A 57,339-nucleotide genomic window follows, 5' to 3' on the forward strand; every position below is an offset into this window, starting at 1 on the left:
GAAGCCGAATATACGTTCGCGGTGATCTTCCCGTCCGATGGGGTTGCGCTAGAGGAGGAGTCCATATACGGGCTACGGTTCTTTCCCGCGTTCCTGTGCCAGGTGTTGGTGGGCTTCAACGCTGGCAGCGCGGGCAGTAGACGGTGGCGCGCTGGCCCCAGTCGGCGGCACGCAGGGTGCCGCCGCAGACCTTGCAGGGCTGGCCGGCGCGGCCGTAGACGAACAGTTCCTGCTCGAAATATCCCGGTTCGCCATCGGGATTGAGGAAATCACGCAGCGTGGTGCCACCGCGTTCAATCGCCTGCGCCAGGATCTCCTGCACCGCGCCGGCCAGACGCTCCCAGCGGGCGGCGGAAATGCGCCCGGCCGGGCGCGCAGGATGGATGCCGGCACGGAACAGCGCCTCGGTCGCATAGATATTGCCCACGCCCACCACGATGCGCTGGTCCATCAGGAAGTGCTTGACCGGCGCGCTGCGTCCGGCGGCGCGGCGGCGCAGATAGGCGCCATCGAAATCGGCCGACAACGGCTCCGGCCCGAGTCCGGCGAGCAGTTCATGCAGCTGGCCCTGCGGCTGCCACAGCACCGCACCGAAGCGACGCGGATCGGTCAGGCGCAGCATCGCGCCGTTGTCCAGAAGCAGATCGACATGATCGTGGGTGCGCGCCGGCGTGCCCTGCGGCAGCACCCGCAGGCTGCCGGACATGCCCAGGTGCAGCAGCACGCTGCCGCTTTGCGCATCCAACAGCAGGTACTTGGCGCGGCGCCGCACCGCGTCGATCCGTTGCCCGGGAAGTTCCGCCGAAATCTGTTCCGGAATCGGCCAGCGCAGCGCCGGGCGACGCAAGGTCACCGCCTTGATACGGCGTTCCAGCAGGTGCGGCGCAACGCCGCGCCGGGTGGTTTCGACCTCGGGAAGTTCGGGCATGGGGATTTGTGGCCATGGAAAACCGGAGCTGGCCATTGTCGCCCAGTCCGCCACCGGCATGGGCCCTCGCGCCATGGATGACAGCACCGCGACCAGCCCGCATCATGCGGTACAGGGAGAATCCGATGCCACATGCCAACACTGGCCGCTACGCCGCAGCTTCAACACGAACCACCACCGCACTGCTGCTCCTGCTGCCTGCGCTGTTCGTCGCCGGTGCTGCGGGCGCGCAGGTGCAGACGCGCCAGGACTACCTGCGCCGGTTCGACACCAATGGCGATGGCCGGATCTCGCTGCAGGAATACCAGGACTACATGGGCCGCGGCTTCCACGCGATGGACCGCAACGGCGACGGCGTGCTGTCCGCCGACGAGCTGCCCAACGGCGTCCGCGCCCGCACCGCCACCACGCTGGAAGGCCACCGCCGCGCGCTGGCCCGGATGTTCGATCTGCTCGACACCGACAACAATGGCTTCTTGGACGCCAACGAACTGACCGCACCGCCACGCTGAGATCCTCGCCGCACGGAGGTGGCGGTCGCGCGGCCTCTGCGCGAGGATGGGGCATGACCGGCCCCGGCCGGCCCATATCAGGAGCCTCGAACCATGGGCACATCCCCTCTTCCCCTGCGCGATCCGGACCTGCTGCGCCAACGCTGCCTGATCGGCGGTGAGTGGCTCGCGGCCGATTCCGGCAGCAGCTGCGATGTCACCAACCCGGCCACCGGCGCCGTGCTCGGCACCGTGCCGGACATGGGCGAGGCCGAAACCAGCCGCGCCATCGACGCCGCGCACGCCGCCTTCCCTGCATGGGCGAAAAAGACCGCGAAAGAGCGCGCCCAGATCCTGCGCCGGCTTTACGAACTGATGCTCACCCACCAGGACGATCTGGCCCTGCTGATGACCGCCGAGCAGGGCAAGCCGCTGGCCGAATCCAAGGCCGAAATCGCCTATTCGGCCAGTTACATCGAGTGGTTTTCCGAAGAAGCTCGCCGCATCTACGGCGACACCATCCCCGGCCATGCCGCCGACAAACGCATCATGGTGCTGCGCCAGCCGCTCGGCGTGGTCGCCACGATCACGCCTTGGAATTTCCCCTCCGCGATGCTCGGGCGCAAGCTCGGCCCGGCGCTGGCCGCCGGCTGCGCCGTGGTCTGCAAGCCGGCGCTGCAGACGCCGTATTCGGCATTGGCGCTGGGGCTGCTGGCCGAACGCGCCGGTCTGCCGCCGGGCGTGCTGAATATCGTCACCGGCGCCGACGCCGCCGCCATCGGTACCGAAATGACCTCCCACCCGAAGGTGCGCAAACTCTCGTTCACCGGCTCCACCGGCGTCGGCAGCACACTGATGGCGCAGTGCGCGAAGGGCATCAAGCGCGTCTCGCTGGAACTGGGCGGCAACGCGCCTTTCATCGTGTTCGACGATGCCGATCTGGATGCCGCGGTCGAAGGCGCGATGGCGAGCAAATTCCGCAACACCGGCCAGACCTGTGTCTGCGCCAACCGCCTGTTCGTGCAGGCCGGCGTGTACGACGCCTTCGCGGAAAAACTCTGCGCAGCGGTCGCCAGGCTGCGCGTCGGTGACGGCCTCGCCGGTGCCACCGACCAAGGCCCGTTGATCGATACCAAGGCACTGGAAAAGGTCGAAGAGCACGTCGCCGACGCCACCGCCAAGGGCGCACGCATCGCACTGGGCGGCAAGCGCCACGCGCTGGGCGGCACCTTCTATGAGCCCACCGTGCTGCTCGACGTGAACCCGGACATGCGGATCACACACGAGGAAACCTTCGGCCCGGTCGCGCCACTGTTCCGCTTCGAGACCGAAGAGCAGGCCATCGCACTGGCCAACGACACCGAGGCCGGACTGGCCGGCTACTTCTATACCCGCGATCTGGCGCGCGCCTTCCGCGTCGCCGAAGCACTGGAATGCGGCATCGTCGGCGTCAATACCGGCCTGGTGTCGACCGAAGTCGCGCCGTTTGGCGGCATCAAGCAATCCGGCATCGGCCGCGAAGGCTCCAAGTACGGACTGGATGACTACACAGAACTGAAGTACGTGTGCCTGGGTGGCATGGGATGACGAACCGGCGCGCCGCCGCCGGCTGGCTCGCGGCACTGGCGATGCTTGCCGCCAGTCAGGCAAGCGCCGATGAGCTGCCGGATCGCGACATCCTGCTGTCGGACAGCTAACGGCGCCCGGTCGATTTTTCCGCCTATGCGCCGCCGGCAAATGCGAAGCCGGCGAAGCAGCGCTTCGAGGGCTGGCTGCGGCTGTCCGGCAAGCCGTCCACGCGCACCGTGCTGGCGCTGGAGGTTTCGTGTCACCACGCGCACTGCGGCAGACGCGCGGCCTGCCGCAGGTTCTGGACATCACCTTCGTGCAGCATGGCCAAGCGCTGATCCCGGCGTAGCACGGACCGATCCCGAGCACGTATCCGTGGGGAAGTTCATGTTCGAGCCGTGTCGGGTCTGGGACAAGCCGGGCGATGATGGCCACAGCCGCGCCGCGACTCCGTTCGCACTAGTGCAGCGCAATGCCAATTGCACGCACAATGGCATGTTGATGCTGAGCTTCAGTGCCGATGGCGGGGTTTCGCGCGCCAGCGGTTGTCTCGCCGAGCGCTGGAAGGATGTCCAGCTGCGCCACCTGCTGGGCATGAGCAGCGGCCAGCACGACTCGCCGGCCTATATGGCGGACGAGGAATCACCACGCATCGGCGCATTCCCGGACGCGAACAGCACGACGTGTTCGACGACCTGCTCTGGGCCGATCTGTTCGCACCGCTGCAACTGAGCCCTGCTGCACGCGTCACACGCCGCAGCCACGATGCGCAGCGGCAACCACTGTTCGGCTGGGGTTTGACGCTGCTGGCGATGACATCGCGAAACTGGCGCGCTTTCTCGGTGAACAGCGTGGCCGCATCAACGGCCGCGAGGTGCCGGATGCCGGCATATTCGAAGCGGCGATGCAACGCGATCCGGCGCAACCCGGCCTGCAGGTGGCTTCATTGCGAAACTACCGCTACCAACACGGATTCTGGGCACGCAACCTGCAAACCGGACTGGGCTGCCCGGAGCCGCTCTGGGTGCTGTTCCTGTCCGGCTTCGGTGGCATCACGCTGGCGTTGTTTCCCAATGGTGTGGCCTGGGTACAACATCGCCGACGATGGCCTGCTGGCCTCGATCGACTTCGCCGCACCGGCGATGGAAGCGGCGAAGATCCGCGGGCTCTGCGACTAGAACTGGAAATACACGAACGGCACCTGCGCATCGACCTGCGCGAAGATTTCCAGGAACAACAGGGCCAGCGCGCCGACCAGTGCCACCAGCGGCAGACTGGCGCGCTGCACCAGCCAGTCCTGCAGCCAGCGCCGGTGGTCGAGCAGACAGAACGCCAGCGTTCCAACGGGAATCAGCACGATCGCCGGATGCGCCTGCGCGAAACCCCAGCCCTGTGGTGCCAGCAAGGCCTGGAAGGTGGCGAGCGAAGCGGCGAAATCCGGTGCCCGGAACGGAATCCAGCCAAGCGTGACGATGACGAAGGTCAGCCCGATCCAGAACGGCAGCAGCCAGCGCGCATCCACAATGCCGGCGATGCCGGACTTTTCCACCGCCTGCCGCCACAAGCGATGCCCGATCAGCAGGAAGCCGTGGTACAGCCCCCAGATCGCGAAGTTCCAGCTCGCACCGTGCCACAGCCCGCCCAGGCCCATGACGATCAGCAGATTCACATAGGTGCGCGGCACGCTGACGCGGTTACCGCCCAGGCTGATGTAGAGGTAATCGCGCAGCCAGAACGACAGCGAGATATGCCAGCGCCGCCAGAATTCGGTGATGCTGGCCGACAGATACGGCCGCTCGAAATTGGGCGGAAACTTGTAGCCCAGCAGCCGTGCACAACCGCGCGCGATGTCGGTGTAGCCGGAAAAATCGAAGTAGATCTGCATCGAAAACGCCAGCACACCAGCCCAGGCCGGCACCTCGGCGCCGTTGTATTGCGCGCCCGTGTACCAGGCATCGGCGATCGGCGCGAACCAGTTGGCAAACGCCACCTTCTTGATCAGCCCCTTGAGGATTTCCCGCATGCCCCAGCGCGAATCCTCCGACGTCAGCGGCAGGCGCTGCGCCAACTGCGGAAAGAAATCCATCGGCCGGATGATCGGCCCGGCCACCAGGTGCGGGAAGAAGGTGATGAACAGGGAAAAATCCACCGGATCGCGCACCGCACGCATCTGTCGGCGGTAGATGTCCACCGCGTAGGCAATGCCCTCGAAGGTGAAGAAGCTGATGCCCACCGGCAGCACGATGTTCAGCAGCATGCCGTCCGGGTTCAGACCGAACAGCGTGGCGAAGGAATCGACGAAGAAGTTGGCGTACTTGAAGAACCCCAATACCGCCAGATTGAACGCCACCGCAAGCGCCACCATGCGTTTGCGCGCGTTGCCCTCACGCGCATCGATGGCGATGCCGAAAAAGTAGTTCACCACGATGGAGCCGCCCAGCAACAGGCAGAAGCGCCAGTCCCAGACGCCGTAGAACACAAAGCTGGCCAGCACCAGCGCGACCTTGGCCGGACGGTCGCGCAACAGCGCCAGGCCCAGCAGAACGGCCGCGAAGAAGATCCAGTACTGGAAGGTATCGAACATCATCGCGGCGACACCTGCTTCGCATCCGCGCCTGATCCGTCGGCATCGGGCAACGGATGCCCGATGACCTGCGCCACCGCCTGTGCCACCCGGCGACTGATGACCTCACGCCCATGCAGGTTGACGTGCAGGGTGTCGAAGAAATAGTCCGGCGCCTCCAGATCGGCGAGGAAATCCGGCGGCAGCACCGTGACTTCTGGTTCGTTCGCCAATGCCGCAAGCGACGGCGGCAGATCGCCGAAATCCGGCAGCAGCGCCGGATAGGGACTGCGTGGATGCGGGTAGAAGATCAACGGCACATCATGCGCGCGCGCCAGCGCCAGAACCTGGCCCAGCCAGTGTGCGAGGAAAGCGTCATTGACAGGTTTTTCGGCCACGCGCACATCGCGCAGATGCTGTTCGATCTTTTGCCGCTGGCCTGCATCGGCATCGCTGAAATCGACCACCTGGCCTGCGGCATCAAAATGCAGCGCCGGCATGCGCTCTTCGCGCCCGGCGTAGTTACTGGCATGTTCGAGCCACCATTGCCGGTAGTCCAGATGCTGCCGGCGCGCCTCCGGCGCCGACAGCAGTGCGCGCGTGTCGGCCTGCATCACCAGCGCCGGCGTCCAAACCGTGCGATGCGCGCGGCGGCGCATTTCCTCACTGGTGAAGCTGGCCGGAAACGTCCACATGTCACGCGGGTCCACCAGCGGCGCCATGAACAGCGTATCCAGCGACCAGTTCGCCAGTTCACCGCCACCGATATGCCGATACGGCAGACCGACGACCACCGCATCGAACCGCGTGTCTCGCCGTTGCAGCTCACGCAGCAGGTAGTACCAGGTGCGCGGCGTGCTGCCAGGCACCGCGAGATTGACGAAATCCAGACCGGGCACCTGCGCCTGCGCCACCGGTTTGGAGAACCCTTCGCCAACACGCGAGTCACCGAACACCAGCACCACCGGCGCCGTGCCGCCGGTTTCGTTCTGCGCGCGCGCCAGGCGCAGCGTCACCGCCCCGGCATTGGAGCGCGGTTCGGCCAGCCAGCGGTAGTAGAAACCGCTGCGATAGACCAGCGACTCCAACACGAACCAGACCAGCAGCAGCGCCAGCGTCAACACCAGCAGGCGGCGTATGTGGGCCCAGGCCCGTGCGGGGGAATCGAACATGGAGCCCAGACTAACGTCCTGTGCGATGGTGGTCGCACGATTATCCGCTTTTTCTCTGGCGTTTCCGCGACACCCGTGCCCGATTTGGCATCCGCCTGCGGCGCCCTGCGCTAAGCTTGCTGACCTGCCCCGCAAAGCTGCCCGCATGTCCATCACCGACTTCATCGAGATCTATCCCAATGCCGTGTCGCCTGAGGTCTGCGCACAGATCGTGGCGCGCTTCGAGGCCGATCAGGACAAGGGGCCGGGCAGAGTCGGCTCGGGTGTGTTTCCCGAACTCAAGGACAGCCGTGACCTGATGCTGCAGGGCAAGGCGCACTGGCAGGACGTGGAACACCTGCTGATGGGTGCGGCGCTGAAGGCCACCGTGGAATATCTGCGGCGCTATCCGCACCTGTTGATCGCGCCATTGATGCTGAAGATGGGCAACCCGCCACGCCAGCTGACCGAACAGGACATCCTGGACATGCCGCAGGAGCGCATCACCGCGCTGGTCCAGACCATGCTGCGTCCCGGCGCGGTCAATCTGCAGCGCTACACCGCCGACCAGGGCGGCTATCCGTACTGGCACTGCGAGCTGTATCCGCGCGATCCGGATTGCGAAACCCTGCACCGCCACCTGCTGTGGACGGTCTATCTGAACGATGGTTTCTCCGAAGGCGAAACCGAGTTCCTTTACCAGCAGCGCAAGGTCAAGCCGCGCACCGGCGACCTGCTGCTGGCACCGGCCGCCTTCACCCACACCCATCGCGGCAACATGCCGCGCGGTGGCGACAAGTACATCGCCACCAGCTGGATCCTGATGCAGCGCGCCGAAGTGCTGTTCCCGCAGCAGTAATTCCGCCCGACCAGTGCGGCCGCAGCCTCAGCGCGCCGCCGCCGGATCCTCGTCGATATAGGCCTGCGCCATCGCCAGTGCGGCGGGGAAATCGCTGGCCATGCCGAGCAGCGCTGGATGATGCACCATGCCCATGTCGATCACGGTGCGCCGCGGTTGCGGCTGCAGGCCTGAGAAAATCGCGCGGATGCCGCGCCGCTGGCAGCGGTCCAGCAAGGCATCCAGCCCGGCCTCGCCCGAGGCATCCATGATCGGCACCAGGCGCATGCGCAGGATGAACACGCGGGTGCCGCGCGGTACCTGATCCAGCACATTGTCCAACCGGCTGACCGCGGCAAAGAACAGCGGCCCGGCCACGCGGCAGGCCTCGACGCCGGGCGGCAGCGCCGCCCGCTGGGCCGAACCAACCTCGTCATTGCCTTCGTCATCGACCAGCCCGCCCGCCTCCGAATCCGGCTCCACCTCGACCACGCGGCTCATCCGGTTCATGAAGATGAAGGCGGCCATCACCACACCGACTTCGATCGCCACGGTCAGGTCGAACATCACCGTCAGCACGAACGTGGTCAGCAGCACCAGGCGGTCGCCCCAGGGTGACTTCATCAGGCGCCGGAAGCGGTCCACCTCGCTCATGTTCCAGGCCACCATCAGCAGCACGGCAGCGAGCGCCGGCAGCGGCACATGGCTCATCAACGGCGCCAGCAACAGCATGAACAGCAGCAGGAAGGCGCTGTGCGCGATGCCGGCGATCGGCGAGCGTGCGCCGGCCCGGATATTGGTCGCAGTACGCGCGATCGCGCCGGTGGCCGGCAGGCCGGCGATCAGCGCCGAGCCGACATTGGCCACGCCCTGGGCCACCAGTTCGGCATTGGAACGGTGCTTGCCGCCGGTCATTCCATCGGCCACGACCGCCGACAGCAGCGACTCGACGCCAGCCAGGAAAGCGATGGTGAAACTGGCTGGCAGCAGATCCATGGTGCGATCCAGCGGAATATGCGGGAACGCGATCTGCGGCAGCGCGCGCGGCAATTCGCCAAAGGTGCTGCCGATGGTTTCCACCGGCAAAACCAGCCCCAGCAGCGAACCACCGACCACCGCCATCAGCAGCACCGGCCACTGCGGCCGCCAGCGCTTGATCGCAACGATCCCGCCCAGGCAGATCAGCGTCAGCGTCAGTGCCGCCAGATTGAACGTATCCAGATGCGCCCAGTAGCTCTGCCAACGCGCCAGGAATTCGCCCGGAAGATGCTCGATCTTCAGCCCCAGCGCATCCTTGACCTGGCTGACGAAGATCGTCACCGCGATGCCGGCGGTGAAACCGGTGATCACCGGCTGCGGCATGAACTTCATCAGATTGCCCAGCCGCAGCAACCCGGCGGCGATCAGCATCAGGCCAGCCATCAGCGTGCACAGCACCAGGCCGCCGTAGCCGTACTGTTCGATGACGTTGAACACCACCGGGATGAAAGCTGCCGTCGGCCCGCCGATCTGCACCTTGGAGCCGCCCAGCAGCGAGATCAGGAACCCAGCGACGATCGCGGTGTGCAGACCCTTGTCCGGCGTGGTGCCCGAGGCGATCGCCAGCGCCATCGCCAGCGGCAAGGCCACCACCGCAACGGTGAATCCGGCCATCGCGTCGGCGCGCAGATCGCCCAGCGAATAGCCGTGGCGCAATACCGATACGAGCTTGGGCTCGAAGGAACGTCCCGGGAGGATGCGGCCGCTCATGCCCGGATGCCGGCCTGCGCCGACCAGGTGCTCATGGCGAGCCGGGAACGATATCCGGCAGGCCGGTGGTCAACCACCAGCGCCTGGATTCCTTGTCCCAACGCCAGAGCTGGCGGTCCTGGATGACCCGCTCGGACTGGGTGTGACGGTTGATCAGGCGGATTTCCACCAGCTGCACCAGCTCTTCTTCGGACAGCATCTGGCTGCCTTTGACCCGGTAGCCGGTGATCTGCACCTGCTCGAAGCGCTGCCGATCCAGCTGGCTGAGGGGGTGCCGCCGCGCGTATTCCGGGTCCACCATCGACCAGGCATCGTCGATATGACCCCAGCGGATCGCACCGGCGTAGTTGAACAGCGTGGTCTGGCGGATGTCCTGTTGCGAACCGACCCCGCATGCCGCCAGCAGCCCCAGCAAGAGCGCGGCAAGGAAAAGGCGTATTGGGAGGCGATGGCCGGACATGACGTGCCATTGTCACCGATATCGGGGGGCGATGGCCAATGCCGGCTTCATCCTGCACCGGCACTGGAACGGGAAAAGGCCGGCATCGCCGACCTTTTCCGGATGCTTGTGCCAGCAGCAGGCCGGCGCAAGCGTTCAGTACTGCGGGCTGATCGCTCAGCGCGGCAGGTTCACGGTCCAGCCGCGGGTCCAGTCGTCGTGCGCACCGGCGAAGGCACCACGGTAGGTGACCGGACGGAAGTACGGATCGCTCAGTGCCTTGCCACCGCTCAGCACCGGCGAACCGGCCTGCGGCAGGTAACCGTCGAGCTGGGCGTCGCCGGTCTGGTTGCCTTCCTGGCCGTTGAACCAGGCCGCCACTTCATCGGCGCTGGCCGAATTGCCGCCGAACAGACCCTTGCCGCTGTTGCCGACGAAGGAATGGGTGAAGACCAGATCATCACCACGCACCGCCCAGGTTTCCGGGCCATCCAGCGCCAGGCTGACGCCGGTGAAACCGGTCACGACCAGGTTGCTGTAGATGCCGCCACTGCCGCGACGGATACGCAGTCCGTGCAGATTGTCATACTGGCTGGAGCCGACCAGCGTGATATTGGAAATTTCCGGACGGGTGCGCGGCGGGATATCCGGCGACGGGTTGCTGTTGTCCGATTCGATGCCGTTGGAATCGCCGCCGATATCGTAGTTGTCGCCCTGCCAAGCCAGCAGGAACTGCAGCTTGCCGTGGTAACCGTCATCCATGTCGAAGCAGTCGTCGCCCATGTTCGAGCAGACCAGGTGACGGCCGTTGACGTTGCCGCCAAACCACTCGAAACCATCGTCCTTGCCGCCATCCACCTGCACGTACTCGATCGTGGTGCCGGCACCGACGCCCAGCAGGGTCAGCGAGTTCAGCTCTTCGTTGTCGCGGATCGGGATGCCGGCCCACTCGATGCGGACATAACGCAGCACACCGGAGTTGTCGTCGAGCTTGTCACCACCGAAGGTCATCTCCGGATAGGCCTCGAACTTGCACGGTTCGGCTTCGGACACATAGTCGTTGCAGGTCGAATGGCCGGCGATGTGCAGGCCGCCCCAAGAGCCGACTTCCGGCGTCGGACCGGTGAACACGATCGGGCGGGTCGCGGTGCCTTCGGCATAAATGCGGCCACCCGCCTTGACGCCAACGAAGTTGGCCTGGGTGGTGTCCTCGTGACCCTGCACGGTGACGCCCGGATCGATCGTCAGCGTGGCGCCTTCTTCCACGATCACCGCGCCCTTGACCAGATACTTCTTGCCGGCCGGCAGGTACAGCTCGCTTTCAATGCTGTTGGGCAGCAGGCAGTCGGCACCCTCGGCGGTGGTGCCGGTCGGGCAGGCGGCCAAAACCGGTGCTTCGTTGCACAGCGGGTTGCCCGCGAAGCCGATGTTGGTCTGGCCCGGGCTCACGTCGTGCGCGGCATCGGCCAAGCCGGAAGCCTCATCGAAATCGAAGGTCAGGCCAAGCGAATCACAGCTGGAGACGTCGATCGCAACGGTGCCGATCGACACCGCTTCGCTGCCCTTCTCGAACAGGTTGACGGTGACGCCCTCAACCACGTTTTCACCCTTGGCCAGATCGCCCAGGAAGGTGTACCAGACCGGCTTGCCAGCGCTGTCGTAATCAAACATCACGCCGTACAGCAGCGCACCGCCATCGGCCTGCGGCAGCACGTCGATCGAGACGCCGCTGCCTGTGGTGGCGGGGTTGTACCAGTTGCCATCGAGGCCGTCGTTGATGCTGACCTGGGCGGTCGCAGCGAGGGATGCACCGGCCAGGGCCAGCGCCAGGGTGGTCTTGCGGAACGGGAAGGACATCGTCGCCATCCGGGGGTTGGGGAAGGAACCGGCATGGTGGTAAGTGGCGATGACAGCGGCGCGACAGTCGCGTTTCGGTTTCAAGACAGCCGCGCCTGCCACGCGGCACGGGCCGGCATTGCACCGGCCCGGCGATTCAACAGCGGATCAACCGCCTCAGTAACTCCATTCCAGATTGACCGCGATCTCGCGTCCCTTGCGGTAGCGGCGCGACACCTCGCTGCCCTGGGTGTACTCGGCCCCGGGATTGAGCAGGTTGCGCAAACGCAGGCGCAGCTTCCAGTTGTCGGCGAAGGTGCGCGAGTAGCTGAAATCGAGCTGGTGGAACGGCTGTTCGTATTCGTCCGGTAAGCCCTGCAGGCCGACCTTGGTGACGCGTTTGCCGGCGACGTTGTAGAGCAGCGTGGCCTCATGCACCGCGTTCGGGTCGAACCAGGTCAGTGCCAGGTTGGTCAGGTACGGCGACTGGCCCTGCAGCGGGCGCTGGCTGGAGGTCTGGATACCGACCGCCGCGCCCAGATCCACTTCTGAATCGATCCGGGTGTGGTTCAGGCTCACGCCGAGGTCGTACCAGGGAATCGTGTTGCGGATGCCTTCGGGTACCCATTGCGCATCGCCGAAATAGCCCAGATTGCTGCCGATCTCGAATTCCACGCCATTCACGAAGGCGCTGTCGGCATTGCGCAGTTCCAGCAGATCACCCGAAGCCGGGGTCCGCACCAGTTCGATCGGGTCGTCGAATTCCTTGCGGAACAGCGCCACCGAGACGCTGTCGCTGCCGATGAAGTAGTACTCCCAGCGCAGGTCGTAACTGGTGATCTCGGTCTGTTTCAAGTCCGGGTTGCCGAGCACGGTGATGTCCAGCAGCGGATCGGTGTAGGGCGCGCGCGACAGCTCGCGGAACTCGGGCCGGGCGATGGTCCGGTTCCAGGACAGGCGCAATTGCGCATTGTCCGAATAGCCCCAGGTCAGCGTTGCCGAGGGCAGGGTTTCACTGCCTTCCAGATGCGCCACGGTCGGCACCGCGCCGGGCAGGAACGGATCCTGCGTCACCACGCGCTGGTCGTTGTCTTCACGCCGCACGCCCAGATCGGCACGCCACGCGCCCAGGGTCAGGTCGGCGCGCAGATACCAGGCGTCCAGCGCCTGCTCGGCCTGGTAGAAGTCGGTCGGCTGGCTGGCCGACAGCAATTCCAGCGCGCCGGAATCGATCTGGCCGGGATTGAGAATGTCGTCGATCGGCGTATCCACCGACGGCAGGCGATCCAGATGACGCACACTGACGCGCCAGATTTCCGAATCGCGGTCACGCCGCAGACGGCTGCCGCCGGCCGACAGCGTCAGCCCGGACGAGTCGCCGAACACGAAGGGGTAGGTCAGTCCCAGACGCATTTCCTCGACATCGTCATCCATCATTTCCCAGCGCATCTGGGCCGGGAAACTCGGGGTGTAGACGTATTCGCCGGCGACACTGAGGGTGTACATCGAGCTGCGCGCGAACGGCATGTCGCGGCTCGCGCTGGAGTCGGTGTACTGCCATTGCAGACCCAGATCGCCGGCGGCTGCGAACAGGTGTTCACCGCCGAACTGGCGCGTGGTCAGCACGTTTTCGGTCCATTCGCTGGTGGTGCTGCGCTCCTCGGTACCCAGCGTGCGCAAGCCGGTATCGACGCGGTCCTGCTGCAGGGTCTGGGCCAGGCGCATGACGCTGGCGTCGATGTGGTGGTCAGCGCCGATATCCATGCCAGTGGAGAAGAACAGGCTGGAGTCGGCGCTGCGCTCGGCACGCTCGCGCAGGTATTCCTGGTTGCGGTTGAGGTTGCCGTCACCGCGGATCGAATACTCGGCGCGCTCTTCCTCGCGCAGATCCCAGCTCTGCGACCAGCGCGCGGCGCCGACCACGCCCACGCGCAATTCGTCGCCGCCCCAGCTGTTGCCGGCACTCAACGAGGCACTGCCGTCCGGCCCCATGCGCTTGCGCGAGACACCGAATTCCTTGCCCATGACCGCATGCCCGAGATCGGCCAATTCGGCCGAACCGCGCGGTGGCAACGGGCGCTGCAACACCCCTGCGGGCGGCGCACGCAGGCCATCGTCGCGGCCCAGCCAGTCACGCCCGCCGCTGGCCGAGCGCCAGCCATCCTCGCCGGTGGTGCCGTGCGCATAGCCCAGCCCCAGATCAGCCTTGAACATCGGCCCGGCCGGCACCCCGCGGGTGCGCAGGTTGACCGTGCCGCCACCGAACTCGCCCGGCAGCGCCGGGTTGTAGCTCTTGTTGACATCGACCCCGGCCAGCAGGCCGCTGGGGAACAGATCCATCGGCACCACGCGCCGGGTCGGGTCCGGGCTCGGGATCTGCGCGCCGTTGAGCAACGCGGCCGAATAGCGTTCACCCAGACCGCGCACATAAATGAAACGGTCATCGACCAGACTCAGCCCGGTGACACGGCGCAGTGCGGCGGCGGCATCGGAATCACCGGCGCGGGAAATCTGTTCGGCGGAAAGCACGTCCAGCAGTTGCGCCGATTCGCGCCGCACCTGCAATGCATCGAACTGGCCGCCCTCCTCCTGGATATAGGTTTCCTGCACCGACACCTCGGACAAGGTGGTTGCCGGCGTGTCTTCAGGCGTGGTCGGCGGTGGTGGAGGTGGAGGCGGCACCGGCTCCTGGGCCAGGGCCAGCGGTGCGCATGACAGGGACAGGGCCACCAGAATGGCGGCCGCCAGCGGAGTAGCGTTCATAGGGAAGCTGCGGCGTTGGAAAGGAATGATCCAGCGGGCCGGACCCGGCGCCCTTGCGTGGTGCGACCCGGCCTGTGGAAACGCGACACGATATGAAGCTGCCGTGACAGTCCAATGACATTGACGCCGTGCAACAGGACAGAGCGTGACGGCTGCGGCACACTGTTCAGGAACATCCTGCGGACACACGACGATGGATGCGCCCACCGGAACCACCGCCGCGCCGGCCGTGCTGCCGGACTCCAGTGCTGCCTGGCGCGCGCTGGACAGGTTGCTGGCGCACGCCGATATCCGCATCGGCGGCGAACGCCCGTGGGATCTCCAAGTCCACGATCCGGCGATGGCTGCCCGGGTGCTGGCACAGGGCAGCCTGGGTCTGGGCGAGAGCTACATGGACGGCGCCTGGGATGTGCCGCAGCTGGATATGTTCTTCGAGCGCGTCCTGACCGCGCGGCTCGACGAACAGGTCACCGCCGGGCTGGCCTGGCAAGTATTCAAGGCCCGCCTGTTCAACCGCCAGAGCCGGCGCCGCGCATTCAAGGTCGGGCAGGCGCACTACGATCTGGGCAATGACTTCTTCGCCGCGATGCTGGGCCCGACGATGGCTTACAGCTGCGGCTACTGGCGCAACCCCGACGGCCAGCCGGCAGCGGATCTGGACACCGCGCAGCGCAACAAGCTGGAGCTGATCTGCCGCAAGCTGGGGCTGGAACCGGGCATGCGCCTGCTCGACATCGGTTGCGGCTGGGGCAGCCTGATGCGGGTTGCGGCCGAGCGCGGCGTGCATTGCACCGGGCTGACGGTATCCGCCGAACAGGGCGCGCATGTGCGCCAAGCGCTGGCACAGCTGCCGGTCAAGATAGAGGTCGAAGTGGCCGATTACCGCAGCTTCAACGCGGACGCACGCCAGCGTTTCGACCGCATCGCCTCGGTCGGCATGTTCGAACATGTCGGCAGGCGCAATTACCCGGCCTATTTCGACATGGTGCGCCGCTGCCTGGCCGACGATGGCCTTTTCCTGCTGCACAGCATCGGCCGCAACCACACCCGTGGCGGGGTGGACCCGTGGATCGACCGCTACATCTTCCCCAATGGCGAATTGCCGGCAATCAGCGATGTCGCGCGCCACGCCGAAACCCGTTTCGTGATCGAAGACGTGCACAATTTCGGTGCCGACTACGACCCCACGCTGATGGCCTGGCATGCCAACTTCCAGGCCGCCTGGCCGCGCTTCGCCGGGCAGTACGGCGAACGCTTCGCACGCATGTGGCGCTACTACCTGCTGGCCTGCGCCGGCGCCTTCCGCGCCCGCACGCTGCAACTGTGGCAATTCGTGCTGTCACCGCACGGCGTGGCCGGTGGCTATCGACGGCCGGAATGAGCCAACATCGGTGCTTCCAGAATCTCCCGTCCCCTCAATGAAATACCGTCGCCCTGCACTTCTGCTGGCTCCAGCCCTGCTGCTGCTCGCATGGGCCGGCTGGTCGCTGATCCAACGTGATCGCACGCTGCCGGTCACGGATGATCCGCTGCCCACGTATGTGGAGCGGCAGCCGGCGCCGGCCCTGATCCCCGCCTCCATGGAACCAGCTGCCCTGGCTCCGGTGCCTTTCCATGCGGAGATGCCATTGCCTGCATGGGATCTGCCCTTCCATGAAACCGTCAGCGAACTGGAAGAACGTGCAGCGAACGGCGACGGTGCGGCAGGATGCCGGCTTGCCTCGGGTCATCTGAATTGCCGCAGCCTGCCACTGCAACGCTTGGAATTTGACGACTGGTTGAAAGCGCAGAACACCAGACTGGAGATCATCCAGCACCTCCCGCCCGATCAGGCCGACACGCGACTGGTCGAGTTCGAGGCCGAGCTGGAACGTCGCGAAGGTGCGCTGTCCTTGGCCGAGCACCATTGCGGAAACCTGGCTCCGCCCAGCCCCGCCACCATGGCCGATATCTGGCATCGCGCCGCCCGGGCCGGGAACCGCGCAGCGATGAAGCAGTACGCCAGCGGCAACGCGTTCCGCTGGGACAGCCTGCTGGAAGCACTGCCGGAGCTGGCAACGTTCCGGCAGGAAGCCCCCGCAATGGCGTGGCAGCTGATGCACGAGGGTGATGTGGAAATGCTCGCCGTGCTGGCCATCGCCCACTCGCCCTTGCCACGGCAAAGGCGCTGGCTTCTGGATCAGGCGGTGACACCGGACGCAGTCACGGCCTTGGCGCTGCACCGCCAATTGCAACAGACCCTGACGGACGAAGAACACAGCGACCCCTTGCTGGAAGACACCATCAAACAATTGCAGGCACAGCTGTCTCCCGAGCAGCTGCAGCAGGCCGAGCGCCTGCGGGCGGATCACTTCTCCGGCTGGGTTCCCCGGCATCCGGCGCAACAAGGCCTGCGCGCACTGCGCAACGGCGTGCGTGACATTTCCGCAAACCAGTGCGAGGAACCCGAAACGGGCGCGCGATGATCCTGTTGTGCGGCGCAGCCGTGCGGCATCAAGCCGTGCAGATCAATATCGGCCCGGAATGAAAAACGGCCCGCATGCAGGCCGTTTCAAGGGTTCTGGGCAATGCGCAGGCTCAGCGCCCGCGTGCCAGCGGCAGGTCTGCCGATTGCCAGGCGCCGATGCCGCCTTCGAGCCAGTAGACCTTCTGGTAACCGGCCTTGACCAAGCGTTTTGCGGCTTGCGCCGAGACCATGCCGGTGCGGCAGACCACCGCCACCGGCAGTTCCCGGGCCTTGGCCAGGTGCGTGTTCTCGGGGCTGAACTGGCTCATCACCACGTTCTTCGAGCCGACGATGTGGCCCTTCTCGAAGTCGTTGATCGGGCTGACGTCCACCACCAGCGCGCTCTCGCGGTTGATCAGATGGGTCAACAGCGCCGGCGTCAGCGCCTTGTAGCCACGGGTGAAGCGCGACACCTCGTTGGCGATCAGCGCGAAGGTCAGTGCGACAAAACCCAGTGACAGGATCGGGTGGGCGCTGATGAATTCGGGCAGGCGTTCAAGCAACACGGGAAGTCCTCATCACTCGCCCAGCTCGCGCATGAACTCGGGCATCACGAGCGCGGCGCGGTGGACATCGACGTTGTAGTAGCGGGTCGGGAAGCTCTTGGACTGCGCTCCGCGCTCGCGGTAGCCGGCCAGTTCACCGCCCTTGCGTGCCAGCGTACAGCTCCACCAGCCGGTCGGATAGCACGGCTGCGGGAACGGCAGCGTGCGGCAGTGGGCGAAGCCGGCGGCAGTCATGTGGTGGCGCATCGACTTGATCAGCGACAGGTGCACCAGCGGCGATTCTGACTGCTGCACCAGGATGCCGCCCTGACGCAGCGCCTTGACACAGGACTGGTAGAAAGCCTCGTTGAACAGGCCCTCGGCCGGGCCGACCGGATCGGTGGAATCCACGATGATCACGTCGATGCTCTCGGGCGCAGCGTTCTTCATGTAGGCGATGCCGTCATCGAACAGCAGCTCGGCGCGCGGATCGGCGTTGGAATCACACAGCTCGGGGAAATACTTTTCCGCCATGCGCGTGACCTGCTCGTCGATGTCCACCTGCACCGCGTGCTCGACTTCCTTGTGCTTGAGCACTTCGCGCAGCGTGCCGCAATCGCCGCCGCCGATGATCACCACGCGCTTGGGATTGCTGTGGGTGAACAGCACCGGGTGCGCCATCATCTCGTGGTACAGGAAGTTGTCGCGCGAGGTCAGCATGATCGCGCCGTCGATCACCATCAGGTTGCCCCAATCGGTGGTTTCCCAGATCTCGATCTTCTGGAACGGCGACTGGACTTCATCCAGCTTTCTCTTCACCCGGAAGCCGATGGCCGAGCCGGACTGCTCGAAGTTCTCGTAAAACCAGGTGGAAGCGTCGGCGCTCATTGAGTTTCCGCAAAGAAAGGTGAAAGGGGCTGCAAAGCCGGCGGATTGTAGCCGAATGCGGCGGCGCAGGCTTCCGCTACCCGGGCAGGCCTGTTGCCAACTGTTCCGGTTTGACCCGGCGGTGATGGATTTGCCGCTGCAACGGCGGCCCCGGCGACGCCATCCGCCGCCTCCGTACCGGCGCTCCTTGCTACCATCTGCCGCCCATTTAACGGTTCAGCCCGCCCATGAGTGCCTGGTCCATCGACGACGCCCGTCGCACCTATTCCATTGCCCACTGGGGCGAAGGCTATTTCGACATCGACGCCCGGGGCCGCGTGACGGTTCGGCCACACGGTGCCGACGGCCCCCAGATCGCGTTGCCCGAAGCGGTCGACGCGGCCTTGGCCGACGGCTTGAAGCTGCCGCTGCTGCTGCGCTTTTCCGATGTGCTCGGGCATCGCCTCGGGCGCTTGCAGGCCGCGTTCGCACAAGCCATGCAGGACCTGGACTACAGCGGCGGCTACACCGCGATCTATCCGATCAAGGTCAACCAGCACCGCAGCGTGGCCGGCGAACTGGCGCGCCACGCCGGTGAAGGTTTCGGCCTGGAAGCCGGTTCCAAGCCGGAACTAATGGCCGTGCTGGCGCTCTCGCGCCCGGGCGGCACGATCATCTGCAACGGCTACAAGGACCGCGAATACATCCGCCTGGCGCTGATCGGCCGCAAGCTCGGCCTCAACACCTTCATCGTCATCGAGAAGGCCTCCGAGCTGCCGCTGGTGATCGAGGAAGCGCGCGCGCTGGGCGTCAAGCCCGGCCTCGGCGTGCGCATGCGGCTGGCCTCGCTGGGCGCCGGCAAATGGCAGAACTCCGGCGGCGACAAGGCCAAGTTCGGGCTTTCGCCGCGCCAGCTGCTGGACCTGATCGCGCAATTGCGCGACGCCGATCTGCTGGATTGCCTGCAACTGCTGCACTTCCACATGGGCAGCCAGATTTCCAATGTGCGCGACATCGCCAACGGCATGCGCGAAGCAGTGCGCTATTTCGTCGAAGTCTCGCGCGCCGGCTGCGCGATCCGCTACATGGACGTGGGCGGCGGCCTCGGCGTGGACTACGAAGGCACGCGCTCGCGCGGCTTCTGTTCGATCAACTACGGCCTGGCCCAGTACGCCGCCACCATTGTGCAGCCGCTGGCCGAAGCCTGCGCCGTGCACGGCTTGCCGCCGCCGCGCGTGCTGACCGAATCCGGCCGCGCCCTGACCGCACACCACGCGGTGCTGGTGGCCAACGTCTCGGAAGTGGAGGCCGCGCCGCAAGGCTCGGTGCCGCCACCGGAAGACGACGAACCGGCCGTGATCCGCCACCTGCGCGAAGTGCACGCCGCACTCGGCGAGCGCCCGGCCAAGGAACTGTTCCACGAGGCCCAGCACTACCAGTCCGAAGGCCTGGACCTGTACGCCCTGGGCCAACTCGACCTGCGCCAGCGCGCGCGCCTGGATGATCTTTTCTACGCCATCGCGCACGGCGTGCGGGCCCGACTCTCCTACGACGAGAAAAACCATCGCGCGGTGCTGGACGAACTGGCCGAACGGCTGGTCGACAAGTATTTCGTGAACTTCTCGGTGTTCGAATCGGTGCCCGATGTCTGGGCCATCGAGCAGGTGTTCCCGATCATGCCGATCGCGCGGCTCGACCAAGCCCCGACCCGACGCGGCGTGATCGCCGACCTGACCTGTGATTCGGACGGCCGCATCGACACCTATGTCGATGATGGCGATCTGGACACGTCGATGGCGCTGCACCAGCCGCTTCCTGGCGAAAGCTATCGCCTCGGCTTCTTCATGGTTGGCGCCTACCAGGACACGCTGGGCGACATCCACAACCTGTTCGGCGACACCGACGCGGTGGACCTGCGGCTCGAGAACGGCCACTTCCGCTTCGAGCGCAGCCGCCGTGGCGATACCTCGGACGTGATGCTGGACTATGTTGGCTACCAATTGAGCGATTTGCGCGCGCGTTACGCCCACATGATCGCGGCCGCCGCGCTGCCCGCCGATGAATCCGAGCAGCTTGCCGCCGCCCTGGAAGCCGGCCTGACCGGCTACACCTACCTGGCTGATGAATCGCTGGGCAAAGCCTGAGCGAGCATTCCCACTTCCCGCCGGAATAACCTGATTGTTGAGGCCGTGATGACGACACCTGCACCTTCCCACACGCACTCGCACCTGCGCTGCGGCTTCATTGGCCTGGGTGCGATGGGTGCGCCGATGGCCGGCCACCTGGCCGCAAAAGACCTGCTGACGGTGGTCGGCAACCGCACGCTCGCCAAGGCCGAGGCGTTGGCGGCGGCCCTGAAGGTGAAGGCGGCACCCGCACCGGCCGATTTCGCCGATTGCGATGTGGTGATGCTGTGCGTGTCGGGCGATACCGATGTGCTGGACAATGTGCGGGCGCTGGCGCCGGTGCTGAAACCGGGCGGCATCGTCGTCGATCACTCCACGGTGGCGCGCGATACCGCGATCAGCGCCGCAGCAATACTGGCCGAACGCGGCATCGGCTTCATCGATGCGCCGGTCTCCGGCGGCGTGGAAGGTGCGCGCAACGGCAGGCTTTCGATCATGTGCGGCGGTGAGGCCGCGCTGCTGGAAACCGTGCGACCGGCACTGGAATGCTACGCCGCACGCATCTCGCTGATGGGTGTCACCGGCGCCGGACAGGCCACCAAGGCGGTCAATCAGGTGATGGTGGCCGGCATCAACGAAGCGGTCTGCGAAGCGCTGGCACTGGGCGCGAAACTCGGACTGGATGCCGACACGTTGCTGCCGACGCTGGGCTCGGGCGCGGCCGCGAACTGGTTTCTGGACAAACGCGGCGCAACGATGCTGCGTGGCGAGTTCGTCCCCGGCTTCAAGTGCGCGCACATGCTCAAGGACCTGCACATCGCCAGCGCCACGGCGACGTCCGCCGGGGTCGCGCACCCCGCCACAATGCAGGCACTGGCCGACTACAACACCCTGGTCGAAGAAGGTTTCGGCGATGCCGACACTTCGGCGCTGATCGCGTTGAAGCTGTCCGGCGACTGATCCGCACCCGGTCCGCATGCGGCGTTGCAGCACTGCCGCCGATGGTTTTTGTGCCTGTCCCTTTGCGGTATAAAGGCGGCGCAGGGGCCACCGTCTGATCGCGTACACGCAGCATCCGGAGCGCCCGCTGCACGGGCCGCCCGATACATGCAGCGCGCTGGACGCACCGGGGAAATCACTGATGAACGCGCATTCCATCGGCTCCTGCCTGCTCGCTGCCTGCCTGTTTGCCGCCCTGCTCTGGCCCGCCGATACACCCGCCTCGGCGCTGGACGACGTGCAGTTCCAGGACGTGGTCACCGGCGTGCCCGGCGTGCTCGCCATCCGCCATGCAGGCGATGGCAGCGGCCGCCTGTTCCTGGCCACGCAAGGCGGCCAGATCCGGGTGGTGGACTCCGACGGCAACCTCTTGGCCACGCCCTTTCTCAATATCGGATCAGGCGGTACCGCGCCGCCGTTGAACTTCAGCAATAGCGGCGAACGTGGCCTGCTGGGGCTGGCCTTTCATCCGCAGTACCTCGACAACGGCCAGTTCTATATCAATTACACCGACAGCAGTGGCGACACCGTGGTGGCCCGTTATCAGGTTTCGGGCACAGACCCGAACCAGGCCAACGCATCCAGCGGCCAGGTCATTCTGCGGGTATACCAGCCGTTCGCGAACCACAACGGCGGCGATATCCACTTCGGCCCGGACGGTTATCTGTATGTCGGCATGGGCGATGGCGGCAACAGCAATGACCCGTGCAATGCCGGGCAGTCGTTGACACCGGCCGGGATCAGTGGCTGCTCGGCGGACGACATATTCACCGGACCGGCGCCCACCGGAGTGCCGCGCGGCAATGCCAGCTCCCCTGCCTTGTTGGGCAAGATGCTGCGTATCGACGTGGACAGCACCGACACACCGGACGGGGCCGACCTGTGCGGCGCCGATCCTGCGCTGCGCCGTTATGGCATCCCGCCCGACAACCCGTTCGCCGGTGATGCCGGGAGCAGCGCCAGTGCCTGCGACGAGATCTACCACTACGGCCTGCGCAATCCGTGGCGCTTCAGCTTTGATCGCCAGACGCATGACCTGATCATCGGCGATGTGGGCCAAAGCACCTGGGAAGAAATGAATCTGGTGTCCGGCGCCGCCAGCGGCCTGAATTTCGGTTGGAAAGTTTGCGAGGGATTCAACCTGCGCGGCAGTTCCTCGAACGTCTGCACGCTGCCCGGCCGCACCGACCCCATCGTCGTCTATCCGCGCAGCGTCGGCATTTCGATCACCGGCGGCTACCGTTATCGCGGCCCGTACACCGGCCTGCACGGGGTGTTGTTCTTCGGTGACTACGGCATGGGCGGCAAGGTGTTCGCCGCAACCGAAAGCGATGGAACCTGGTCGATCGCGAAGACCTGGACCAGCATGGGCACCATCACCAGCTTCGGCGAGGACGAAGCCGGGCACCTGTACGTCAATCACATGGGCAGCGGCATCGTGCGCCGTATCGTCGGCCCGATGGCGCAGGAATCGATCTTCGCCGACGGTTTCGAAAGTCCGTGATGTCCGGGTCCGGCGTGCAGCGAGCACCACTGTGCGCTGGACCTGATCCTGACCGTCAGTGCGCGCGGCCGAAGCGCCGTTCGTTCGGGATGCGCGCCAGCTTGCTGGCCGGTTCGCGCGAAAGTTCGGCATTGATCCAGCGCGCGGTGTCGCACAGCGCGTCCAGATCCACGCCGGTGCGCAGGCCCAGCCCTTCGAGTTGCCAGACCAGATCCTCGCTCGCCAGATTGCCGCTGGCACCCTGCGCGTAAGGGCAACCACCCAATCCGGCGACGGCAGCGTCAACCACGCGCACGCCGGCTTCCAGACAGGCGAAGACATTGGCCAGCGCCTGGCCATAGGTATCGTGGAAGTGCACCGCAAGGCGCTCCATCGGCACTTCGCTGGCGCAGGCTTGCAGCATCTCGCGGGCCTGTTTCGCGGTGCCGACGCCGATGGTGTCGCCGAGCGATATCTCGGCGCAGCCCATCTCGTGCAGCGCGGCAGTCACGCGCACCACGTCGGCCAGCGGCACCGCACCTTGGTACGGACAGCCGAGCACGGTGGAGACATAGCCACGCACCCACAGGCCGGCCTCGCGCGCGCGCGCCACGACCGGGGTCAGGCGTTGCAGCGAGCCGTCCACGTCGATGTTGGTGTTCTTCAGATTGAACGCGTCCGAGGCGGCGGTGAACACGGCGATCCCGCGCACACCTGATGCCAGCGCGCGCTCAAGCCCTTTTTCGTTGGGCACCAGCACCGGATGCATCACGCCTTCACGCGGGGTGATGCCGGCCAGTACCTCGGCCGCATCGGCCATCTGCGGAATCCATTTCGGGCTGACGAAGCTGGTGGCTTCCACCACCAGAAAACCGCAGGCCGAAAGCCGGTCGATCAGCGCGATCTTGGTCGCGGTGGGCACCTGTGCGGATTCGTTCTGCAGGCCATCGCGCGGGCCGACTTCAACGATGCGGATCTGATCGTTGCTGCTCATGCCTCGTCCTCCGTCGCCGTGAAATCCACCAGCGCGGCGCCGTCGGCCACCTGGTCGCCGACCGCGACGCGGTAGCCCTTCAGTTCGCCATCGCGGTGCGCGGTGACGGTGTGTTCCATCTTCATCGCCTCCATCACCAGCAGCGGCGTGCCAGCCTGCACTTTCCCGGGTTCGGCCAGCAGCGCGACGATGCGGCCGGGCATCGGTGCGGAAAGATCACCGCCGTGCGCGCCGTGGCTTTCGGCCTGCGCGATGGGATCGTCGAAACGCAGCACACGCGGTGCGCCGCCATCGAACAGATGCAGCGCACCCTCGTGCGCCAGCGCGGCGGCGCTGACGGCGGCACCATCGAGCCGTGCGTGCAGCAGATGCCCGTCGCGCGTGCCGCTGGTGGAGAAATATTCACCATCCACATCGATGCGCCAGTTATCGGCCACCCACTGCGCCTGCGCGATGCGGACGGTGTCACCTTCGTGCCAGCGCAGTTGCCGCGTGGCAGAGCCGGACAGGCGCCAGCCATTGGTCGCGGCCCACGGCGAATATGGATCGGCAGCGTCGCGCGCGGCACTTTCATCCAGCAACGCGGCCAGCGTCGCCAGCGCGATCTGGCGGGGCGAAGCCGGCGTGGATGGCGGGAACAATGCATCGTGTTCGCGCTCGATCAGGCCGGTATCCAGATCGGCGCGCGCGAAAGCCGAATCGACCCCAATCAGGCGCTGTAGAAAGCCGGCATTGCTGGCGACACCGGCCACGCGTGTGGTCGCCAGCGCCTGGCGCATCCTTGCCAGCGCCGTGTCGCGGTCCGGGCCATGCACGATCAGTTTGGCGATCATCGGGTCGTAGAACGGCGACACCATATCGCCCGTCTCGATACCGCTGTCCACGCGGACGCCCTCGCCCTGCGGCGGATCGAACAGCGCCAGCGTTCCGGTCGAAGGCAGGAATCCGCGATCAGCGTCCTCGGCATACAGGCGCGCTTCGATCGCGTGGCCGCGCAGCGGAATCTCCTGCTGCGCCAACGGTAGCGGCTCACCGGCGGCGACGCGCAATTGCCATTCGACCAGATCCAGCCCGGTGATCATTTCGGTGACCGGATGCTCGACCTGGAGCCGGGTGTTCATTTCCATGAAATAGAACGCACCATCCGGCGCGGCGATGAATTCCACGGTGCCGGCACCGACATACCCCACCGCGCGCGCGGCCTCGACCGCCGCTGCACCCATCGCGGTGCGGCGTTCAAGCGTCATACCCGGTGCCGGCGCTTCTTCCAGCACCTTCTGATGGCGGCGCTGCACCGAGCAGTCGCGCTCGTGCAGATGCACGAGCTTGCCGTGGGCATCGCCGAACACCTGGACCTCGATATGGCGCGGGCGCAGCACGTACTTTTCCACCAGCACATGCTCGTTGTTGAAGCTGGATGCGGCCTCGCGCCGGCAGGACACCAGCGCGGCGGGGAAATCTTCGCTGCGATCCACCCGCCGCATGCCCTTGCCGCCACCACCGGCGCTGGCCTTGATCAGCACCGGATAGCCGATCGCATCGGCCTGCGCGTGCAGGAAATCCGCATCCTGGTTGTCGCCGTGGTAACCCGGCGTCAGCGGCACGCCGGCCTGCTCCATCAGCGCCTTGGCCGCGCTCTTGCTGCCCATCGCCTCGATCGCGGCCACCGGCGGGCCAATGAAGACGATGCCGGCGTCGGCGCAGGCACGCGCGAAATCGGCGTTTTCCGAAAGGAAACCGTAGCCCGGATGGATCGCCTGCGCGCCGCTGCGCTTGGCCGCATCGATGATCTTCCCGCTATCCAGATAGCTCTCGCGCGCCGGCGCCGGGCCGATAGGCAGCGCGACATCGGCCAGCCGCACATGCCGCGCGTTCGCATCGGCATCCGAATACACCGCCACGCTGCGGATGCCCAGCCGGCGGCAGGTCGCAATCACGCGGCACGCGATCTCGCCGCGGTTGGCGATCAGAAGGGTGTCGAAGGGGCGAATGTTCATCAGGCGGTTCCGGTCACACGCGACTGGCACATGGCTGAATACGGCAAGTACGCCGCACTTTCATCGGGTATAGAAAAGTCGTACCGTGCACGCACGGGTTTTACTTTTCGGTGAAGGTTTGACATGAGCATCCTGACAGCGTCCGCCAAGGGCCAGGTCACGATTCCCGTCGCGATCCGGCGCAAACTCGGCATCGAGCCGGGCACGCCCGTGCGTTTTGTCGAGCGCGACGGGGTGGTGGTGCTGGAGAAGGTGGAAACGGATATCTCGTCGCTGTTCGGCATCCTGAAAGCGACACATCCGATGAGCCTTGAGGATATGGACAAGGCCATCGGCGAGGCCGTTGCCGAGCGCTTCGAGCGCGCCACCCGCCGCTGATGCTTGCAGTTGATACCAATGTGCTGATCCGGGCGCTGGTGGACGATCCCGGAGCGCCGGACCAGTGCCGGACTGCACGACGGCTGCTGGCAAGGGAAGGCCGGGTCCATGTCACGCAGCTTGTCCAGGCGGAACTGGTCTGGGTGTTGCTGCATTCCATGCGTCACCCGCGCGAGGCCGTGATCGGCGCGCTTGCGCAACTGGAAGCACACCCCGCCGTCCAGCTCCAGTCGCCGGATGCCTTCAGCGCAGCGCTTGCCGCGATGAAAAAGGGATTCGATTTTGCCGATGCCCTGATCGCCGCTGAAGCGGCACGCATGGATCTGCGTCTGGTGACCTTCGACCGCAAGTTCGCACGCCATCCCGGCGTCCTGCTGCTGTCGGCGCAGCTTGCCGACTGACGCCGGGAACGGCGAACAGTGCGTCACAGATCTGCGGCTCGCGGGCAGAAAGAACATCAACCCGCCACCCAAGCCGCACCCCGCTTTTCCAGAAACGCCGTCAAGCCTTCACGCGCCTCATCCGTGGCGCGGATGCGGGCGATGGCATCGGCGGTGGAAGCGACCAGCGCATCGTCGAGCGGGCGATCCGCGACTTCGGCGATGAAGCGTTTGGCGGCGTTCTGCGCCTGCGGTCCGCCGGCGCGCAGCGCGGTGGCGATCTCGTCGATCTTCGCATCCAGTGCCGCGGCGCCGACGACTTCATGCACCAGCCCGATCTGCAGCGCACGCGTGGCGTCGATGCGTTCAGCGGTCTGAAAATAACGCTGCGCCTGGCGCGCACCAATGGCACGCAGCACGTACGGACCGATGGTGGCCGGTATCAGGCCGAACTTCACTTCGGAGGTGGCGAACACCGCCGTCTCGGAGGCCACCGCGATGTCGCAAGCGCAGACCAGCCCCATGCCGCCCCCGAGGGCGGCGCCGTGGACACGCGCGATCGTGGGTTTGGGGAACTCGGCGAGCGTGCGCAGCATCGTGGCCAGGCCCATCGCGTCGGCCAGGTTCTGCTCGTAACCGTAACCGGCGGCACGGCGCATCCAGTCCAGATCGCCGCCGGCGGAAAAACTCTTGCCGCGGCCAGCCAGCACCACGACGCGCACCGCCTCGTGCGCGCCCAGTGCGCGCAGGCCATCAGTGATCGCGGCGATCAGGTGTTCGTCAAAGGCGTTGTGCTTGTCGGGCCGATTCAGCCACAGCGTGGCAACCACGCCGTTGCGTTCGATTTCGATCAGTCCACTCATCGCATCACATCCTGAAAATGCCGAAGTCGGTCGGTTCCGGTGGCGCATTGAGCGAAGCCGACAACGCCAATGCCAACACCTCGCGGGTGCGGGCCGGATCGATGATGCCGTCATCCCACAGCCGGGCGCTGGCGTAATACGGATGGCCCTGGTACTCGAACTGTTCGCGGATCGGTGCCTTGAACGCATCCTCGTCCTGTTCCGACCACTGCCCGCCTTTGGCTTCGATGCCATCGCGCCGCACCCGCGCCAGCACGCTGGCGGCCTGTTCGCCGCCCATCACGCTGATGCGCGCATTCGGCCACATCCACATGAAGCGCGGCGAGTACGCGCGCCCGCACATGCCGTAATTGCCGGCACCGAAGCTGCCGCCGATCACCACGGTGAACTTCGGCACTTTGGCACAGGCCACCGCCATCACCATCTTCGCGCCATCACGCGCGATGCCGCCGTTCTCGTATTTGCGCCCGACCATGAAGCCGGTGATGTTCTGCAGGAACACCAGCGGAATGCCGCGCTGTGCGCACAATTCGACGAAATGCGCGCCCTTCAATGCGGATTCGGAAAACAGGATGCCGTTGTTGGCGACGATGCCGACCGGATAGCCGTTGATGTGCGCGAAACCGGTCACCAGCGTGGTGCCGTAGCGCGCCTTGAACTCGTCAAAACGCGAGCCATCGACCAGCCGCGCGATCACCTCGCGCACATCGAAGGGCTTGCGCGTATCGGCCGGAATCACGCCATACAGTTCTTCGGCCGGATACAGCGGCGCTTCTGGTTCGCGCACGGCCAGCCGCCCGCGCTTTTCCCAGTTGAGATTGGCGACGATGCGCCGCACCTGCGCCAGCGCGTGGCGGTCGTCCTGGGCGAAGTGATCGGCGACACCGGAAATGCGGGTGTGCACATCGGCACCACCCAGGTCTTCTGCGCTGACATCCTCGCCGGTCGCGGCCTTCACCAGCGGCGGGCCGCCGAGGAAGATCGTGCCCTGCTCCTTGACGATGACGGTTTCATCGCTCATCGCCGGCACATAGGCACCGCCGGCGGTGCACGACCCCATCACGCAGGCGATCTGCGGAATACCCTGGGCCGAGAGCGTGGCCTGGTTGTAGAAGATGCGACCGAAGTGGTCGCGGTCCGGGAACACCTCGTCCTGCAGCGGCAAAAACGCGCCGCCCGAATCGACCAGATAGACGCAGGGCAGACGGTTTTCACGCGCGATTTCCTGCGCGCGCAGATGCTTCTTCACCGTGATCGGGTAATAGGTGCCGCCCTTGACCGTGGCATCGTTGGCGACGATCACGCATTCCACGCCTTCGATCCGGCCAATGCCAGCCACCATGCCGGCGCAGGGCACCGCGTCCTCGTACATGCCGGTGGCCGCCAGCGGCGCGATTTCAAGAAACGGCGAACCGGGATCGAGCAGCGCATCGATGCGCTCGCGCACCAGCAGCTTGCCGCGCGCGATGTGTTTTTCCCGTGCTGCCGCACTGCCGCCCTGCGCGATGCGTGCGGTCAGCGCGTGCAACTGGTCGACCTGTGCCTGCATCGCGGCGGCATTGCTGCGGAACTCGTCGGAGCCGGTGGAAAGTTGCGATTTCAGAATGCTCATCGTGCGGCTCCACGGGATGGGGTGAGCAGCGTGAACCCCAACGCTGTCCGGTGTGCATGAACCCCGATGTCGGGGTTCGCAAGCTCACCCCGACCTATGTGGTGATGCCTCATCGTGCGCCCTCCTGGAACAGCTCGCGCCCGATCAGCATGCGGCGGATTTCGCTGGTGCCGGCGCCGATTTCGTAGAGCTTGGCATCGCGCCACAGGCGGCCGGTCGGGTAGTCGTTGATATAGCCGTTGCCGCCGAGGATCTGGATCGCCTGCCCTGCCATCCACGTCGCCTTTTCGGCAGCGTAGAGGATTGCGCCGGCGGCATCCTTGCGCGTGGTCTGGCCACGGTCGCAGGCCTTGGCGACCGAGTAGACATAGGCGCGGCAGGCATTGAAGCCCACGTACATGTCGGCCAATTTGCCCTGGATCAGCTGGAACTCGCCGATGCTGCGGCCAAACTGCTTGCGTTCGCGCGCATACGGCAGCGCCACATCCAGGCATGCGGCCATGATCCCGAGCGGGCCGCCGGACAACACCAGGCGCTCGAAATCCAGCCCGGACATCAGCACGCGCACGCCTTTGTCGACCTCACCCAGCACGTTCTCGGCGGGGATTTCGCAATCCTGGAACACCAGTTCGCAGGTGTTGGAGCCGCGCATGCCGAGCTTGTCGAGCTTCTGCGCGGTGGAAAAGCCCTTGAATCCCTTTTCCACGATAAAGGCGGTGATGCCCTTGGAACCGGCCGCAACATCGGTCTTGGCGTAGACGATCAGCACATCGGCGTCCGGACCGTTGGTGATCCACATCTTGTTGCCGTTGAGCACGAAGACATCGCCCCGGCGCTCGGCCCGCAGCCGCATCGACACCACATCCGAACCGGCGCCCGGCTCGCTCATCGCCAGCGCGCCGATGTGTTCGCCGCTGACCAGCTTCGGCAGATAGCGCTGCTTCTGTTCGTGCGTGCCGTTCTTGCGCAGTTGGTTCACGCACAGATTGGAGTGCGCGCCGTAGGACAGCCCGATCGAGGCCGAGGCGCGCGAGATTTCCTCCATCGCCACCACATGCGCCAGATAGCCCATCGCAGTGCCGCCGTACTCCTCCTCCACCGTCAGGCCGAGCAGCCCCATCTCGCCCAGCTCACGCCACAGCGCGTTGGGGAACTGGTTGCTGCGGTCGGTTTCCTCGGCCAGCGGCGCGATGCGCGCCTGGGCGAAATCGTGCACCGCCTCGCGCAAGGCGTCGATGGTTTCGCCCAGATCAAAATCGAATGGCTGCAGGGACATCATCGGGACTCCACGCCGCCGCACGGCCGCGTTGTTCAGGTTGGGAACCGCCGCCGCAGGGGTGGCCTTGATGGAATGAATCCTAATTCAGTTCTTTGTCAAAACGAAGTGCCCATGGCCCTGCGCACGCTGCGCCACGCCACAGCGCTCGCGTCATGATCTTTCCAACCCTCCGCCAGCAGCCGCAGGAACATGGCATGAGCCAGACCCGGCACCTGTTCGACACCGCCAAGCGACTGGCGCCGGCAAAGCTGTCGGAAGTCATCGACTTTGCCGAATACCTTGAGCAACGCCAGCCGACGGACCCGGCCACCCACGCTCTGGAGTCATATTCCGGCCACCTGGAGGAGGTTCCCCCGTTCACCGGGATCGACCCGCTTGCAGCGCAACGCGAGCAACGTGGCGAATGTGGTCGTGGCGATGTCCCGGCTGCTCGCTGGCAACTTCGTGACCAGACTGCCGGCTGCGATGCCAGTCATCCACCAGCCATTGCAAGCCGCATCCGATGACTCGTGCAATGACTCGTGCCACCCGTCCGAGTGGAAGCGCACCTGGCGGTTTGGCAGATGCGGGAAGTAACCGCATGTGGCCGGTCGTGGCCGTAGCTGTGCAACCGGGATTTGATGTGGTAGCTTCGCATGCGGGCCTGCGCTGAAATAGCCTGATAAAGATATTCTGGAATCAATCATCATGAAGCTGAAACCAGGCATTTCAGGAATTTCATTCATCGCCGTGATAGCGACGCTTTTCTTGCAAATCGGTGACACGAATGCACAGCCACAGTCCATCACCGAAGAATGCACGACGCGCGTGGAAAGGGTGCTTCATCTTCCCGGAGATTCCGGATTCAATGAAATCTCAGCCCGCGTTGAAAGCCTGACCACACTTGAACCAAGAGATGTTTATAACAGACACGCCAAGCCCACGGCAGCTGGTGATTATGAATATATCCACTTCGAGTACATTTTCGATAGCTGTGCGACAGATGGCAAGGCAAGCCCGGTTATCCGAAAAGCTGGAAATCCCGAGTGCTCGCATATCGGCTGCCAAGCGGTGTTCCCCGGCAACAACATGCCAATCGGGTCTGTGATGACCATCAAGTCATGCGGCAATCGTGTGGAAACCATCCGGAACTTCAAAAGAGTGGGAAGCTACCCCAACAGTACGGGTACAGATGGCATTTGGGAGCTGACCGGATACAACACAAGAGCTGTCTCCGTCTGCCCGAGCTATCAGGAACCCTGATAAACAATATCCGGCCACCGAAAAGAGGACCGCAGCACAACCCGAACTTCCTGGCCAGGTGACAGACACGGATGCAGTCGCGTCCGTATCGCTTTCATCGCGCCGCGCATTGAATATCCGGGCTAGAATCATCCCAGAGCCTGCCGCTTCCCGGATTTCCCCCGATGGCCTACCGCCGCACCCGTCTGATGGAAGAGCGCCTCGCGAGCAATCGCGAGAAGATGCTGCGTGCGGCGCGGCGGCTGGTGGCCGAGGGTGGTTTCCGCAATGCGCAGATCGCGGCGGTGGCGGCCGAGGCCGGGGTCTCGACCGGCACGATCTACCGCTATTTTCCGTCCAAGGCCGAGCTGTACGTGGAAGTGCTGACCGCGGCGGTGAACAACGAGATCGCGATCCTGCATGAGGTCATCGGCGCGCGCGACAACGCACGGGCGCAACTGGATGCGGCGGTAGCCTCGTTCGTGCGGCGCGCGTTGACCGGGCCGAACCTGGCCTGGGCCTTCATCGCCGAGCCAGCCGAAGCCGAAGTGGATGCCGAGCGCATCCGCGCCCGCAAGCGCCTGGGCGATGTGTTCAAGTCGGTGCTCAAGCACGGCGTGGCCAGCGGGGAGTTTCCGAAACAGAATCTGGACGCCAGCGCGGCCTGCATCGTCGGCGCCTTCACCGAAGCGCTGGTCGGCCCGATCGGCCCTTCGCGCAAGAGCCTGCGCGACAAGGAACGGCTGGTCGGCGCGATCTGCACCTTCTGCCTGCGCGCGGTCGGTGCGCGGGAATGAGGCGCATACCGGCCCGTTCGTCCTTCGGCGGCGCGAACTGAACCCGTGGAACTGGGTATCGACATCTTCGCACTGCTGGCGCTGGCCGCCTTTGTCGCCGGCGCGATCGACGCGATGGCCGGCGGCGGCGGGCTGATCACGTTACCGGCACTGATGGCGGCCGGCATTCCGCCGGTGCAGGCAATCGCGACCAACAAGCTGCAATCCAGCTTCGGCACCGCCGGTGCGGTGCTGGCGTTTGCGCGCAATGGACGAATCGATTTCCGCCGTTTCCTGTGGCCGGCAGTGGGCGCGTTCGGCGGCTCAGTGGCCGGCGCGGTCGCGGTGCAGATCATCGACCCCTCTTTCCTCGCCGGGCTGGTGCCGGTGCTGCTGGTGGCGATGGCGGCCTATTTCCTGCTCGGGCCACGCGCCAGCGAAACCGGCACCCGCGCCCGCCTTGGCCAGAGCGCGCTGGTGACGATCATGTTCGCCATCGGCTTCTACGACGGCTTCTTCGGCCCCGGCACCGGCTCGTTCATGGCCACCGCGCTGGTGGCGCTGTTCGGCATGGGCCTGGTCTCGGCCACCGCGCACACCAAATACCTGAATTTGATGAGCAACCTCGCGGCCCTGTTCACGTTGATACTCGGCGGGCAGGTGCTGTGGCTGGTGGGTCTGGTGATGGCCGGCGCCAGCATTGCCGGCGGCCAACTCGGCGCGCATCTGGCGCTGCGCGTGGGCAGCCGCATGATCCGGCCACTGCTGGTGCTGATGTCGCTGGCCCTGACGGTGAAGTTGCTGATGGATCCGGAGAATCCGTTGACTGCGCTGGGTATCCGGCTGCTGGACGCCTTCGGCTAAACGACTCGGTGCAAGTCCGACCCAGCGAGTGCGAACAGGCACACCTTCTGCAAAGGTGGTGGACAACGCCTATGTCGGGATACAGGAGCACCTGTTCCGGGCATCGTGAGGCCCGGAACAGGTGAGACAGCTGCCGGGCTGCAACCCTCACACCACGTCGCGATCCTCGCGCCGGGCGCGGCGGAAGTCGCGCAGGGTGGCGACCACGATCACTGCCAGCACGGCCAGGGAAATCACCGGCCAGATCAGGATGTAGGCCGCCAGGGTCATTGCTTGCATGGGGTTTTCTCCTTTGTCACGGACCGGCCGGCATCGGTGCCGCCGGGGGATGCGGTGTTCATGCGGACGGGGCTTCGGCGCTGCCTGCTGCGCTGCTGTCGTAACTTCGCACGCGCTTGCGGATCAGGGCGAAGTTGAAGCGGCTGCCGCCCAGCAGGCTGAGCCCGACGCAGACCAGGGTGCTGACGCCGTAAGCCGTCAGCGAGGCCATCAGCACGGTGTATTCGCGCAGCGCGCCGACGCTGTAGAAGCCCAGCACCAGGCTGGCGAGGATTCCGACCACGAAGCCGGCGGTGCGCCCAAAGAAGCCGAAGGCCATCAAGCCCAGCACCACGCCGCCGCCCACCGAGGCCAGCAGTTCGAACAGCAACCCGGTCACGCCGGTCATCGGCAGCAGCTCAAAGCGCACCACACAGAACAGCGCCACCGCGCTGACCACCGACCAGGTGAAGGCCTTGTCGGTGACCCGGTCCCAGAAGACGCTGGCGATCACCGGGAACACGATGGCACCCCATAGCGCACCAACGAAGACCAGCATCACCAGGATGTCCAGCGCCAGACTCGCCAGCACAATGCCGATGGCGGTCACCGCGATCATCGTGATGCGGCCGATCAGCAGCATCTTGCGCGGGTCCGGATTGTTCTTCGCGATGTTCTTGCCGTAGACGTCGGCCATCACGATCGCCGACAGCGCGCACAGATCGGCATCGGCGGTGGAGGACAGCGAGCCGATCACCAGGATGAAGAACAGCATGATGAAACCAGCCGGCAGGTAGGTCGACACCATCTGCGGGATCAGGTTGTTCATGTTCCCGTCGATCGGCTCGATGCCGGCCAGCAGCGCCATCAGGCCGATCATGCCCAGGCCGATGACGATGCCGCCGTAGCCGATCGTGGCGGTGATGAAGGTCGGCTTGATGTGATCCTCGCGCACCGCGAACAGGCGCTGGGAAATGGTCTGGTTGCCGATCGCATAGGCCAGTACCGCAGCAAAGAACGGCGCACCCTGATTGAGGAAGGCTTCGGAGGAAAACAGGTTGGCCTGCTCGGACGTCAGCCGGCCCATGTTCGCCGCCAGTTCCTGCGGGCCACCCATCGCGAACAGCACCGCCGGGATGATCAGGATCGCGATGGCCATCATCGCCACCAGCTGGGCGAAGTCGGTCAGCACCGAAGCACGGAAGCCGGACCACAGCGTGTAGCTGAGCACGCCGACACCGGCGATGATCACGCCAGCCTGGAACGGCAGCGGCGACAGCACCGAAACCAGCGCACCGGCGGCGGTGAAATTGACCATCAGGCTGATCAGGCTGCCGACCACATTGGAGCCGGCCAGAATCATCTGGCTGGAAGCACCGTGACGGGCGTGGATGATTTCTCCCAAAGTGCGCGCATTCGGCGCCAGTTTGCGGAAACGCCGGCCGAAGGGGTAGATGAAAAGAATCATCAACGCGCCCCACATGCCGTAATGCAGCGGGCCGGATATTCCGTAGGTATAACCGGATGTCGCGGCGGCATAGAACGATGCGGCCCAGATCCAGGTCGCGGTCATGCTGGCCGCGCCCATGCCGAAATCAACCTGGCGGTTGGACACCATGAAGGCATCGGTGCCTTCCTTTTTCTTTTTGATCTGCAGCGTCATCAGATAGGTGCCACCGTAGAACGCGACGAGCAGAATCAGGACCGTAATGATGGAAAACTGGTGAAGAGTTTCTCCCTTCAATTGGGAACCTCCGGGGAACAGGTGGATGGACGGCTGCGCCCGGGCTGGCGCGGTGCGCGCAGGCAAGCCCTGCCCGTCCGGCCTGATGGCCGGTGAATCAAGGTCACTGGAAAGTGCAGAAATGCGAAGAATTCATCCGGTGACGGCGCCGATCCGCTCCCATCGGATCGCAGCAATACGTGACAGAATCAGCCGTAAGACCGCACATGATAGCACAGATGTTGCCCGGCAAAAACTCCGCACCTGTATGTGCTGTGGAAACATATAATCCGCTGGCATATCTGACCAAAGTCCAGTGATTCTGGTGTTTGGCTTGAATATCCACTAAATCCGGACAAACACCAGCCAGCCGCCAGCAAACCGCACCACTCAACAGATTATGGAAAGTGCTCCGCGCCGGAAATATCCGGCTTCCTAAAAACAAATATCTGGACCGCTGCGGATTATTCCGTGCCGTGTTGAGCACCGGCCTGCTCCGCCGGTACCGGCGCCTGATCCCACAACGACGGCTCACGCCGGAACGTGGCGACCAGCACATCGCGTGCGGCGGGCCGTGTGGGATCGATCGGCTCCACCGCAGTGACGCCGTGGAACACGCGCACGTCCTCGACGATGGCCGCATCGAACGGTTGCGCCAGGGTGAAACTGCCCAAATGGGTGCCATCCAGCGCGTGGATCGCGGTGGTGCCTTCGCGGATGTTGTCACGACCGATCATCAGCACCAGCACGAAATCCACGCCGTCACGATGCATGCCTTCGGGCGTGGGCTGGCCGGCAAGACCGGGGCCGGCCTCGATCCGGAACTGATGCACTTCGACATGCCAACCGGCGGCATCGGGCGCCAGATCGCTGCACAGGCGGCGGAACCAGCGCAGCACCGTGGTCAGGCTCGGGCCGTGCACGATGTCGGCTTCGATCGGCTCGAACCAGCGCGCGATGCCACCATTGAGATGGTTGTAGTCGCGGCTCTGCCAGTGCGGCTGATCCGGGCGCAGCGTGAAGGGACCGCTGCGATCACTGGAGAACACCGCATAACGGCGGCGACGATAGCGCCCGCCATCGGCCATGTACTGGTCCAGCTGCAGCCGGTTCCAGCTCTGCACGAAGGCGTCCCAGTCATCCAGACCGCCGGCGGCGAGCCACTCATGCATGCGCCCGCCCTGCACGAAGGCAAAACCCTGCCGTTCCAGTTCGGCTTCCAGTTCCTGCGCCACCTGTGGCTGATCGTGCATGCGGGTTCCGGCGTGGACCACCGCCGCGACATGCGACGGGATGCGAAGGTTAAAGCATCGGCGCCAAACCGGATGCACCAGCCGCGCGACAGCGTGCACCGGGATGCACGCTGCGGATCGGGATCACGCCGCTCAGGCGAATGCGATCAGGCCAGCGCGACGAGTCCAATCGCGATGACCGCCAACACGATGCCGACCCGGTTCCAGCGCCCGGTTTTTTCCCCGAACGCGGCCACGCCCACCAGCGTGCCGAGCACGACCACGCCGATGTTCATCGTGGCGAACACCACCGCCGGGCTGTCCGGCAGCGCGCGGTGCGCCTGCACATAGCAGACGATGTTGCCGAAGTTCAGCGCACCCAGCAGCAGACCGGCCAGAAGGCTGCGCGTGTTCATCCGGCTGCGTCCACGCGCGTGGCGCCAGCCCAGCACCGCCATCATGCCGAGAAATGCCAGCACGAAGGCCAGCTGCAACGAAGCCGCGAACGGCGTGCCAGCCTGCGCGATCAGCTTCAGCATCACATCCACCAGCGCGAAGCCGAGCCACACCGTCAGCAGTGCCCATACCGCACCGCGTTGCGCGCCGCCGGCCGGTCGCACCAGCATCGCCGCGACCGCGATCAGGCCCAGCGCCAGGCCGGCCAGTTTCAAAGCACCGGCGCGTTCGCCAAAAACCGTGAACGCCGCGATCAGCGACAGCAGCAGCGACAACCGCTGCGCAACATCGGTGCGCACGATGCCGGCGCGCCGCACCGCCGCACCCAGCACCAGAAACAGGCTGGGCAACACCGCCGTCAGTGTCAGCAATGCCGCCCACGGTGCCTGCGTCGAACGCAGCGATTGCAATGGCGGCGCCAGCATGAACCAGCACAGCACCGCCGCCACCAGATAATTCCACGCCACCGCCTGCGTGGTATCCACGCCCCAGCGCGGGAACAGCTTCAGCACCACCGACACCAGCACGCTGAACAGCACGGCGGAAAGAACGAACAACATGGGAATCCTTGCAAGCGCTGTACGGGCGCCACGGCAGCGCGCGATACCGGCAGGCATGCTAGCCGAGCCGCCGAATTCAACCTAGCCGGCCGGCATTGGGAAAATGTGGATCCCGGCATCCGGATACGGGCATGTGGTGAATCGGCCCAGGCCGGATGCCCGCACCGACAACATCCAGCGTCGTGGTTCGCCACGGCTCACCACAACCTAGCCGTTTCGCAGCACAGTCGCGCACTTTTGTGGGAGCAGGCTTGCCCGCGATCCTGGCGCCTGAGCACCAACGGGAACGCCCCATCGCGCTTCGCCCCACCGGCGGCATGGGACAATGACGTGATGAACGCACCCCCCGCTTCCACCCCGCGCCATCCGCTGCGCCGCCTGTTCGGCTATGCCCGTCCCTACCGCCGCGATGCCGCCCAGGCCTCGCTGTATTCGGTCTTGAACAAGGTTTTCGACGTGCTGCCCGAGGCGCTGATCGGCGTGGCGGTGGACATCGTGGTGAACCAGCGCGATTCGTTCCTCGCGCGCATGGGCATCGCCGATCCGCTGCAACAGTTGCTGTTGCTGACCGGTATCACGATTGTGGTGTGGCTGCTGGAATCGCTGTTCGAATACCTGCTGGCAGTGAAGTGGCGGCGGCTGGCGCAGGACATCCAGCACGAGCTGCGCCAAGCCGCCTACGGCCATGTGCAGGCGCTGCCGCCGGATTTCGTCAGCAGTTCGCGCAGTGGCCGGCTGCTGGCGGTGCTGAACGAGGATGTACATCAGGTCGAGCGCTTCCTCAACACCGGCGCCAACGATCTGATCCAGGTCGCGGTGTCCTCGCTGATGGTGGGCGGCGTGTTCTTTGTGCTGACCGCCGATCTGGCGGCGCTGGCTTTCCTGCCGATTCCGCTGATTCTGATTGGCGCGTTCTGGTTCCAGAAGAAGCTCGCCCCGCGCTACGGCGCCGCACGCGAGGCCGCTGCCACGGTCTCGGACCGGCTCAACAACAACCTTGCCGGCATCGCGACGATCCAGGCCTACACCGCTGAGGAGTTCGAGGCGCAGCACGTGCGCGAAGCCTCGGACGCCTACCGCGTGCGCAATGCCGATGCGATCCGTTTCGCCGCCGCGATCACGCCGGTGATCCGCATGGCGGTGCTTGCCGGCTTCGTCGCCACGCTACTGTACGGCGGCTGGAAAACCCTCAACGGCGAGCTCGGCGTGGGCACCTATTCGGCACTGGTCTACCTGACCCAGCGCCTGCTGTGGCCGCTGACCCGGCTGGCAGACATGACCGATCTCTACCAGCGAGCGATGGCCTCGGTGAACCGCGTCATGGACGTGATCGACACGCCCTTGCCACCGCCGCCGCAGGGCCGGCTGCCGCAGCCGGTGCGCGGCCGGGTGTCGTTCGAACAGGTCACGCTGGCCTACGACGGGCGCCGCGTGCTGCACGGCATCGATATCGAAGTGCCGGCCGGACATACCGTGGCACTGGTCGGCGGCACCGGCGGCGGCAAGAGCAGCCTGCTGAAACTGCTGCTGGCCTTCGTGCAACCGGAGTCGGGCCGGGTGTGCGTGGACGGGCACGATATCGCCGGCCTGAACCCGGCCGCGCTGCGCCGCCATATCGGTCATGTCGCGCAGGACGCCTTCCTGACCGACGGCAGCATCGCCGACAACATCGCCTATGGCGATCTGTCACCGGACATGACCGCGATCGAACGCGCCGCGCGCGCGGCGCAGGCGCACGACTTCATCCAGGCTTTGCCGGAAGGCTATGCCAGCGCGGTCGGCGAACGCGGCAGCCGGCTGTCCGGCGGCCAACGCCAGCGCATCGCGATTGCGCGCGCGCTGTACCGCGATCCGGCGATCCTGGTACTGGACGAGGCAACTTCCGCCGTCGACAACGAAACCGAAGCCGCAATCCAGCAGGCGCTGCGCGCCGCCAGCGGCGACCGCACCACACTGGTGGTCGCGCATCGGCTATCCACCGTGCGCCATGCCGATGCGATCCATGTGCTGGAAGCCGGCCGCATCATCGAATCGGGCACGCATGACAGCCTGCTCGCGCGCAATGGCATGTATGCCGCGCTGTGGCGTTTGCAGACCGGCGAAGGGTGACTCCCGCAACAGCTAAAGCCGGGATCAGCTCACAGGGTGGTGGTGAGCATACGCGAACCCCAATACCGGGAACCCCGGAATAGCCCACGCGAGTGAGCAAAGATGGTTTCGCGGCACCCGGCCAATCACCGGCTAGATGCGATGAACCAAAAAAAACCGGCGAAACCCGAAAGTTTCGCCGGACAGAATGCGCCGCCACTAAAGAGGGAGGGAGGGTGGCGACGCCATCACACGTGCGGGATCGGAGCGGGCCGATCCCGGCACGAGGGAGAGAGATCAGCTGGCCTTGGCGGCCTTGGCAGCAGCCTTGGTCAGGCTGTCATTGGCCGCCTGGAACTGGCCGCGATACAGCTGCGCAATGGCTTCGCCGGTCTTCAGCGCCTGGCCCAGGACTTCCTGGCCGGTCGAGTAGATCTGCTCGCTCGAGGACTTGGCCAGCGCCACGCCCTTCGGCCAGATGTCCTTGGCATCGGCCAGATCGGCCACTTCGGACGCTTCGCTGAGGAAGGCCACCGAGGACGTCACGGCGGACTCGGCACTCTTGAGCTGCAGGTTGACGATGCGCTCGAAACCTTCGAACGCCAGGGTGTTGGCCTTCAGCGCCGACTGGGCGAACTGACGAGCCACGGATGCAAACGGATTGGCAATTGCTTCGGACATGACAAAACCCTTTCGGTTGATGGTGGGTGATGTGAAGCCTACGGCATCTTTTTGTGCAATGCAACATAAGCTGGGGCGATCTCACCATTTCCAGATGGAATCTAGAATCATGTCATTGTTTATAAACGACTTTTCAGGATGAACGGAAAACTTGCGCAGCGCGTCAAAGATGCCGCAATTCCTCCGCCCCGTACCCGATCCGCGCGCCCTGTGGCTCAACCCGGGCCGCGATAGATGCAACCCGAAGTGCAGGTTTCGTGCACCACCACCTGCGACAGCGCCGGCAGTTCCGGCTTGAGCCGCTGCCAGATCCAGCGCGCCAGCATTTCGCTGGTGGGGTTCTCGAGCCCCGGCACCTCGTTGAGATAGTGGTGGTCGAGCTGGTCGTAGAGCGGCTGGAAGGCGCGCTTGATGTCGGAAAAATCCATCACCCAGCCACTGTGCTCACCCGGCTCGCCGGCGACGTGGATCTCGACCATAAAGGAATGGCCATGCAGCCGCGCACATTTGTGGCCTTCGGGCACATTCGGCAGGCGGTGTGCGGCCTCGATGTGGAAACGCTTGAAGATGTCCATGGGTGTCCTTCAGTGCGCCGGCGCCAGGCAGCGGTTGAAAAAGTCTTCGGTCAGACGCAGGCGGTGCAGCAGATCAGCGCGTTGCAGGCCGTGCTTGGCGCCCGGATAAGTCATCAACTCGAAGCCGATGCCGCGCTGCTGCAAGGCACTCATCAACTGCGTGGAGTGGGTGAACAGCACATTGTCGTCGGCCATGCCGTGGATCAGCAGCAGGCGCGAACGCAGTCCGTCCAGATGACTGAACACGCGCGCGGAGAGGTAGCCTTCCGGATTGGCCGCCGGGTGGTCCATGTAGCGCTCGGTGTAATGGGTGTCGTACAGCGCCCAGTCGGTGACCGGCGCACCGGCCGCACCGCAGGCATACACATCGGATGCCTGCGCCAGCAGCATCAGCGTCATGTAGCCCCCGTTGGACCAGCCGAACACGCCGATGCGGGCGGCATCCACCCACGGCTGCTGCGCCAGCCACTGCGCGCCCAGCACCTGATCCTCGACTTCCACCGTGCCCTGCCGTCCGTACAACGCGCCGCTAAAGGCCGCGCCCCGGCGTGGCGTGCCGCGGTTGTCGAGCGAAAACACCACGTAGCCGCGCTGCGCCATGTACTGCGAGAACAGCGCATCGCCACGGCTGGGCCAGCCGCGCAACACAGTCTGCGCCGCCGGGCCGCCGTAAACGTAAACCAGCACCGGGTACTTTTTCGACGGATCGAAATCCGCCGGTTTGATCAGGCTGTAGTGCAGCGTGCTGCCGTCGACTGCCGCCAGTTCGCCGTATTCGACCGGTCGGTGCGCGGCGAGGAACGGCGCATACGGATGCCCGCCCTGGGCCGGATCATTGGCCAGCAGCGTGGTCAGCGCTCGCCCATCGGCGCGATGCAGTGTGGCCTGCGGCGGCTGTTCCGGGCTGGAGAACACATCGACATAGACCGAGGTATTGGCACTGAACACAACGCTGTGCACGCCGGCACCCTGGGTCAGGCGGCGCAACGGGCCGCCGTCCAGCGGTACCGCGTAGGCCTGCGATTCCAGTGGCGATTCGCGCGTGCCGCTGAAATAGGCCAGCCCGGCGGCCTCGTCCACGCCCAGCAGCGCATCAACCACCCATTCGCCCGACGTCAACGCGTGGGCCTTGCCGTCGGCACTGATGCGGTAAAGGTGTTCGAAGCCGCTGCGCTCGGACTGCCAGATGAAGCCACCGTCCTTGAGGAAGTGCAGGCTATCGTGCAGCGGCACCCAGGTACGGGCGGTTTCGCTGACGAGGGTGCGCTGGGTGTTGCTGGAAAGATCCACTTCGATCAGATCCAGCCGGCGCTGATCGCGGCTCTGGCGCTGGAACGTCAGGTGTTGCGGGTCGCGCCAGTCGACGCGGGCCAGATAGATGTCCGGCTCCGGGCCGAGATCGATGCGCTGCGGTGTTGGCGGCCCCATGCGCGCTTGCAGTGCCACTTCGCGCTGGTCGCTGCCGGTTTCGACCTGCCCCCCGCGTGCTGCCGGCGGGACCACGAAGTCGGCGGTGCGCACGACGAACAGTTCGACTGCCACATTCGGATCGCCGGCAGCCGGATATCGCTGCTCGATGACCTCGGTGCGGTCGGCGTACACCTCGTAGCGCTTCTGCACCGGTACCGGTGATTCGTCGATCCGCGCAAACGCGATGGCGCTGTCGTCCGGCGCCCACCAGTAACCGGTGTGGCGGCCCATTTCCTCATCGGCAACGAACTCGGGCACGCCGTTGCCAATGACCTCCGAACCATCGGCAGTGAGCTGCACCTCGCGCCCGGAAGCCAGATCCACCAGCCACAGATTGCGCCCGCGCACGAAGCTGACGAAGCCGCCCTTGGGCGACACCTTCGGATCGGTGGCGAAGCCCTCGCCCGTGGTCAGCTTGCGCAAGGCACTGCCGGCTTCGGCGGCAAGATCGTACAAATACAGTTCGCCGCCCAGCGGAAACAGCAAGTGGCGCGAATCCGGCGCCCACTGATACGCCACGATGCCGGAGTACGCCGCAATGCGCTGGCGTTCGCGCCGCGCCTTTTCCTCGTCCGACAGCACTTCGGTGCCCGGCAACACCGCCTCGGCCGCGACCAGACGGCGGGTTTCCCCGGAAGCCACGTCGTATTCCCACAGATCCAGGCGATAACCGTCCTCGTCACTGCCGCGCAGGAAGGTGACCCGGCTGCCATCGGGCGCGATGCGCGGCTGGATCAGGGCCGGCCCGGCCAACGGGGTGTCGCCGGCGATGGCTTCCAGGCTGAGTTTCTGCGCGGGCGGTGGGCTGGCGTGGGCGGGGAGCATGGTCATCGGCAACAAACAGGTGAAGGCGAAGGACAGGGCAACTACGGGCAGGCGCATCGCGGGCTCCGGCTCACTTGGCGGAAGGTTTGGCGGTGCCGAACAGCACTGCGCGCTGCGCCGCGTCCATCGGTTTGCGTTCGATCCGCTGGTTCCAGGCATAGGCGCGCTGCGTGGCCGAGCGTGCGGCGATGCCGGCATGCCAGCGGCGCACAGCCGGATAGGGTTCGAGCCCGACCGGGGCCGTGGTGTAGGGATTGATCCACGGATAGGCGGCCATGTCGGCGATGCTGTACTCGTTGCCGGCAAGGAAGGGACGATCGGCCAGGCGCCGCTCCATCACGCCGAGCAGGCGATGCACTTCGCGCGTGTAGCGGTTGATCGCGTAGGGGATCTTTTCCGGCGCGTAGACATTGAAATGGCCGTACTGGCCGGTCATCGGTCCCTGCCCGCCGACCTGCCAGGCCAGCCACTGATCCACTTCCACCCGTCCGCGCAGGCCACGGCCACCGAAACGGCCGGTCTTGTCGGCCAGATAACGCAGGATCGCGGCGGACTCGAACACCGAAACAGGCGGGCCGCCATCGGCCGGGGCGTGGTCGACGATGGCCGGCATCCGGTTGTTCGGCGAAATCGCCAGGAAGGCCGGTTCGAACTGCGCACCGGCGCCGATATCGACCGGTTTCACGTTGTAGGCCAGGCCGGTTTCCTCCAGCAACAGCGTGATCTTGTGGCCGTTGGGCGTGGGCCAGTAGTACAGGTCGATCATGGCGGAATCCTCGTTGCGGTGAAGCCTGCCACTTTACCCGAGGCCGCCCGCGTCGGTCCCGGCACGCTTCCGCTGGCAGCCGTTGCTGAGGCAGTGCCGGACCCTGCCGGGGCCCCGAAGCGCGCCATTGCTTCCGCGCGACATGCCAGCGTGGCTATAATCGGGTGCTTGCTGTACCAGTCCTGACCTTCAGCCGCAGCCAAAGGTGTCGCGTGCAAACCGATCTTGATTTCCTGAAGCGCTTTTCCCTGGTGATTGCCTTTCTGGCATTCGTGGTGCTGTCCCTGTCCGTGCTTGGCTATTTCATCGGCACCACGCTCAAGCGTGACGAAGACCCGGGTGCGCAGGCCCGGACCGAAGAGCGGATCAAACCGGTCGGCGCGGTCTATGCCGGTGCCTCCGGTGCCGCCGCAGCGGCCGCCGCCGCCGAAGCCGCGCGCGCCGCTGCTTCCTCGCAGGTGGCCTACGACGGCACCTTGGATGGCCAGGTCATCTTCGACAAGCTGTGCAGCGCCTGCCACAGCACCGGCGCCGGCGGCTCGCCGACGATGGAGCATGCGCAGTGGGATGCCCGCATCGCGCAGGGCTTCGACACCCTCGTGCGGCACGCGATCGACGGTTTCCAGGGCAATAGCGGCCTGATGCCGGCGCGCGGCGGCAATCCGTCGCTCAGCGACGAACAGGTCGAAGCCTCGGTACGCTGGATGATCGACAATCTGAAGTAAGCTGGGCACCGCCCTTTGCAGACGCCGCCTCCGGGCGGCGTCTTCGTTTCCGGAGTTCCTGGACCATGCGCTGGCCGACCTTCTGCCTGATCCTGACCGCGTCGCTGCTGATCGGCTGCACCCAGCCCGACGAGCCCTACGGCTTCGATGAAGCCCCGCCCAGCGCCTCGCTGCCGATCGGCCGGGTCCAGGGCGACGGGGCGACCAGTCCGTACCTTGACCAGTACGTCGAGATCCGGGGCGTGGTGACCGGCAACTTCGTGTCCGGCCTGGACGGTTTCTTCATGCAGGATGCGGTGGGCGAGGAGGACGGCGACGACGCCACCTCCGACGGCATCTTCGTGGAATGGAAATCCGGCAGCGAACCCCGCGTACGCCGCGGCGACCGCATCCGCGCCGCCGGCACCGTGGTGGAAGTGGAACGCGGCGGCAGCCAGCAGACCACGCTGCGCGCTACCGCGATCGAAGTGCTCGGCCGCGGCGCGGTCGCGGCCACGGTGCTCGACGGCCCGCCAGCGCAGGAAAGCGACTGGGAACGCTACGAGGGCATGTGGCTGCGGATCAACCTGCCGCTGACCGTCACCGGCAACGACGGCCTGTTGCGCTTCGGCGAGCTGGTCACCGCATTCGGCCCGCGCCAGTTCACCCCGACCGAACTGCAACCGCCCGGCCCCGCCGCGCAGGCGCTGGACGCCGACAACCGCCGCCGGCGCCTGGTGCTGGACGACAACCGCGACGGCGAATATCCGGACACGCTGTGGTTCCTGCCGGAACCGCTCTCGGCCGATGCCCCGCTGCGCGCCGGCAGCATCGTGCATGGCGTGGAAGGCATCCTGCAGCACCGCCAAGGCTGGCGCCTGCAACTGACCGCCGAACTGGAGCGCATCGAACAGGCTCCGCGCCCGGCCGCACCGGAACTGCCGGACGGCATCCGCGTGGCGGCGTTCAATGTCTTCAACTGGTTCAATGGCGACGGCCAGGGGCGCGGCTTCCCGACCCCTCGCGGTGCGGCCAATGTGGACGAGATGAACCGCCAGCGCGACAAGCTGGTCAGCGCCATCCTCGGCCTGAAACCGGACGTGGTGGCGCTGATGGAAGTGGAAAACGACGGCTTCGGCCGCAGCAGTGCGCTGGCGCAGCTGGTCACCGCGCTCAATGCGCAATGGCCGGAAGCCGAGTACGCGTTGGTGGATGCCGGCAAGGGTCCGGGCGAGGACGTGATGCGGGTGGCGATGATCTACCGCCAGCCGCGCCTGCAACTGCACGGCGCGGCCGCCACGCTGGCCGAAGGCGCGTTCGCCGATCGCAACCGGGTGCCGCTGGCGCAGAGCTTCGCGGTGCCCGGCGATGACGCGGTGTTCACCGTGGTCGCCAACCATTTCAAATCCAAGGGCTGCAACGAGGCCGAACAGGCCGACAGCGACCAGCGCGACGGCCAGGTCTGCTGGAATGCCACCCGCAGCGCCGCCGCACAGGAACTGCACGACTGGCTGGCGACCGACCCCACCGCCAGCGGCGGCACGGCCCACGTGATCCTGGGCGATCTCAACAGCTACGCCCAGGAAGACCCGCTGCGCCTGCTGCACAACGCCGGCTGGCGCGACGCCTTCGCCCAGGCCGGCATCAAGCGCCCCTACAGCTACAACTTCCGTGGCGCCAGCGGCCGTCTCGACCATGCCCTGCTGAGCCCGGCACTGGCACCGGCACTGCGCGCAGCGGCCATCTGGCACATCAATGCCGACGAATCCGAAGCCTTCGACTACCAGCGCCGCAACCGCCAGAAACAGTGGTACGCGCCCGATCCCTACCGTTCCTCTGACCACGATCCGCTGATCCTGGTGCTGGACTTCGGGCAGGACCCCTGAGCCTCCGCTGCCGGATTGCGGCACCGGATAACATCGGCGCAACCGCACACCCGGTATCATGGCCGGCCCTGTCAGCACGAGTGCGACGCATGAGCGCTCCCACACCCGACTTCCCCACCAGCGACACCACCCTGCTGCTTCCCGGCCCGGCCGGGGTGCTGGAAACCGTGGTCGAACTGCCCGAAGCCGCCGATGCGCGTGCCGGCGTTGCGGTGATCTGCCACCCGCATCCGCTGCAGAGCGGCACGATGCACAACAAGGTGGTGACGATGCTGGCGCGCAGCCTGCGCGAACTGGGGCTGGCGACGGTGCGCTTCAATTTCCGTGGCGTGGGCGAATCCACCGGCGAATACGACGAAGGCCGCGGCGAAACCCTCGACCTGCTGGCCGTGGCCGAATGGGTCCGCAGCCAGCGCCCGGATGATGCTTTCTGGCTGGGCGGATTTTCCTTCGGCAGCTATGTCGCACTGCTGGGCGCACGCCACCTGCCGGTCAAGCAGATGATCACCGTCGCACCGCCGGTCGGGCGCTGGGATTTCTCCGCCGCAATCGCCCCACCCTGCCCGTGGCTGGTGATCCAGGGCGAAGACGACGACATCGTCGATCCGCAGGCGGTCTACGACTGGATCGAAGCCATGCCGGAAAACCCCACCCTGGTGCGGATGCCGGAAACCGGCCACTTCTTCCACCGCCGCATGATGGACCTGCGCGGCGCGATCAAGAACGGCGTGCGCGGCAACCTGCCGCCGCCCGTGGCGGCATGAGCCACGCATGACCCCACCGCTGGACCAGACCCCGATGCGCCCGTCGCAGGCGTACCGCATCGGCGTGGAACAGGGCCGCTGGCAATCCGATCCGGTGCAACTGGCGGTGCTGGAGGAACTGGACCGCATCCACGACGAACTGCTGGAACGCGAGCACGACGGCGCCCTTGCGAAACTGGCGCGCAAACTGCGCCGCGACGCGCCGGTGCGCGGCCTCTACCTGTGGGGCGGCGTCGGGCGCGGCAAGACCTTCCTCGTCGACCTGTTCTTCTCGCATCTGGAATTACCGGCCAAGCGCCGCATCCATTACCACCGCTTCATGGGCGAAGTGCACGCCCGCATCCGAGCCATGGGCGAGCACGCCGATCCGCTGGTGCAGATCGCATCCGACTACGCGCGCGAGTTCCGCCTGCTGTGCCTGGACGAATTCTTCGTCACCGACATCGGCGATGCGATGCTGCTGGCGCGCCTGCTGGAACAGCTGTTCGCGCGCGGCGTGACCCTGGTCACCACCTCCAACACCGCGCCGGAAAACCTCTACCGCGACGGCCTGCAACGCGCCAGCTTCCTGCCCGCGATCATCCTGCTGCAGGCCCACTGCCGCGTGTACGAGGTCAAGAGCGAGCAGGATTACCGGCTGCGCGCGCTGACCCGCGCCAGCGTCTGGCAGACACCGGCCGATGCCGCCGCCGAACAGGAACTGGCGAAGACCTTCGCGCGCCTGACCCGCGATGCACCGCACGACGCCGACGACACCACACTGGAAATCAACGCCCGCCCGATCGCGGTGCGCGAACTGGCCGATGGCGTGGTCTGGTTCGATTTTTCCGTGCTGTGCGAAGGCCCGCGCTCGGTCGCGGACTACATCGAGATCGCACGCCGCTTCCACACCATCATCGTTTCCGGTGTGCCCGGCTTCGACCGCAACAGCGAGGATGCGGCCTACCGTTTCGTACTGCTGGTGGACGAACTTTACGACCGTGGCGTCAAGCTGGTGGCGTCGGCCGCCACGCACCCGCTCGACCTGTACCACGGCCAGCGCGTGGCACACGAATTCGAACGCACCGTCAGCCGCCTGACGGAAATGCAGTCACAGGAATACCTGGCGCGCGAACACGCGCCCTGAGGCGGAACCGGAAACTCCCGCGACACCGGCAAACCCGCGCGAAGTTTGGCTCCGCGCGGGCATTTGCCCGGCATCAGCGCGCCCGCAGACGCCAGACCGCCACCCCGCCCAGCACCAGCAGCATCAACGCCAGGGCCAGCGGCCGGTTGGCGGGGATATACGAAACATCGCCCGTTCCGGTGACGGCGAAGATCACCTGCTGCGTCGCGCGCGGTGTGCCATCGAGACTGCCATTGATCGTCACCTCGTAATCGCCGGCCGGCAGCCGGCCCAGCTCCGCCCGGAAATAAGCCGGAAAATGGGCACTGAAACAGATGGTGCCGGGCGGCGCCTCGGATTCGTCGATGCTGATGAAGGCGTACTCGATATGGATCACACGGCCATTGCGCCGCACCGATACCGGCTCGGGCATCGACAGATTGCAGCCATTGGTGGCCGCACCATCGGTGATCCGCAGCTGCACCTCGTCCGCCGTGGTCGGGTTCGGTGGCGTCACTTCGGGTGCCGGCAGCGTTCCACCCGGCGCATTCGCAGCCACGGTGAAGGCCAGATGCTGGTCGGGATTCACGTTGCCCAGCGTGGTGCCGCTGACCACCACCTCGTAGTCGCCGGCCGGCAGCGTGCCGAGCGAGGCCGTCAAGCGCACCGGCATCGGCACCAGCACGCACGGCACCATCGGCGAGTCGGCACTGCGTGTACGGACGGCATATTCGAGCGTGAACGTGTTGCCGCTGCGGCTCAGCAAGGTTTCGACCGGGAAATGCAGATCGCAGTCCAGCTTGCCACCACTGGATGCATACGCCACCAGGGTCAGCTCCTGGTCCGGTGTGGGCGGATGCGGCGTCACCTCCGGTGGCGGCAGATCGCCGGACGACCAGGGCGGATACGGCGTCACCTCCGGTCGCGGCAGATCGCCGGACGACCAGGCCGGCAGCGACACCGCCAGGGCCAGCGCAAACAGTCGCGATACATGACGGGATTTCATGTCCAACTCCTTGCAGATCAAGAGGATGTGACGGGCAGTGTACGCCCAAACCGGCCCGACCGCTGCAAGCCCCGTCCAGCCCGGTAATATGGCCTTCCCAATCCACGCGGAAGCACACCATGGGCATCTTCAACTTCATCCGGGGCGAGTTGATCGAGATCATCGAGTGGACCGATGACTCGCGCGATACCTTGTCCTACCGCTGGCCGGACGACGACAAGAACATCAAGAACGGTGCTCAGCTGATCGTGCGCGAAAGCCAGCAGGTGCAGTTCGTCGCGACCGGCCAGTACGCCGACCTGTTCGGCCCCGGCAAGCACACGCTGAGCACGCAGAACATCCCGATCCTGTCGCGCATCTACGGCTGGAAACACGGCTTCGAATCGCCGTTCAAATGCGATGTCTATTTCCTCAACACGCGCCTGTTCACCGGCAACAAATGGGGCACCTCGAACCCGGTGATGATGCGTGATGCCGATTTCGGCGTGGTACGCCTGCGGGCCTTCGGCACCTACGATTTCCGCATCGTTGATCCGCCGCGTTTCCTGAGGGAAGTGGCCGGCACCGACCAGAACTTCCGCCTCGACGAGTTTGCCGACACCATGCGCTCGCGCATCGTCAGCGTCTTCACCGAAGCCCTCGCCCGCGCCAACGTGCCGGCGCTGGACGTGGCCCAGCGCTATTCGGAACTGGGCGATGCGCTGCTGCCGATCATCAACCCGGCGATGGTCGAAAAATACGGCATCGAGATCACCAGCTTCATCCTGGAAAACGTCTCGGTGCCGCCGGAAGTGGAAAAAGCCATCGACGCGCGCTCCTCGATGGGCGCCATCGGCAACCTCAACGATTACGTGAAGTACCAGATGGGCGCCACGATGGGCCAGGGCGAAGGCGGCGGCGCGGCGGCAGTGCCGGCGCAGATGGCGGTCGGTTTCGGCATCGCGCAGGAAATGATGAAGGGCATGGGTGGTGTGGCGGCGCAGCCGGCGGCTCCAGCACAGGCGGCAGCGCCGGCGACCAACGGCGGGTTGGAAGTGCTGACGCCGGAACAGGCGGCGCAGGCGCTCGGCGTCTCGGTCGAGGACGTGATGGCCTCGATCGAATCCGGCGATCTGAAAGCACGCAGGATCGGCAGCGCCACGCGCATCGCACGCAGTGCGCTGGAAGCCTTCCTGCACGGGGAGTGATTCCATACCGTCATTCCGGCGCAAGCCGGAATCGCCCTTCAACAGCCGAAGGCTGGTCATCCGGTTTTTCGTTGCTCAGGCAAGAGCTGGATTCCGGCTTGCGCCGGAATGACGGGAATCAAACGCATCAGCCATCCTTTCGCCATCTGTCATGACCAACCCCGCCCCCACCGGCATCGCCATCGGCAAGCATTCCTGCCCGGAATGCGGCGGCGATCTGGTATGGAACGCCACCCACCAGGCCCTGCGCTGCCCGTACTGCGGCACGACGGCGCCGTGGTCGCCGGCGCAGGCCGCCGATCCGGGCACGCAGATCATCGAGCAGGATCTTCTCGAAGCGCTGGAACATCCTTCCAGCGGGCGCGGCTGGGGCGAGGAACGGCACGAGGTCAAATGCCGCAGCTGCCATGCGATTTCGGTGTTCGTTGGCACCCGCGCGGCGCAGCGCTGCGACTTCTGCGGCTCGCCGGCGATTGTCGCGCACGAAGATATGGGCGATGCGATCACCCCGCAGAGCCTGTTGCCGTTCAAGATCAGCGACGGCCAGATCCGCGATGCGATACGGAAGTGGTACGGCAGCCGCTGGTTCGCGCCGAACCGGCTCAAGAGCGCAGCGCTGACCGACACCCTGCACGGCATCTACCTGCCCTACTGGACCTTCGATGCGCATGTCGACGCGCAGTGGACGGCTGAGGCCGGGCATTACTACTACGTCACCGAAACCTATACCCAGAACGGCCAGCGCCGTACCCGCCAGGTGCGCAAAGTGCGCTGGGAACCGGCTGCCGGCCGGCTGGCGCACTTCTACGATGACGAGCTGGTGCCCGGCACCGCCGGCGTGCATGCCGCGCTGCTACGCCAGATCGAACCGTTCCCGACCGCCTCGGACCTGAAACCCTACGCACCCGAATTCGTGCGCGGCTGGACGGTGGAGCGTTACCAGGTCGATCTGCGCCGCGCCGCGGACATGAACATGCAGGACCTTGAGCGTCAGACCCGCAACCTTTGCGCCGCCCAGGTGCCCGGCGACACCCAGCGCAACCTGCAAGTGCGCAGCCAGTACCGCGGCCGCACCTTCAAGCATGTGCTGGTGCCGGTGTGGCTGGTCGGCTACACCTACGGCTCGCGCAATTTCCAGATCGTGGCCAACGGCCATACCGGCAAGATCGCCGGCGAACGGCCCTACAGCTGGGTCAAGATCCTCTTCGCGGTACTGGCCGCGCTGCTGGTGCTGCTGATCCTCATCGCAATCGGCCAGGGGCAATGAACCTTGCCGCGCCGCAACTCCGGTGGGCGGCATGAAGCCGTTGTGGGTGGTCGACGACGACCGCTCGGTGCGCTTCGTGCTGGCGCAGGCGTTGCGCGAAGCCGGGCACACGGTGATCGAATTCGACAGCGCGGGCGCCGTGCTGCGCGCACTGGATGACGGCCACGCCGCACCGGCACTGGTCTTCACCGACCTGCGCATGCCGCAGATCGACGGCCTGCACCTGCTCGATGCGCTGAAGCAACGTTTGCCGGAATTGCCGGTGATCGTGATGAGCGCGTGGACCGATGTGCCCAGCACCGCCGGCGCCTTCCGTGGCGGCGCGCATGATTTCCTGTCCAAACCTTTCGACATCGACGCCGCCGTGGCGATGGCGCGGCGCGCGTTGAACCAGGGCAGCACCGACACCACCGCCGGCAACGTTTCACCCGGCGGCGAAACGCTGGAACTGGCCGGTGATTCGCCCGCGATGCGCGAGCTGTACCGCGCCATCGGCCGGCTGGCGCAGGCACCGCTGTCGGTGCTGATTACCGGCGAAACCGGTACCGGCAAGGAGCTGGTGGCGCGCGCGCTGCACCAGCATTCGGCGCACGCACGGCGACCCTTCATCGCACTCAATACCGCCGCGATTCCGGCTGAACTGTTGGAGTCCGAACTGTTCGGGCACGAGGCCGGCGCCTTCACCGGCGCGGCCAAACGCCATATCGGCCGTTTCGAGCAGGCCGATGGCGGCACCCTGTTCCTGGACGAAATCGGCGACATGCCGCTGGCGTTGCAAACGCGCCTGCTGCGGGTGCTGGCCGAAGGCGAATTCTTCCGCGTCGGCGGGCGCGAACTCATTTCCGTGGACGTGCGCGTGATCGCCGCCACGCATCAGGACCTGGACCGGGCCGCCGCCGAAGGCCGCTTCCGCGCCGACCTGCTGCACCGGCTCGACGTGGTGCGGCTGGCGCTCCCGCCGCTGCGCGAACGGCGCGAGGACGTGCCGGTTCTGGCACAGCGCTTCCTCGCCGATGCCGCGCGGCAACTGCAATCGGCGCCCAAGCATTTCGCCCCGGCCACACTTGACGCACTGCGCCAGCATCACTGGCCAGGCAACGTACGCGAGCTGGAAAACCTGTGCTGGCGGCTGATCGCGCTGGCACCGGGCGATGTGATCATGCCTTCCGACCTGCCGGCGAAACTGCTGCATTCGCGCGCGGACACCGGCATGGGAGAAACCGCGCCGGAACATCGCGATGCGCAACACACCGATTCCACCCGGCCCCACGACTGGGAACACGCATTCCGGCGCTGGGCCGAGGCCGAACTGGCCGCCGGCCACGATGCCTTGCATCCGCGTGCCGCCGAGCGCCTGGAGCAGATCCTGCTCGATGCCGCGCTCACCGCCAGCGGTGGTCGCAAGCAGGAAGCCGCGCGCCGCCTCGGGCTGGGCCGCAACACCCTGACCCGCAAGCTCGGGACAAGCCGAAGAAAGCCCACGCGCTGAGCGTTGATCGCGCGTCCTTCGGGTGCGCTCCTACGCGAGTGGCAAGGGGTCTGACACGAATAGGTCGGCGGTGAGCGCAGCGAACCCCGACACCACCACTTTCAGACAGCAGCCGGGTGGGTTCCCCCAGATTCCGTGTATCCCCGAATGTCGGGCATCGCGTCGCTCAGCCCGACCTCTGCGGATTACGGTGTAAGCAGGAAAGGTGGCGGGTTCAGATGCGCATCCGCCCGCCACAGCACGAAGTCAGCCCGGCACCCGCACAAACCCTTCCATCAGGATGCGTGCCGAGCGGCTCATCACCGCCTTGGTCACCGTCCATTTTCCGTCGCTCTGAGCCACCGCCGCGCCCACACGCAAGGTGCCGGAAGGATGGCCGAAACGCACCGCGTCGCGTTCGCCACCACCGGCAGCCAGATTCACCAGCGTGCCCGGCACCGCCGCCGCGGTGGCGATCGCAACAGAAGCCGTGCCCATCATCGCGTGGTGCAACTTGCCCATCGACATCGCACGCACGTTCAAGTCGATGTCGGATGCCGCGATGGCCTTGCCGCTGCTGGAAACGTAATCCTTCGGCGGTGCAACGAAGGCGACCTTCGGCGTGTGCTGGCGCTTCAGTGCTTCATCGGCGGTCTGGATCAGACCCATGCGCAGCGCACCGGCAACACGGATGGCTTCGAGCTTTTCCAGCGCAGCGCGGTTTTCGTTGATCGCGGCCTGCAGCTCGGTACCGTCGTAGCCGATATCGGCGGCGTTGACGAACACGGTCGGGATGCCGGCGCTGATCATCGTGGCTTTCAGCACGCCGATGCCGGGCACATCGAGTTCATCGACGAGGTTGCCGGTGGGGAACATCGAACCTGCGGCATCGTCCTCGCCTTCGTCCGAAGGATCGAGGAACTCCAGGACAATTTCCGCCGCCGGAAAAGTCACCCCATCCAGCTCGAAATCGCCGGTTTCCTGCACCTGCCCGTGGCTCACCGGAACATGCGCGAGGATGGTCTTGCCAATGTTGGCCTGCCAGATGCGCACCGTGCAGATGCCGTTTTCCGGAACGTGGGTGACATAACCGGCGTGGATCGCGAACGCGCCGGCAGCGGTGGAAAGATTGCCGCAATTGCCCGACCAGTCCACGAAATCAGTGTCGATGCTGACCTGCCCGTACAGGTAATCCACATCGTGCCCTTCGCGCGTGGACGGCGACACGATCACCGCCTTGCTGGTACTCGATGTCGCTCCGCCCATGCCATCGGTCTGCTTGCCGTATGGATCGGGCGAACCGATCACGCGCTGCAACAGTGCATCGCGCACCGTACCGGGCACGCGCGCGGCTGCGGGCAGATCCTCCAGCCGGAAGAACACGCCTTTCGACGTGCCACCGCGCATGTAGGTGGCGGGAATGCGGAGTTGGGCGGGGTGTTTCATGGCGGGATACCGTCAATGCAAAGTGCGCCATTGTCGCATCACGGGCGCCCGCACTCAGCTGCGCGCAGGCCGTGCCACGCGCAACAAGCCCCACGCGATCAGGCTCTGGCCGGTGAAGTAGCAGCACACGATAACCAGCACCGCGTGCGGGAACGGCGTGGCGAACTTGTTCACCCCGATCAGCGAATCGGCCAGCAGGAACAGCATCGCACCCAGCCATACCGGGCCGATGCGCGCCTCCACCCGGCACGCCATCACTGCCATCGCCAGCAGCGATCCCAGATACACCGCCACCGGCAGCATCAGATGGCCGGATCGCGGCACCAGCCACGCCGCCAGCAGCACGCAATACAGCAGCGCCGGCAACGCCCGCAGCCACGGCATGGGCCGCCCGGCACCGGGCCGCGCGAACGCGACGATCAGCGCGATCTGGTTGACGAGAAATGCCAGCAAAGCCTGCATGAACAGGCCGTCGCGCTCGCCGTAATCGAGAAAGAAATCGCCCGTCGCCGCAGCGACATATCCCAGGGCCAACCAGCGCCCGGTGGCGCCTCCGAACGCGTGCCACATCAGCGCCGCGTAGATCAGCATCGGAAGCGGCTTCAGCAGCCAACTCAGCGGCCACGGCTGTTGCGGGATCAGTGCGATGTAGGCCAGCCCAAGGACCAGGGCGGTGATGAAGGCGGTGCGTTGTTGGGGAGTCATGGGGTGCATTGTCCCGGTTGGCCGGAAAATGGCGAGAGGTTGATGATGGTGCGCGCAGTGTTTCGACCTTCAATCCGTGCCGTTGCAGCCGGCGCACATTCCGCGCCGCGCCGGCCTTGCCAAGTCTGGAGACGCTCGCCGATGGAGCCGGTGAAATGCGCTCCCTGCGATGTCGTTGTGTGGCAGATCAGTCCGGCCATCCGGTGCGGACATGCATATCAGCCTGCGCCGATGGGTACCGGGCGATCAGTGGTAGTCGTCCTCGCGCTGGTGGCGCGCGGCAAGCACCGTCAGGGTGTCGGAATCGGTGATTTCGAACAGTGCGACGTAGCCGGCGCCGCCGAAAGGAATGACCAGTTCTCGCAGGAGGGGATTGTTTGCATCCACCTTGCGGCAGGCAAACGGCATGTCGGCAAGCAGGCCGTAGCCACGTTCGATCGCGGCACGTGCGCGCAGTGCGCTGGCGTAGTCGGTGGGTGCCAGGAAATCCAGCAGGCGTTCCAGATCGTCCTGCGCGGCCGTGCTGATCCGGACGAGGAAGCTCACGGCTTGTCGGGTGCATGTTTGGCGAGCACGGCGTCCAGCCGCGCCAGCGATTCGTCCACGGTGTAGTACACCCCGGTACGCTCAGCTTCGTCACGCGAGGCCAGACCACGGGCGATGAATTCGGCCTGATTGCGGCGGCGGTTCACTTCGCCGCGCAGGGATTTTTCCATCAGGGCGGACAGGTTTTCGCCCTTCTCCAACACGGATTCGGCAGCTTGGCGCAGCTCGGGCTCGACGCGCAGGGACGGCAGGGTGGCGGTTTTCATGACAGCTCCGGTTGCGTTGCATTTGCGATGCAAACCCTACCATGCAGGCCGGCCACGGACCAGCGTATGCCGGCGTCAGTCCGGGCAGCGAACGGTCGTCGGCGTTTTCCGGATATTCGTGAAACAACCGACGCGGAATGCGACTGCGAAATCACCACAATCCGCAGGATTGATGCCTGCGCAGCAACACTGCGTTGCGGCCAGGGGCGCAGTGGCGGCGTTGAATTTCCCGGCGCGGGCAACGATCTGATGGGGCATCCACCCGCAACCGGAGCCGTCATGAGCCCCTCGCCGATCCTGTCCATTTCCTCGCTCGCCAGCCCGTGGCGCGGGGCCGATCCGTTCCTGTTCATGGCGCACCATCTGGATTTGTATCCGCAGGGCGATGGCGCGTTGGCGCCGGTCGCATCGTTGGCCGGACGCCAGATGGGTTCGGATTTCGCCAACAAGGATGGCTGGAACATGTACCACGGCGAGCGCGTGCCGGGATTCCCCGCGCATCCACATCGCGGCTTTGAAACCATCACCGTGGTGACCCAGGGCTATGTCGACCACGCCGATTCGCTCGGCGGCAAGGCGCGCTATGGCATGGGCGATGTGCAGTGGCTCACCGCCGGCGGCGGGATCATGCATTCGGAGATGTTTCCGCTGCTGGATGCCAACGGACCGAACACGCTGAATCTGGCGCAGATCTGGCTGAACCTGCCGGCGGCCAGCAAGATGTCGGCACCGAATTTCTCGATGTTCTGGAACGAGGACATTCCGGTCGTTGACGAACCCGGCGAGGTGCAGGTGAAGGTGATTGCCGGTGCGTATGGCGACGCCACGCCGTTGGCACCACCGCCGGATTCGTGGGCCGCGCGCCCGGAAGCGGATGTGGCAGTGTGGCTGGTCGGCATTCCGGCCGGAGCCAGCTGGTCGTTGCCGGCCGGCGCGGCCGGGTTGTCGCGTTCGCTGCATCTGCTGGTGGGCGATGCCGTGGAGATCGAAGGCACGTCATTGCCCGCGCGTCATACCGCGCAGCTGCGTTCGGAGGCGACACTGTCCATCACCAATCGCGGAGAAGGTGACGTGCAGGTGTTGCTGTTGCAGGGACGCCCGATCGGTGAGCCGGTGGCGACCTATGGGCCATTCGTGATGAACACGCCGCAGCAGATCCAGCAGGCGTTCGCGGATTTCCAGCGCACCCGCTTCGGTG

The 57,339-nt window shown here is 65.7% G+C and carries 51 protein-coding genes (1 of these 51 only partly in view); 24 read left to right on the plus strand and 27 right to left on the minus strand.

All coding sequences use genetic code 11. The features are described from left to right. Nucleotides 1–115: 115 nt before the first annotated feature. Nucleotides 116–928 carry a bifunctional DNA-formamidopyrimidine glycosylase/DNA-(apurinic or apyrimidinic site) lyase gene (mutM, locus tag WDB66_RS13440; protein WP_339399117.1) on the minus strand — a complete coding sequence of 271 codons (813 nt, stop codon included), beginning with the start codon at nt 926–928 and terminating at the stop codon, nt 116–118. Between the two features lie 125 nt (nt 929–1,053). On the opposite strand from mutM, the gene WDB66_RS13445 reads away from it, so the two are divergent. The 3 genes from WDB66_RS13445 to WDB66_RS13455 all read left to right on the plus strand — a co-directional run bounded on the left by WDB66_RS13445 (nt 1,054) and on the right by WDB66_RS13455 (nt 3,720). Continuing rightward, nucleotides 1,054–1,440 carry an EF-hand domain-containing protein gene (locus WDB66_RS13445; RefSeq protein WP_339399118.1) on the plus strand — a complete coding sequence of 129 codons (387 nt, stop codon included), beginning with the start codon at nt 1,054–1,056 and terminating at the stop codon, nt 1,438–1,440. A gap of 93 nt (nt 1,441–1,533) precedes the next feature. After that, nucleotides 1,534–3,006, plus strand: coding sequence for an NAD-dependent succinate-semialdehyde dehydrogenase (locus tag WDB66_RS13450; protein ID WP_339399119.1), 1,473 nt, complete (start codon nt 1,534–1,536; stop codon nt 3,004–3,006). 369 nt (nt 3,007–3,375) lie between these two features. Beyond that, a complete protein-coding gene (locus WDB66_RS13455; RefSeq protein ID WP_339399120.1) occupies nt 3,376–3,720 on the plus strand; it encodes a hypothetical protein in 345 nt (114 codons plus the stop codon). A 442-nt stretch (nt 3,721–4,162) separates the two neighbouring features. Here WDB66_RS13455 and WDB66_RS13460 read toward each other — a convergent pair whose 3' ends face one another. Next, the gene (locus WDB66_RS13460) at nt 4,163–5,575 is read right to left on the minus strand and encodes an MBOAT family O-acyltransferase (protein ID WP_339399121.1); all 1,413 of its coding nucleotides are present in this window, start codon (nt 5,573–5,575) and stop codon (nt 4,163–4,165) included. Beyond that, entirely contained in the window at nt 5,572–6,723 is a 1,152-nt protein-coding gene (locus tag WDB66_RS13465) for a hypothetical protein (RefSeq protein WP_339399122.1), read from the minus strand. The genes WDB66_RS13460 and WDB66_RS13465 overlap by 4 nt, the downstream gene beginning before the upstream one ends. A 145-nt stretch (nt 6,724–6,868) precedes the next feature. Here WDB66_RS13465 and WDB66_RS13470 point away from each other — a divergent pair, with 145 nt between their 5' ends. Continuing rightward, entirely contained in the window at nt 6,869–7,561 is a 693-nt protein-coding gene (locus WDB66_RS13470; RefSeq protein ID WP_339399123.1) for a 2OG-Fe(II) oxygenase, read from the plus strand. A gap of 27 nt (nt 7,562–7,588) precedes the next feature. Here the strand turns inward: WDB66_RS13470 and WDB66_RS13475 are convergent, their stop codons facing one another. The 4 genes from WDB66_RS13475 to WDB66_RS13490 all read right to left on the minus strand — a co-directional run bounded on the left by WDB66_RS13475 (nt 7,589) and on the right by WDB66_RS13490 (nt 14,327). Further along, nucleotides 7,589–9,289 (minus strand): SulP family inorganic anion transporter, encoded by a 1,701-nt coding sequence (locus WDB66_RS13475; protein ID WP_339399124.1) that lies wholly within the window; start codon nt 9,287–9,289, stop codon nt 7,589–7,591. 31 nt (nt 9,290–9,320) lie between these two features. Next, nucleotides 9,321–9,749, minus strand: coding sequence for a hypothetical protein (locus WDB66_RS13480; protein ID WP_339399125.1), 429 nt, complete (start codon nt 9,747–9,749; stop codon nt 9,321–9,323). Between the two features lie 156 nt (nt 9,750–9,905). Beyond that, on the minus strand, nt 9,906–11,585 hold the full coding sequence (locus tag WDB66_RS13485; RefSeq protein WP_339399126.1) for a hypothetical protein: 1,680 nt from the start codon (nt 11,583–11,585) through the stop codon (nt 9,906–9,908). 156 nt (nt 11,586–11,741) lie between these two features. Continuing rightward, nucleotides 11,742–14,327, minus strand: a complete 2,586-nt coding sequence (locus tag WDB66_RS13490) for a TonB-dependent receptor domain-containing protein (RefSeq protein ID WP_339399127.1) — start codon at nt 14,325–14,327, stop codon at nt 11,742–11,744. A 193-nt stretch (nt 14,328–14,520) separates the two neighbouring features. Here WDB66_RS13490 and cfa point away from each other — a divergent pair, with 193 nt between their 5' ends. Together cfa and WDB66_RS13500 are read left to right on the plus strand one after the other, a co-directional pair. Further along, the gene (gene cfa / locus WDB66_RS13495) at nt 14,521–15,708 is read left to right on the plus strand and encodes a cyclopropane fatty acyl phospholipid synthase (RefSeq protein ID WP_339399128.1); all 1,188 of its coding nucleotides are present in this window, start codon (nt 14,521–14,523) and stop codon (nt 15,706–15,708) included. Continuing rightward, nucleotides 15,686–16,792 carry a hypothetical protein gene (locus tag WDB66_RS13500; RefSeq protein WP_339399129.1) on the plus strand — a complete coding sequence of 369 codons (1,107 nt, stop codon included), beginning with the start codon at nt 15,686–15,688 and terminating at the stop codon, nt 16,790–16,792. The genes cfa and WDB66_RS13500 overlap by 23 nt, the downstream gene beginning before the upstream one ends. Before the next feature lie 112 nt (nt 16,793–16,904). Here the strand turns inward: WDB66_RS13500 and WDB66_RS13505 are convergent, their stop codons facing one another. Together WDB66_RS13505 and speE are read right to left on the minus strand one after the other, a co-directional pair. Next, a complete protein-coding gene (locus WDB66_RS13505) occupies nt 16,905–17,339 on the minus strand; it encodes a rhodanese-like domain-containing protein (protein ID WP_339399130.1) in 435 nt (144 codons plus the stop codon). A gap of 12 nt (nt 17,340–17,351) precedes the next feature. Beyond that, on the minus strand, nt 17,352–18,206 hold the full coding sequence (speE, locus tag WDB66_RS13510; protein WP_339399131.1) for a polyamine aminopropyltransferase: 855 nt from the start codon (nt 18,204–18,206) through the stop codon (nt 17,352–17,354). Between the two features lie 227 nt (nt 18,207–18,433). On the opposite strand from speE, the gene speA reads away from it, so the two are divergent. The 3 genes from speA to WDB66_RS13525 all read left to right on the plus strand — a co-directional run bounded on the left by speA (nt 18,434) and on the right by WDB66_RS13525 (nt 22,814). Then, entirely contained in the window at nt 18,434–20,329 is a 1,896-nt protein-coding gene (speA, locus tag WDB66_RS13515) for a biosynthetic arginine decarboxylase (protein WP_339399132.1), read from the plus strand. Nucleotides 20,330–20,377: 48 nt separating this feature from the next. Next, nucleotides 20,378–21,271: an NAD(P)-dependent oxidoreductase gene (locus tag WDB66_RS13520; RefSeq protein WP_339399133.1), complete on the plus strand. Its 894-nt coding sequence runs from the start codon at nt 20,378–20,380 to the stop codon at nt 21,269–21,271. 181 nt (nt 21,272–21,452) lie between these two features. Then, a complete protein-coding gene (locus WDB66_RS13525; RefSeq protein WP_339399134.1) occupies nt 21,453–22,814 on the plus strand; it encodes a PQQ-dependent sugar dehydrogenase in 1,362 nt (453 codons plus the stop codon). 55 nt (nt 22,815–22,869) lie between these two features. Here the strand turns inward: WDB66_RS13525 and WDB66_RS13530 are convergent, their stop codons facing one another. After that, a complete protein-coding gene (locus WDB66_RS13530; RefSeq protein WP_339399135.1) occupies nt 22,870–23,787 on the minus strand; it encodes a hydroxymethylglutaryl-CoA lyase in 918 nt (305 codons plus the stop codon). After that, a complete protein-coding gene (locus WDB66_RS13535) occupies nt 23,784–25,784 on the minus strand; it encodes an acetyl/propionyl/methylcrotonyl-CoA carboxylase subunit alpha (RefSeq protein ID WP_339399136.1) in 2,001 nt (666 codons plus the stop codon). Before WDB66_RS13535 ends, WDB66_RS13530 begins: the two co-directional genes overlap by 4 nt. A 123-nt stretch (nt 25,785–25,907) precedes the next feature. On the opposite strand from WDB66_RS13535, the gene WDB66_RS13540 reads away from it, so the two are divergent. Further along, nucleotides 25,908–26,162, plus strand: a complete 255-nt coding sequence (locus WDB66_RS13540) for an AbrB/MazE/SpoVT family DNA-binding domain-containing protein (protein ID WP_339399137.1) — start codon at nt 25,908–25,910, stop codon at nt 26,160–26,162. Beyond that, nucleotides 26,162–26,563 carry a PIN domain-containing protein gene (locus tag WDB66_RS13545; RefSeq protein WP_339399138.1) on the plus strand — a complete coding sequence of 134 codons (402 nt, stop codon included), beginning with the start codon at nt 26,162–26,164 and terminating at the stop codon, nt 26,561–26,563. Before WDB66_RS13540 ends, WDB66_RS13545 begins: the two co-directional genes overlap by 1 nt. Nucleotides 26,564–26,619: 56 nt before the next feature. Here the strand turns inward: WDB66_RS13545 and WDB66_RS13550 are convergent, their stop codons facing one another. The 3 genes from WDB66_RS13550 to WDB66_RS13560 all read right to left on the minus strand — a co-directional run bounded on the left by WDB66_RS13550 (nt 26,620) and on the right by WDB66_RS13560 (nt 30,293). Next, nucleotides 26,620–27,405: an enoyl-CoA hydratase/isomerase family protein gene (locus tag WDB66_RS13550; protein WP_339399139.1), complete on the minus strand. Its 786-nt coding sequence runs from the start codon at nt 27,403–27,405 to the stop codon at nt 26,620–26,622. A gap of 4 nt (nt 27,406–27,409) precedes the next feature. Continuing rightward, nucleotides 27,410–29,017 (minus strand): carboxyl transferase domain-containing protein, encoded by a 1,608-nt coding sequence (locus WDB66_RS13555; protein WP_339399140.1) that lies wholly within the window; start codon nt 29,015–29,017, stop codon nt 27,410–27,412. A gap of 109 nt (nt 29,018–29,126) precedes the next feature. Beyond that, nucleotides 29,127–30,293: an isovaleryl-CoA dehydrogenase gene (locus tag WDB66_RS13560; RefSeq protein ID WP_339399141.1), complete on the minus strand. Its 1,167-nt coding sequence runs from the start codon at nt 30,291–30,293 to the stop codon at nt 29,127–29,129. Between the two features lie 197 nt (nt 30,294–30,490). Between WDB66_RS13560 and WDB66_RS13565 the strand changes: the two genes are divergently transcribed. The 4 genes from WDB66_RS13565 to WDB66_RS13580 all read left to right on the plus strand — a co-directional run bounded on the left by WDB66_RS13565 (nt 30,491) and on the right by WDB66_RS13580 (nt 33,157). Further along, the gene (locus tag WDB66_RS13565; protein ID WP_339399142.1) at nt 30,491–30,802 is read left to right on the plus strand and encodes a hypothetical protein; all 312 of its coding nucleotides are present in this window, start codon (nt 30,491–30,493) and stop codon (nt 30,800–30,802) included. A 181-nt stretch (nt 30,803–30,983) separates the two neighbouring features. Then, a complete protein-coding gene (locus WDB66_RS13570; RefSeq protein ID WP_339399143.1) occupies nt 30,984–31,538 on the plus strand; it encodes a hypothetical protein in 555 nt (184 codons plus the stop codon). A 164-nt stretch (nt 31,539–31,702) separates the two neighbouring features. Next, complete coding sequence (locus WDB66_RS13575; RefSeq protein ID WP_339399144.1) at nt 31,703–32,314, plus strand: TetR/AcrR family transcriptional regulator; 612 nt, start codon at nt 31,703–31,705, stop codon at nt 32,312–32,314. A 45-nt stretch (nt 32,315–32,359) separates the two neighbouring features. Then, a complete protein-coding gene (locus tag WDB66_RS13580; RefSeq protein ID WP_339399145.1) occupies nt 32,360–33,157 on the plus strand; it encodes a TSUP family transporter in 798 nt (265 codons plus the stop codon). Between the two features lie 147 nt (nt 33,158–33,304). On the opposite strand, the gene WDB66_RS13585 is transcribed toward WDB66_RS13580, so the two are convergent. The 4 genes from WDB66_RS13585 to WDB66_RS13600 form a co-directional block, all read right to left on the minus strand. Further along, the gene (locus WDB66_RS13585; RefSeq protein ID WP_339399146.1) at nt 33,305–33,436 is read right to left on the minus strand and encodes a putative transporter small subunit; all 132 of its coding nucleotides are present in this window, start codon (nt 33,434–33,436) and stop codon (nt 33,305–33,307) included. Between the two features lie 58 nt (nt 33,437–33,494). Beyond that, nucleotides 33,495–35,159: a sodium:solute symporter family protein gene (locus WDB66_RS13590; protein WP_339399147.1), complete on the minus strand. Its 1,665-nt coding sequence runs from the start codon at nt 35,157–35,159 to the stop codon at nt 33,495–33,497. A gap of 443 nt (nt 35,160–35,602) precedes the next feature. After that, the gene (locus tag WDB66_RS13595; RefSeq protein ID WP_339399148.1) at nt 35,603–36,391 is read right to left on the minus strand and encodes a 2OG-Fe dioxygenase family protein; all 789 of its coding nucleotides are present in this window, start codon (nt 36,389–36,391) and stop codon (nt 35,603–35,605) included. 146 nt (nt 36,392–36,537) lie between these two features. Further along, entirely contained in the window at nt 36,538–37,386 is an 849-nt protein-coding gene (locus WDB66_RS13600) for an EamA family transporter (RefSeq protein ID WP_339399149.1), read from the minus strand. A 333-nt stretch (nt 37,387–37,719) separates the two neighbouring features. Here WDB66_RS13600 and WDB66_RS13605 point away from each other — a divergent pair, with 333 nt between their 5' ends. Next, the gene (locus WDB66_RS13605; RefSeq protein ID WP_339399150.1) at nt 37,720–39,495 is read left to right on the plus strand and encodes an ABC transporter ATP-binding protein; all 1,776 of its coding nucleotides are present in this window, start codon (nt 37,720–37,722) and stop codon (nt 39,493–39,495) included. A gap of 276 nt (nt 39,496–39,771) precedes the next feature. Here the strand turns inward: WDB66_RS13605 and WDB66_RS13610 are convergent, their stop codons facing one another. From WDB66_RS13610 to WDB66_RS13625, 4 genes are all read right to left on the minus strand, one after another. Then, nucleotides 39,772–40,155 carry a phasin family protein gene (locus tag WDB66_RS13610; protein WP_339399151.1) on the minus strand — a complete coding sequence of 128 codons (384 nt, stop codon included), beginning with the start codon at nt 40,153–40,155 and terminating at the stop codon, nt 39,772–39,774. 215 nt (nt 40,156–40,370) lie between these two features. Beyond that, nucleotides 40,371–40,730: a 6-carboxytetrahydropterin synthase QueD gene (gene queD, locus WDB66_RS13615; RefSeq protein WP_339399152.1), complete on the minus strand. Its 360-nt coding sequence runs from the start codon at nt 40,728–40,730 to the stop codon at nt 40,371–40,373. A 9-nt stretch (nt 40,731–40,739) separates the two neighbouring features. After that, nucleotides 40,740–43,025, minus strand: a complete 2,286-nt coding sequence (locus WDB66_RS13620) for a S9 family peptidase (protein ID WP_489670866.1) — start codon at nt 43,023–43,025, stop codon at nt 40,740–40,742. Between the two features lie 70 nt (nt 43,026–43,095). Then, on the minus strand, nt 43,096–43,791 hold the full coding sequence (locus tag WDB66_RS13625; protein WP_339399153.1) for a glutathione S-transferase C-terminal domain-containing protein: 696 nt from the start codon (nt 43,789–43,791) through the stop codon (nt 43,096–43,098). Nucleotides 43,792–44,003: 212 nt separating this feature from the next. On the opposite strand from WDB66_RS13625, the gene WDB66_RS13630 reads away from it, so the two are divergent. From WDB66_RS13630 to zapE, 4 genes are all read left to right on the plus strand, one after another. Beyond that, entirely contained in the window at nt 44,004–44,516 is a 513-nt protein-coding gene (locus tag WDB66_RS13630) for a c-type cytochrome (protein ID WP_339399154.1), read from the plus strand. A gap of 65 nt (nt 44,517–44,581) precedes the next feature. Next, a complete protein-coding gene (locus tag WDB66_RS13635; RefSeq protein WP_339399155.1) occupies nt 44,582–46,381 on the plus strand; it encodes an ExeM/NucH family extracellular endonuclease in 1,800 nt (599 codons plus the stop codon). An 89-nt stretch (nt 46,382–46,470) separates the two neighbouring features. Beyond that, nucleotides 46,471–47,145: an alpha/beta hydrolase gene (locus tag WDB66_RS13640; RefSeq protein WP_339399156.1), complete on the plus strand. Its 675-nt coding sequence runs from the start codon at nt 46,471–46,473 to the stop codon at nt 47,143–47,145. Nucleotides 47,146–47,179: 34 nt separating this feature from the next. Next, entirely contained in the window at nt 47,180–48,271 is a 1,092-nt protein-coding gene (gene zapE, locus WDB66_RS13645; protein ID WP_489670867.1) for a cell division protein ZapE, read from the plus strand. 73 nt (nt 48,272–48,344) lie between these two features. On the opposite strand, the gene WDB66_RS13650 is transcribed toward zapE, so the two are convergent. Beyond that, the gene (locus tag WDB66_RS13650; protein ID WP_339399158.1) at nt 48,345–49,256 is read right to left on the minus strand and encodes a hypothetical protein; all 912 of its coding nucleotides are present in this window, start codon (nt 49,254–49,256) and stop codon (nt 48,345–48,347) included. Between the two features lie 119 nt (nt 49,257–49,375). On the opposite strand from WDB66_RS13650, the gene WDB66_RS13655 reads away from it, so the two are divergent. The 3 genes from WDB66_RS13655 to ntrC all read left to right on the plus strand — a co-directional run bounded on the left by WDB66_RS13655 (nt 49,376) and on the right by ntrC (nt 53,199). Next, nucleotides 49,376–50,443, plus strand: a complete 1,068-nt coding sequence (locus tag WDB66_RS13655) for an SPFH domain-containing protein (protein ID WP_339399159.1) — start codon at nt 49,376–49,378, stop codon at nt 50,441–50,443. A gap of 151 nt (nt 50,444–50,594) precedes the next feature. Then, on the plus strand, nt 50,595–51,710 hold the full coding sequence (locus WDB66_RS13660; protein ID WP_339399160.1) for a TFIIB-type zinc ribbon-containing protein: 1,116 nt from the start codon (nt 50,595–50,597) through the stop codon (nt 51,708–51,710). A 31-nt stretch (nt 51,711–51,741) separates the two neighbouring features. Continuing rightward, nucleotides 51,742–53,199: a nitrogen regulation protein NR(I) gene (gene ntrC / locus WDB66_RS13665; protein ID WP_339399161.1), complete on the plus strand. Its 1,458-nt coding sequence runs from the start codon at nt 51,742–51,744 to the stop codon at nt 53,197–53,199. 246 nt (nt 53,200–53,445) lie between these two features. Here ntrC and prpF read toward each other — a convergent pair whose 3' ends face one another. From prpF to WDB66_RS13685, 4 genes are all read right to left on the minus strand, one after another. Further along, nucleotides 53,446–54,624, minus strand: a complete 1,179-nt coding sequence (gene prpF, locus WDB66_RS13670; RefSeq protein ID WP_339399162.1) for a 2-methylaconitate cis-trans isomerase PrpF — start codon at nt 54,622–54,624, stop codon at nt 53,446–53,448. 54 nt (nt 54,625–54,678) lie between these two features. After that, complete coding sequence (locus WDB66_RS13675; protein ID WP_339399163.1) at nt 54,679–55,329, minus strand: lysoplasmalogenase; 651 nt, start codon at nt 55,327–55,329, stop codon at nt 54,679–54,681. Between the two features lie 246 nt (nt 55,330–55,575). Beyond that, a complete protein-coding gene (locus WDB66_RS13680; protein ID WP_339399164.1) occupies nt 55,576–55,875 on the minus strand; it encodes a type II toxin-antitoxin system RelE/ParE family toxin in 300 nt (99 codons plus the stop codon). Next, a complete protein-coding gene (locus tag WDB66_RS13685) occupies nt 55,872–56,141 on the minus strand; it encodes a YlcI/YnfO family protein (RefSeq protein ID WP_339399165.1) in 270 nt (89 codons plus the stop codon). The genes WDB66_RS13680 and WDB66_RS13685 overlap by 4 nt, the downstream gene beginning before the upstream one ends. A gap of 279 nt (nt 56,142–56,420) precedes the next feature. Between WDB66_RS13685 and WDB66_RS13690 the strand changes: the two genes are divergently transcribed. Then, a protein-coding gene (locus tag WDB66_RS13690; RefSeq protein WP_339399166.1) for a pirin family protein crosses the window boundary here: on the plus strand, nt 56,421–57,339 show its 5' portion. 113 nt of this gene lie beyond the right edge of the window; the window shows 919 of its 1,032 coding nt (coding positions 1–919); its start codon is at nt 56,421–56,423; its stop codon lies off the right edge, out of view.

This window comes from Denitratimonas organivorans (assembly GCF_037478135.1).
Classification (GTDB): domain Bacteria; phylum Pseudomonadota; class Gammaproteobacteria; order Xanthomonadales; family Xanthomonadaceae; genus Denitratimonas.

Coding starts and splice junctions, on each gene's coding strand:
- mutM (WP_339399117.1), bottom strand. CDS start 928: ATGCCCGAACTTCCCGAGGTCGAAACCACCCGGCGCGGCGTTGCGCCG.
- WDB66_RS13445 (WP_339399118.1), top strand. CDS start 1,054: ATGCCACATGCCAACACTGGCCGCTACGCCGCAGCTTCAACACGAACC.
- WDB66_RS13450 (WP_339399119.1), top strand. CDS start 1,534: ATGGGCACATCCCCTCTTCCCCTGCGCGATCCGGACCTGCTGCGCCAA.
- WDB66_RS13455 (WP_339399120.1), top strand. CDS start 3,376: ATGTTCGAGCCGTGTCGGGTCTGGGACAAGCCGGGCGATGATGGCCAC.
- WDB66_RS13460 (WP_339399121.1), bottom strand. CDS start 5,575: ATGATGTTCGATACCTTCCAGTACTGGATCTTCTTCGCGGCCGTTCTG.
- WDB66_RS13465 (WP_339399122.1), bottom strand. CDS start 6,723: ATGTTCGATTCCCCCGCACGGGCCTGGGCCCACATACGCCGCCTGCTG.
- WDB66_RS13470 (WP_339399123.1), top strand. CDS start 6,869: ATGTCCATCACCGACTTCATCGAGATCTATCCCAATGCCGTGTCGCCT.
- WDB66_RS13475 (WP_339399124.1), bottom strand. CDS start 9,289: ATGAGCGGCCGCATCCTCCCGGGACGTTCCTTCGAGCCCAAGCTCGTA.
- WDB66_RS13480 (WP_339399125.1), bottom strand. CDS start 9,749: ATGTCCGGCCATCGCCTCCCAATACGCCTTTTCCTTGCCGCGCTCTTG.
- WDB66_RS13485 (WP_339399126.1), bottom strand. CDS start 11,585: ATGTCCTTCCCGTTCCGCAAGACCACCCTGGCGCTGGCCCTGGCCGGT.
- WDB66_RS13490 (WP_339399127.1), bottom strand. CDS start 14,327: ATGAACGCTACTCCGCTGGCGGCCGCCATTCTGGTGGCCCTGTCCCTG.
- cfa (WP_339399128.1), top strand. CDS start 14,521: ATGGATGCGCCCACCGGAACCACCGCCGCGCCGGCCGTGCTGCCGGAC.
- speE (WP_339399131.1), bottom strand. CDS start 18,206: ATGAGCGCCGACGCTTCCACCTGGTTTTACGAGAACTTCGAGCAGTCC.
- speA (WP_339399132.1), top strand. CDS start 18,434: ATGAGTGCCTGGTCCATCGACGACGCCCGTCGCACCTATTCCATTGCC.
- WDB66_RS13520 (WP_339399133.1), top strand. CDS start 20,378: ATGACGACACCTGCACCTTCCCACACGCACTCGCACCTGCGCTGCGGC.
- WDB66_RS13525 (WP_339399134.1), top strand. CDS start 21,453: ATGAACGCGCATTCCATCGGCTCCTGCCTGCTCGCTGCCTGCCTGTTT.
- WDB66_RS13530 (WP_339399135.1), bottom strand. CDS start 23,787: ATGAGCAGCAACGATCAGATCCGCATCGTTGAAGTCGGCCCGCGCGAT.
- WDB66_RS13535 (WP_339399136.1), bottom strand. CDS start 25,784: ATGAACATTCGCCCCTTCGACACCCTTCTGATCGCCAACCGCGGCGAG.
- WDB66_RS13540 (WP_339399137.1), top strand. CDS start 25,908: ATGAGCATCCTGACAGCGTCCGCCAAGGGCCAGGTCACGATTCCCGTC.
- WDB66_RS13545 (WP_339399138.1), top strand. CDS start 26,162: ATGCTTGCAGTTGATACCAATGTGCTGATCCGGGCGCTGGTGGACGAT.
- WDB66_RS13550 (WP_339399139.1), bottom strand. CDS start 27,405: ATGAGTGGACTGATCGAAATCGAACGCAACGGCGTGGTTGCCACGCTG.
- WDB66_RS13555 (WP_339399140.1), bottom strand. CDS start 29,017: ATGAGCATTCTGAAATCGCAACTTTCCACCGGCTCCGACGAGTTCCGC.
- WDB66_RS13560 (WP_339399141.1), bottom strand. CDS start 30,293: ATGTCCCTGCAGCCATTCGATTTTGATCTGGGCGAAACCATCGACGCC.
- WDB66_RS13565 (WP_339399142.1), top strand. CDS start 30,491: ATGAGCCAGACCCGGCACCTGTTCGACACCGCCAAGCGACTGGCGCCG.
- WDB66_RS13570 (WP_339399143.1), top strand. CDS start 30,984: ATGAAGCTGAAACCAGGCATTTCAGGAATTTCATTCATCGCCGTGATA.
- WDB66_RS13575 (WP_339399144.1), top strand. CDS start 31,703: ATGGCCTACCGCCGCACCCGTCTGATGGAAGAGCGCCTCGCGAGCAAT.
- WDB66_RS13585 (WP_339399146.1), bottom strand. CDS start 33,436: ATGCAAGCAATGACCCTGGCGGCCTACATCCTGATCTGGCCGGTGATT.
- WDB66_RS13595 (WP_339399148.1), bottom strand. CDS start 36,391: ATGCACGATCAGCCACAGGTGGCGCAGGAACTGGAAGCCGAACTGGAA.
- WDB66_RS13600 (WP_339399149.1), bottom strand. CDS start 37,386: ATGTTGTTCGTTCTTTCCGCCGTGCTGTTCAGCGTGCTGGTGTCGGTG.
- WDB66_RS13605 (WP_339399150.1), top strand. CDS start 37,720: ATGAACGCACCCCCCGCTTCCACCCCGCGCCATCCGCTGCGCCGCCTG.
- WDB66_RS13610 (WP_339399151.1), bottom strand. CDS start 40,155: ATGTCCGAAGCAATTGCCAATCCGTTTGCATCCGTGGCTCGTCAGTTC.
- queD (WP_339399152.1), bottom strand. CDS start 40,730: ATGGACATCTTCAAGCGTTTCCACATCGAGGCCGCACACCGCCTGCCG.
- WDB66_RS13620 (WP_489670866.1), bottom strand. CDS start 43,025: ATGCTCCCCGCCCACGCCAGCCCACCGCCCGCGCAGAAACTCAGCCTG.
- WDB66_RS13625 (WP_339399153.1), bottom strand. CDS start 43,791: ATGATCGACCTGTACTACTGGCCCACGCCCAACGGCCACAAGATCACG.
- WDB66_RS13635 (WP_339399155.1), top strand. CDS start 44,582: ATGCGCTGGCCGACCTTCTGCCTGATCCTGACCGCGTCGCTGCTGATC.
- WDB66_RS13640 (WP_339399156.1), top strand. CDS start 46,471: ATGAGCGCTCCCACACCCGACTTCCCCACCAGCGACACCACCCTGCTG.
- zapE (WP_489670867.1), top strand. CDS start 47,180: ATGCGCCCGTCGCAGGCGTACCGCATCGGCGTGGAACAGGGCCGCTGG.
- WDB66_RS13650 (WP_339399158.1), bottom strand. CDS start 49,256: ATGAAATCCCGTCATGTATCGCGACTGTTTGCGCTGGCCCTGGCGGTG.
- WDB66_RS13655 (WP_339399159.1), top strand. CDS start 49,376: ATGGGCATCTTCAACTTCATCCGGGGCGAGTTGATCGAGATCATCGAG.
- WDB66_RS13660 (WP_339399160.1), top strand. CDS start 50,595: ATGACCAACCCCGCCCCCACCGGCATCGCCATCGGCAAGCATTCCTGC.
- ntrC (WP_339399161.1), top strand. CDS start 51,742: ATGAAGCCGTTGTGGGTGGTCGACGACGACCGCTCGGTGCGCTTCGTG.
- prpF (WP_339399162.1), bottom strand. CDS start 54,624: ATGAAACACCCCGCCCAACTCCGCATTCCCGCCACCTACATGCGCGGT.
- WDB66_RS13675 (WP_339399163.1), bottom strand. CDS start 55,329: ATGACTCCCCAACAACGCACCGCCTTCATCACCGCCCTGGTCCTTGGG.
- WDB66_RS13685 (WP_339399165.1), bottom strand. CDS start 56,141: ATGAAAACCGCCACCCTGCCGTCCCTGCGCGTCGAGCCCGAGCTGCGC.